At 62.4% G+C, this 53,902-nt stretch carries 55 protein-coding genes; 32 read left to right on the plus strand and 23 right to left on the minus strand.

All coding sequences use genetic code 11. The annotated features are described in order from the left end of the window. Positions 1 to 35 precede the first annotated feature (35 nt). The 4 genes from ACF8R3_RS03985 to ACF8R3_RS04000 form a co-directional block, all read right to left on the minus strand. Positions 36 to 1,415 carry an OprD family porin gene (locus ACF8R3_RS03985; protein ID WP_078479067.1) on the minus strand — a complete coding sequence of 460 codons (1,380 nt, stop codon included), beginning with the start codon at positions 1,413 to 1,415 and terminating at the stop codon, positions 36 to 38. A gap of 161 nt (positions 1,416 to 1,576) precedes the next feature. Beyond that, positions 1,577 to 3,169, minus strand: coding sequence for an ABC transporter substrate-binding protein (locus ACF8R3_RS03990; RefSeq protein WP_392515014.1), 1,593 nt, complete (start codon positions 3,167 to 3,169; stop codon positions 1,577 to 1,579). Between the two features lie 138 nt (positions 3,170 to 3,307). Then, positions 3,308 to 4,933, minus strand: coding sequence for an ABC transporter substrate-binding protein (locus ACF8R3_RS03995; RefSeq protein WP_196121705.1), 1,626 nt, complete (start codon positions 4,931 to 4,933; stop codon positions 3,308 to 3,310). A 374-nt stretch (positions 4,934 to 5,307) separates the two neighbouring features. Next, complete coding sequence (locus tag ACF8R3_RS04000) at positions 5,308 to 6,024, minus strand: SIMPL domain-containing protein (protein ID WP_058604393.1); 717 nt, start codon at positions 6,022 to 6,024, stop codon at positions 5,308 to 5,310. Positions 6,025 to 6,225: 201 nt separating this feature from the next. On the opposite strand from ACF8R3_RS04000, the gene ACF8R3_RS04005 reads away from it, so the two are divergent. The 4 genes from ACF8R3_RS04005 (at position 6,226) to ACF8R3_RS04020 (ending at position 10,630) form a co-directional block, all read left to right on the plus strand. Continuing rightward, positions 6,226 to 7,482 carry an ATP-binding protein gene (locus ACF8R3_RS04005; RefSeq protein ID WP_078479065.1) on the plus strand — a complete coding sequence of 419 codons (1,257 nt, stop codon included), beginning with the start codon at positions 6,226 to 6,228 and terminating at the stop codon, positions 7,480 to 7,482. Further along, entirely contained in the window at positions 7,482 to 8,042 is a 561-nt protein-coding gene (locus ACF8R3_RS04010; protein WP_058637486.1) for a response regulator transcription factor, read from the plus strand. The genes ACF8R3_RS04005 and ACF8R3_RS04010 overlap by 1 nt, the downstream gene beginning before the upstream one ends. 228 nt (positions 8,043 to 8,270) lie before the next feature. Then, positions 8,271 to 9,212 (plus strand): AEC family transporter, encoded by a 942-nt coding sequence (locus ACF8R3_RS04015; protein WP_078479064.1) that lies wholly within the window; start codon positions 8,271 to 8,273, stop codon positions 9,210 to 9,212. Positions 9,213 to 9,268: 56 nt separating this feature from the next. Continuing rightward, positions 9,269 to 10,630 (plus strand): amino acid permease, encoded by a 1,362-nt coding sequence (locus ACF8R3_RS04020; RefSeq protein ID WP_145255758.1) that lies wholly within the window; start codon positions 9,269 to 9,271, stop codon positions 10,628 to 10,630. Between the two features lie 15 nt (positions 10,631 to 10,645). On the opposite strand, the gene ACF8R3_RS04025 is transcribed toward ACF8R3_RS04020, so the two are convergent. The 5 genes from ACF8R3_RS04025 to gatC all read right to left on the minus strand — a co-directional run bounded on the left by ACF8R3_RS04025 (position 10,646) and on the right by gatC (position 15,456). Further along, a complete protein-coding gene (locus ACF8R3_RS04025) occupies positions 10,646 to 11,689 on the minus strand; it encodes a calcium/sodium antiporter (RefSeq protein WP_058604398.1) in 1,044 nt (347 codons plus the stop codon). Positions 11,690 to 11,748: 59 nt separating this feature from the next. Continuing rightward, a complete protein-coding gene (locus ACF8R3_RS04030; protein ID WP_078479061.1) occupies positions 11,749 to 12,123 on the minus strand; it encodes a septal ring lytic transglycosylase RlpA family protein in 375 nt (124 codons plus the stop codon). Between the two features lie 121 nt (positions 12,124 to 12,244). Continuing rightward, the gene (gene gatB, locus ACF8R3_RS04035) at positions 12,245 to 13,690 is read right to left on the minus strand and encodes an Asp-tRNA(Asn)/Glu-tRNA(Gln) amidotransferase subunit GatB (RefSeq protein ID WP_058604399.1); all 1,446 of its coding nucleotides are present in this window, start codon (positions 13,688 to 13,690) and stop codon (positions 12,245 to 12,247) included. A gap of 11 nt (positions 13,691 to 13,701) precedes the next feature. Next, on the minus strand, positions 13,702 to 15,153 hold the full coding sequence (gene gatA, locus ACF8R3_RS04040; protein ID WP_392515016.1) for an Asp-tRNA(Asn)/Glu-tRNA(Gln) amidotransferase subunit GatA: 1,452 nt from the start codon (positions 15,151 to 15,153) through the stop codon (positions 13,702 to 13,704). 15 nt (positions 15,154 to 15,168) lie between these two features. After that, positions 15,169 to 15,456 (minus strand): Asp-tRNA(Asn)/Glu-tRNA(Gln) amidotransferase subunit GatC, encoded by a 288-nt coding sequence (gene gatC / locus ACF8R3_RS04045; protein ID WP_023533299.1) that lies wholly within the window; start codon positions 15,454 to 15,456, stop codon positions 15,169 to 15,171. 206 nt (positions 15,457 to 15,662) lie between these two features. Here gatC and mreB point away from each other — a divergent pair, with 206 nt between their 5' ends. From mreB to tldD, 8 genes are all read left to right on the plus strand, one after another. Beyond that, a complete protein-coding gene (gene mreB / locus ACF8R3_RS04050) occupies positions 15,663 to 16,700 on the plus strand; it encodes a rod shape-determining protein MreB (protein WP_003255163.1) in 1,038 nt (345 codons plus the stop codon). A gap of 206 nt (positions 16,701 to 16,906) precedes the next feature. Then, positions 16,907 to 17,938, plus strand: a complete 1,032-nt coding sequence (gene mreC, locus ACF8R3_RS04055; RefSeq protein ID WP_230384360.1) for a rod shape-determining protein MreC — start codon at positions 16,907 to 16,909, stop codon at positions 17,936 to 17,938. Continuing rightward, entirely contained in the window at positions 17,938 to 18,426 is a 489-nt protein-coding gene (gene mreD, locus ACF8R3_RS04060; protein WP_058637491.1) for a rod shape-determining protein MreD, read from the plus strand. The genes mreC and mreD overlap by 1 nt, the downstream gene beginning before the upstream one ends. 33 nt (positions 18,427 to 18,459) lie before the next feature. Next, on the plus strand, positions 18,460 to 19,089 hold the full coding sequence (locus ACF8R3_RS04065; protein ID WP_058604401.1) for a nucleoside triphosphate pyrophosphatase: 630 nt from the start codon (positions 18,460 to 18,462) through the stop codon (positions 19,087 to 19,089). Between the two features lie 55 nt (positions 19,090 to 19,144). Next, a complete protein-coding gene (gene rng, locus ACF8R3_RS04070) occupies positions 19,145 to 20,602 on the plus strand; it encodes a ribonuclease G (RefSeq protein WP_058604402.1) in 1,458 nt (485 codons plus the stop codon). A gap of 82 nt (positions 20,603 to 20,684) precedes the next feature. Then, positions 20,685 to 24,494, plus strand: coding sequence for a YhdP family protein (locus ACF8R3_RS04075; RefSeq protein ID WP_392515018.1), 3,810 nt, complete (start codon positions 20,685 to 20,687; stop codon positions 24,492 to 24,494). Positions 24,495 to 24,508: 14 nt separating this feature from the next. Then, positions 24,509 to 25,360, plus strand: a complete 852-nt coding sequence (locus ACF8R3_RS04080; protein ID WP_058604404.1) for a carbon-nitrogen hydrolase family protein — start codon at positions 24,509 to 24,511, stop codon at positions 25,358 to 25,360. Between the two features lie 2 nt (positions 25,361 to 25,362). After that, positions 25,363 to 26,802, plus strand: coding sequence for a metalloprotease TldD (gene tldD, locus ACF8R3_RS04085; protein ID WP_058604405.1), 1,440 nt, complete (start codon positions 25,363 to 25,365; stop codon positions 26,800 to 26,802). A 35-nt stretch (positions 26,803 to 26,837) separates the two neighbouring features. On the opposite strand, the gene yjgA is transcribed toward tldD, so the two are convergent. Beyond that, on the minus strand, positions 26,838 to 27,359 hold the full coding sequence (yjgA, locus tag ACF8R3_RS04090; protein WP_058637496.1) for a ribosome biogenesis factor YjgA: 522 nt from the start codon (positions 27,357 to 27,359) through the stop codon (positions 26,838 to 26,840). Positions 27,360 to 27,468: 109 nt separating this feature from the next. Here yjgA and pmbA point away from each other — a divergent pair, with 109 nt between their 5' ends. The 6 genes from pmbA to ACF8R3_RS04120 all read left to right on the plus strand — a co-directional run bounded on the left by pmbA (position 27,469) and on the right by ACF8R3_RS04120 (position 32,713). Further along, positions 27,469 to 28,815 (plus strand): metalloprotease PmbA, encoded by a 1,347-nt coding sequence (gene pmbA / locus ACF8R3_RS04095; protein WP_144964403.1) that lies wholly within the window; start codon positions 27,469 to 27,471, stop codon positions 28,813 to 28,815. Between the two features lie 159 nt (positions 28,816 to 28,974). Further along, the gene (locus ACF8R3_RS04100; protein ID WP_058637550.1) at positions 28,975 to 29,394 is read left to right on the plus strand and encodes a hypothetical protein; all 420 of its coding nucleotides are present in this window, start codon (positions 28,975 to 28,977) and stop codon (positions 29,392 to 29,394) included. Further along, a complete protein-coding gene (locus ACF8R3_RS04105; RefSeq protein WP_196127358.1) occupies positions 29,369 to 30,745 on the plus strand; it encodes a lyase family protein in 1,377 nt (458 codons plus the stop codon). Before ACF8R3_RS04100 ends, ACF8R3_RS04105 begins: the two co-directional genes overlap by 26 nt. A gap of 27 nt (positions 30,746 to 30,772) precedes the next feature. Continuing rightward, positions 30,773 to 31,201: a hypothetical protein gene (locus tag ACF8R3_RS04110; RefSeq protein ID WP_392515020.1), complete on the plus strand. Its 429-nt coding sequence runs from the start codon at positions 30,773 to 30,775 to the stop codon at positions 31,199 to 31,201. A 1-nt stretch (position 31,202) separates the two neighbouring features. Further along, positions 31,203 to 31,814, plus strand: coding sequence for a superoxide dismutase (locus ACF8R3_RS04115; protein ID WP_392515022.1), 612 nt, complete (start codon positions 31,203 to 31,205; stop codon positions 31,812 to 31,814). Positions 31,815 to 31,825: 11 nt separating this feature from the next. Beyond that, positions 31,826 to 32,713, plus strand: coding sequence for a ZIP family metal transporter (locus tag ACF8R3_RS04120; RefSeq protein WP_392515024.1), 888 nt, complete (start codon positions 31,826 to 31,828; stop codon positions 32,711 to 32,713). Positions 32,714 to 32,798: 85 nt separating this feature from the next. On the opposite strand, the gene ACF8R3_RS04125 is transcribed toward ACF8R3_RS04120, so the two are convergent. The 10 genes from ACF8R3_RS04125 to ACF8R3_RS04170 form a co-directional block, all read right to left on the minus strand. After that, positions 32,799 to 33,071, minus strand: a complete 273-nt coding sequence (locus ACF8R3_RS04125; RefSeq protein WP_058637501.1) for an HPr family phosphocarrier protein — start codon at positions 33,069 to 33,071, stop codon at positions 32,799 to 32,801. 19 nt (positions 33,072 to 33,090) lie between these two features. Beyond that, positions 33,091 to 33,945, minus strand: coding sequence for an RNase adapter RapZ (rapZ, locus tag ACF8R3_RS04130; RefSeq protein WP_058637502.1), 855 nt, complete (start codon positions 33,943 to 33,945; stop codon positions 33,091 to 33,093). Between the two features lie 2 nt (positions 33,946 to 33,947). Then, positions 33,948 to 34,412, minus strand: coding sequence for a PTS IIA-like nitrogen regulatory protein PtsN (gene ptsN, locus ACF8R3_RS04135; protein WP_027913742.1), 465 nt, complete (start codon positions 34,410 to 34,412; stop codon positions 33,948 to 33,950). Positions 34,413 to 34,424: 12 nt separating this feature from the next. Further along, positions 34,425 to 34,733, minus strand: coding sequence for a ribosome hibernation-promoting factor, HPF/YfiA family (gene hpf / locus ACF8R3_RS04140; protein WP_058604411.1), 309 nt, complete (start codon positions 34,731 to 34,733; stop codon positions 34,425 to 34,427). 81 nt (positions 34,734 to 34,814) lie between these two features. After that, on the minus strand, positions 34,815 to 36,308 hold the full coding sequence (locus ACF8R3_RS04145; protein WP_058637503.1) for an RNA polymerase factor sigma-54: 1,494 nt from the start codon (positions 36,306 to 36,308) through the stop codon (positions 34,815 to 34,817). 175 nt (positions 36,309 to 36,483) lie between these two features. Beyond that, positions 36,484 to 37,209 carry an LPS export ABC transporter ATP-binding protein gene (lptB, locus tag ACF8R3_RS04150; RefSeq protein WP_058604413.1) on the minus strand — a complete coding sequence of 242 codons (726 nt, stop codon included), beginning with the start codon at positions 37,207 to 37,209 and terminating at the stop codon, positions 36,484 to 36,486. Further along, the gene (lptA, locus tag ACF8R3_RS04155; protein WP_058637504.1) at positions 37,210 to 37,734 is read right to left on the minus strand and encodes a lipopolysaccharide transport periplasmic protein LptA; all 525 of its coding nucleotides are present in this window, start codon (positions 37,732 to 37,734) and stop codon (positions 37,210 to 37,212) included. Further along, a complete protein-coding gene (gene lptC / locus ACF8R3_RS04160) occupies positions 37,721 to 38,293 on the minus strand; it encodes an LPS export ABC transporter periplasmic protein LptC (protein ID WP_196127360.1) in 573 nt (190 codons plus the stop codon). Before lptC ends, lptA begins: the two co-directional genes overlap by 14 nt. A gap of 7 nt (positions 38,294 to 38,300) precedes the next feature. Further along, the gene (gene kdsC, locus ACF8R3_RS04165; RefSeq protein WP_392515026.1) at positions 38,301 to 38,825 is read right to left on the minus strand and encodes a 3-deoxy-manno-octulosonate-8-phosphatase KdsC; all 525 of its coding nucleotides are present in this window, start codon (positions 38,823 to 38,825) and stop codon (positions 38,301 to 38,303) included. Positions 38,826 to 38,836: 11 nt separating this feature from the next. Further along, a complete protein-coding gene (locus ACF8R3_RS04170; protein ID WP_058637505.1) occupies positions 38,837 to 39,811 on the minus strand; it encodes a KpsF/GutQ family sugar-phosphate isomerase in 975 nt (324 codons plus the stop codon). A 247-nt stretch (positions 39,812 to 40,058) separates the two neighbouring features. On the opposite strand from ACF8R3_RS04170, the gene ACF8R3_RS04175 reads away from it, so the two are divergent. The 12 genes from ACF8R3_RS04175 (at position 40,059) to ACF8R3_RS04230 (ending at position 49,976) form a co-directional block, all read left to right on the plus strand. Continuing rightward, positions 40,059 to 40,868, plus strand: coding sequence for an ATP-binding cassette domain-containing protein (locus ACF8R3_RS04175; protein WP_023533446.1), 810 nt, complete (start codon positions 40,059 to 40,061; stop codon positions 40,866 to 40,868). Then, entirely contained in the window at positions 40,868 to 41,665 is a 798-nt protein-coding gene (gene mlaE, locus ACF8R3_RS04180) for a lipid asymmetry maintenance ABC transporter permease subunit MlaE (protein ID WP_058604415.1), read from the plus strand. The genes ACF8R3_RS04175 and mlaE overlap by 1 nt, the downstream gene beginning before the upstream one ends. Continuing rightward, positions 41,665 to 42,150 (plus strand): outer membrane lipid asymmetry maintenance protein MlaD, encoded by a 486-nt coding sequence (gene mlaD, locus ACF8R3_RS04185; RefSeq protein ID WP_023533426.1) that lies wholly within the window; start codon positions 41,665 to 41,667, stop codon positions 42,148 to 42,150. Before mlaE ends, mlaD begins: the two co-directional genes overlap by 1 nt. A gap of 9 nt (positions 42,151 to 42,159) precedes the next feature. Further along, the gene (locus tag ACF8R3_RS04190; protein WP_058637506.1) at positions 42,160 to 42,807 is read left to right on the plus strand and encodes a phospholipid-binding protein MlaC; all 648 of its coding nucleotides are present in this window, start codon (positions 42,160 to 42,162) and stop codon (positions 42,805 to 42,807) included. After that, positions 42,804 to 43,109 (plus strand): lipid asymmetry maintenance protein MlaB, encoded by a 306-nt coding sequence (locus ACF8R3_RS04195; RefSeq protein ID WP_058637507.1) that lies wholly within the window; start codon positions 42,804 to 42,806, stop codon positions 43,107 to 43,109. The genes ACF8R3_RS04190 and ACF8R3_RS04195 overlap by 4 nt, the downstream gene beginning before the upstream one ends. A gap of 117 nt (positions 43,110 to 43,226) precedes the next feature. Further along, positions 43,227 to 43,466, plus strand: a complete 240-nt coding sequence (locus ACF8R3_RS04200; RefSeq protein WP_058637508.1) for a BolA family protein — start codon at positions 43,227 to 43,229, stop codon at positions 43,464 to 43,466. Positions 43,467 to 43,489: 23 nt separating this feature from the next. Then, complete coding sequence (murA, locus tag ACF8R3_RS04205; RefSeq protein WP_058604417.1) at positions 43,490 to 44,755, plus strand: UDP-N-acetylglucosamine 1-carboxyvinyltransferase; 1,266 nt, start codon at positions 43,490 to 43,492, stop codon at positions 44,753 to 44,755. A 121-nt stretch (positions 44,756 to 44,876) separates the two neighbouring features. Then, entirely contained in the window at positions 44,877 to 45,512 is a 636-nt protein-coding gene (hisG, locus tag ACF8R3_RS04210; RefSeq protein WP_058604418.1) for an ATP phosphoribosyltransferase, read from the plus strand. A gap of 126 nt (positions 45,513 to 45,638) precedes the next feature. Further along, entirely contained in the window at positions 45,639 to 46,964 is a 1,326-nt protein-coding gene (hisD, locus tag ACF8R3_RS04215) for a histidinol dehydrogenase (RefSeq protein WP_058637509.1), read from the plus strand. A gap of 2 nt (positions 46,965 to 46,966) precedes the next feature. Further along, positions 46,967 to 48,013: a histidinol-phosphate transaminase gene (hisC, locus tag ACF8R3_RS04220; RefSeq protein WP_100852169.1), complete on the plus strand. Its 1,047-nt coding sequence runs from the start codon at positions 46,967 to 46,969 to the stop codon at positions 48,011 to 48,013. A 121-nt stretch (positions 48,014 to 48,134) separates the two neighbouring features. Next, positions 48,135 to 49,415 carry a CynX/NimT family MFS transporter gene (locus tag ACF8R3_RS04225; protein ID WP_392515028.1) on the plus strand — a complete coding sequence of 427 codons (1,281 nt, stop codon included), beginning with the start codon at positions 48,135 to 48,137 and terminating at the stop codon, positions 49,413 to 49,415. 75 nt (positions 49,416 to 49,490) lie between these two features. Beyond that, the gene (locus tag ACF8R3_RS04230; RefSeq protein WP_392515029.1) at positions 49,491 to 49,976 is read left to right on the plus strand and encodes a nuclear transport factor 2 family protein; all 486 of its coding nucleotides are present in this window, start codon (positions 49,491 to 49,493) and stop codon (positions 49,974 to 49,976) included. Here ACF8R3_RS04230 and ACF8R3_RS04235 read toward each other — a convergent pair. Beyond that, on the minus strand, positions 49,955 to 50,827 hold the full coding sequence (locus tag ACF8R3_RS04235) for a hypothetical protein (RefSeq protein ID WP_196124873.1): 873 nt from the start codon (positions 50,825 to 50,827) through the stop codon (positions 49,955 to 49,957). The genes ACF8R3_RS04230 and ACF8R3_RS04235 overlap by 22 nt on opposite strands. A 36-nt stretch (positions 50,828 to 50,863) precedes the next feature. On the opposite strand from ACF8R3_RS04235, the gene ACF8R3_RS04240 reads away from it, so the two are divergent. Next, on the plus strand, positions 50,864 to 51,199 hold the full coding sequence (locus tag ACF8R3_RS04240; RefSeq protein WP_230375190.1) for a GIY-YIG nuclease family protein: 336 nt from the start codon (positions 50,864 to 50,866) through the stop codon (positions 51,197 to 51,199). Here ACF8R3_RS04240 and yejK read toward each other — a convergent pair. After that, positions 51,180 to 52,187 (minus strand): nucleoid-associated protein YejK, encoded by a 1,008-nt coding sequence (yejK, locus tag ACF8R3_RS04245; protein WP_392515030.1) that lies wholly within the window; start codon positions 52,185 to 52,187, stop codon positions 51,180 to 51,182. The genes ACF8R3_RS04240 and yejK overlap by 20 nt on opposite strands. A gap of 371 nt (positions 52,188 to 52,558) precedes the next feature. Between yejK and ACF8R3_RS04250 the strand changes: the two genes are divergently transcribed. After that, positions 52,559 to 52,840, plus strand: coding sequence for an HU family DNA-binding protein (locus ACF8R3_RS04250; RefSeq protein ID WP_003255106.1), 282 nt, complete (start codon positions 52,559 to 52,561; stop codon positions 52,838 to 52,840). 50 nt (positions 52,841 to 52,890) lie between these two features. Here the strand turns inward: ACF8R3_RS04250 and rlmF are convergent, their stop codons facing one another. Continuing rightward, entirely contained in the window at positions 52,891 to 53,844 is a 954-nt protein-coding gene (gene rlmF / locus ACF8R3_RS04255; protein ID WP_058637514.1) for a 23S rRNA (adenine(1618)-N(6))-methyltransferase RlmF, read from the minus strand. Positions 53,845 to 53,902: the final 58 nt, after the last annotated feature.

Raw genomic sequence — 53,902 nt, forward strand, 5'->3', positions numbered from 1 at the left:
CGCCCGACCCGCTGGCAAGCGGGCCGGGCGGCCGGTCAGAGGATGTTGAACGGAATGGTGGTCACGAGCCTGAATTCGTTCAGGCTGCCATCGCCCTGTGCCTTGCTTGCGCGGTGCGTGGTGTAGGTAGCGCGGATGCTGGTGTCCTTGAGCGGTCCGCTCTGTACCGCGTAGCTGGTGCCGATGCCCCACTCGTAATGGGTCTCGCCATCGAGGCCTTGGACGTCGTAGGCGCTGCCTCGGTAATGGGTGCCGTCGATGCCCCAGCCACGCGCGTTGTACAGGTTGAATTTCAGCCCTGGCACGCCGTAGTAGGCCATGTTGAGCACATAGGATAGCTGCAGCGATTTCTCGTTCGGGCCGTTGAAGTCCGACAGCAGCGAGTTGGCCAGGTAGATGCCGTTGGTTTCGTGGAGGTAGTCGAAATACTCGTTGCCATTGACCTGCTGCCAGGCGGCGGTAAGGGTGTGGGCCTGATGGGTCAGGCCCAGCGACAGGCTGTAGGTGTCGTTGTCGATGTCGCCCATCTTGCGGCTGCCGGCGTCCACCGTCTTGTAGTAGTTAAGACCCGTGGACAGGCTGAGCACGGCGCTGTCGCCGAACAGGTGATTGGCGCCGAAATAGTACTGGTTCCAGAAATCTTCGACCTTGGTGGCGTACAGGCTGGTGGTCAGGCTCTTGAGGGGCTGGTAGTTGATACCGACCGTGCTGGCGCGGTCGGTTTCCACCCCGGCCGCCCCGTATTCGCTGCGGAACTTGCTCAGGCTCTGCTCGGTACGTGGCGATACCCGGTCGAAGGTACCCAGGTCGAACGTCAGGTTGTCGAATTCAGCGCTGTGCAGGAACGCGCCCTGGAAACTGGAGGGCAGGGCGCGGTTGCCGATGAAAGCGATCATCGGGGTATCGACGGCCTGACGACCGAGGGTCAGGGTGGTATTGGATATACGCGCCTTGACGTTACCCAACCCCAGTTTGCTCCACTGGCCGATGGCATCGCCGTCGCTGTGGGTCAGGGTACGGTTGTTGGGCCCTGCAATCGCTTCGCGATCCTGCTGCAGGGCGATGGCATTGTAGCCGGCTGCCTCCACGGCAAAGCCCACCGTGCCCTGGGTAAAGCCCGAGGTGTAATTGAGGATGGTGCCCTGCACCCAGTTTTCACGCGTGTGGGTGGGGTGACGGGTACCGTCGCTCTTGTAGTAGCGCCATAGCGGTGCGCGCGTGGCGCGTTCGCGGGCGTACCAGTTGCGCGTCGTCCCGCTCAAGCTCTGGCCATCGACGAAACCCTTGGCCTGCGCCTGGGCGCTTTGGGCTGCGACGGTGAGCGGCAGGTAGGCTTGGCTCTGTGGGTCGGCGTGGGCGGTGGAGGTTGCCACGCCTATGGCTAACGCCAGCGCGCTCGAATTGAACAGTCTCACGATAGAAGCTCCTTTTCATTTCTAGTTATTGCCGGCCTTGTGGGCCGGGTGGGTGTTGCCGTGTTGCCTGGAGCGCCCCGGGATCACCGAGGTTGAAGCGGACGATGGTCATGCTTGGCGCGCGGGTCTCCCCACCTGCGCGCCACGCCTGTCCGGCGGTGCTAATCGACGCTGACGCCGGAAAAATCGTTGCGTCCGAACGGGCTGACCTTGAACCCGGACACTTGGGTGCTCAGGGGCTGATTGACAGTTGAGTGGGCCACTGGCGTGATCGGCACCTGCTGCTTGAGCCGCTGCTGGGCTTGCTGATAGAGCGCGGTGCGCTGGGCCTGGTCGGTGACCTGCTTGGCTTGCTTGACCAGGCTGTCGTACTGCGGGTCGCACCATTGCGAGTAGTTGTTGCTGCCAATGGCATCGCAGCTGTACAGCGTGCCCAGCCAGTTGTCGGGGTCGCCGTTGTCACCTGTCCAACCGATCAGCGCCACATCGTGCTCACCGCTCTTGAGGCGCTTGATGTATTCGCCCCATTCGTAGCTGACGATGCGCACTTTGAAGCCCAGCTTGCTCCAATCGGCTTGGAGCATTTCGGCCATCAGCTTGGCGTTAGGGTTGTAGGGGCGTTGCACCGGCATGGCCCACAGGGTGATTTCGGTGCCAGGCTTGACCCCGACCTGCTCGAGCAGCTGGCGGGCTTTGTCCGGGTCATGGGGTGCATCGGTGATGCTGTTGTCGTAGGACCACTGTGTGGGCGGCATCGCATTAACCGCCCGTTGCCCGGCTTGCTGGTACACCGCCTGCAGGATGGCTTGCTTGTTGACCGCCATGTCCATGGCCTGGCGTACCTCAAGCCGGTCGAATGGCGGGTGCTGGGTGTTGTAGGCGATATAGCCCAGGTTGAACCCTGCTTGCTGCAAGACCTGCACTTTGGGGTCCTGCTTGAGCCCTGGCAGGTCGGCCGGCCGCGGATGCAGGGTGACCTGGCACTCGTTGCGGCGCAGTTTCTGGATGCGCACCGACGGGTCGACATTGATCGAGAACACCAGGTTGTCGAGCTTCACCTGCTCGGGCGCCCAGTAGGCACGGTTGGCCTTGTAGCGGATCTGCGAGTCCTTCTGGTAACGCTGGAACACGAACGGGCCGGTGCCTATCGGTTGCTGGTTGATGTCGCTGGGCCGCCCGGTCTTGAGCAGTTGCTCGGCGTATTCGGCGGACAGGATCGATGCAACGCTCATGGCCAGGTTCTGGATGAACGCGGCATCTACCGTGTGCAGCGTGAACACCACGGTGTATGGGTCGGTTTTTTCGACGCCTGCGATGTTCTTGTCCAGGCCCATGCTGACGAAGTAGGGGAACTCGGTGGGGTAGGCCTTGCGAAACGGGTGCTGCCTGTCGAGCATGCGGTTGAAGGTGAACAGCACGTCATCTGCGTTGAAGGGCCGGCTGGGGGTGAAGGCCTTGTTGCTGTGAAAGCTCACGCCTTCGCGCAGGTGAAAGGTGTAGCGCAGGCCGTTCTCGCTGACTTCCCAGCGGGTGGCCAGGGCAGGGTGTACCGCCGTGCCGCCGCGTTCGAACTCCACCAGGCGGTTGTAGATCGGCTGGGCGGCGTCATTGTCGGTGGCGGTGGTGTATTGGGCCGTATCGAAACCGGCCGGGCTGCCTTCGGAGCAGAACACCAGGTTGTTGGCCATCACCGCTGGCGTCTGGCCGAGGAGGGTCAGGGCGAGCAGTGTAGAAAGTCGGGTCACGTGGCGCATGCTAAGTCCTTTTGGGTGCGGGGCCGGCTCCGGGCACGAATCGCGGCAACAGTTCGCCTGTCCCGCACGCTTGGCAGCGGGACGACGGGGTATGGATTGGGTGGGTCAGGCGCCCGTCAGGCGGGCGCAGCCCTCAGGCTATTTGTCCACGCTGACGCCGTAGAACGCGTTCAGGGCAAATGGACTGATCTTGAAGTCCTTCACCTTGGCACTCATGGGCTGGTAGACGGTGGAGTGGGCGATCGGGGTGATCGGCACCTGTTCCTTGAGGATGTGCTGGGCTTTCTGATAAAGCTCGGTGCGCTTGGCCTGGTCGGAGGTGGCCTTGGCCTGCTTGATCAAGTCATCGTAGGGCTTGTAGCACCACTTGGAGAAGTTGTTGCCGTCGATGGCGTCGCAGCCATACAAGGTGCCCAGCCAGTTGTCAGGGTCGCCATTGTCCCCGCTCCAGCCAATGAGCATGGCGCCCTGTTCGCCCGCCTTGGAGCGCTTGATGTACTCGCCCCATTCATAGCTGACGATCTTGGCCTTGATACCGACCTTGGCCCAGTCTGCCTGGAGCATCTCGGCCATCAGCTTGGCGTTGGGGTTGTACGGGCGCTGGACCGGCATGGCCCAAAGAGTAATTTCGGTGCCGTCCTTGATGCCGACTTCCTTGAGCAATTGGCGGGCCTTGTCGGGGTCGTAGGGAGCGTCCTTGATGCTGCTGTCATACGACCACTGGGTCGGTGGCATGGCATTGACCGCCAGCTGGCCTGCCCCCTGGTAGACCGACTCGATGATTTTCTGCTTGTCCACGGCCATGTCCAGCGCCTGGCGCACCTTGAGTTGAGCCATGGGGTTGGGCTGGTTGCTGCCCTTGACCTGGTCCATCACGTTGTAGGCGATGTAGCCCAGGTTGAAGCCCGCCTGCTGGGGCATCTGCAGTTTGGGGTCCTGCTTGAGCGGGGCGATATCGGCCGGGCGCGGGAACAGCGTGACCTGGCACTCGTTCTTCTTGAGTTTCTGCATGCGCACCGAAGCATCGGTGGTGATGGCGAAGATCAGGTTGTCGATCTTCACGTCCTCGGGTTTCCAGTAGTCCTTGTTACCCTTGAAGCGAATCTGCGCGTCTTTCTGGTACTTGCTGAACACGAACGGGCCGGTGCCGATCGGCTTCTGGTTGATGTCGGCGGCCTTGCCATTCTTGAGCAACTGGTCGGCGTACTCGGCGGACTGGATGGACGCAAAGCTCATGGCCAGGTTCTGGATGAAAGCGGCGTCGACGTCGTTGAGAGTGAACTTGACCGTATGGTCGTCCAGTTTCTCGACGCCGGCGATGTTCTTGTCCATGCCCATGTCGGTGAAGTATGGGAACTCGGTGGGGTAGGCCTTGCGGAACGGATGGTCCTTGTCGAGCATGCGGTTGAACGTGAACAGCACGTCGTCCGCATTAAACGGGCGGGTGGGCTTGAAGTAATCGGTGGTGTGGAACTTCACGCCTTCGCGCAGGTGGAAGGTGTAGGTCTTGCCATCCTCCGCCACCTCCCAGCGCGTTGCCAGCCCAGGAATGACCGCGGTGCCGCCTCGCTCGAACTGAGTCAACCGGTTGAAAACCGTTTCGGCAGAGGCGTCGAAATCGGTACCGGTGGTGTATTGCCCCGGGTCGAAACCGGCCGGGCTGCCTTCTGAACAGAACACCAGGTTGGAAGCGGCGAAGGCCGACGGCGCGCCGGTGAGCAAACCTGCGCCTAGCAGGAACGGAATGACTGCATGTTTGAGCATGTTGGCCTCATTGTTGTCATTGTTCAGAAGAGGCGGCCTCGTGAGCCGACCTGCGGATACTTATGCAGGGGTGGGCCCAATGCAATATGCACAAGGTTAGTCGGGACTTGAAATGTGGCACGGCAGTACATGAATGTCGCATCGGTGTAACTTTTGACGGAGTTAAACGTTTGCGAGGGCAGAATGGTGGCTTTTTGCAGAATATTGCTGATTAAAGGAAGATGTCGGGAAAGGCTTAAGAGGGTGTAGGAAATCTCTTAAAATGCGGGCTACCCGTTAGGGGAAGAAGAAAAGCCCTGGCGGGCCAGTGAAGGCGCCAGGGCATCTGCTGCTGGTCAGGGGCTGGCCTTGGACCTACCCCTGCCACCTTGCGGTCAGGGCATCTGAACTTCGATCAAGCCATCGGCGTTCATGCTCACTTCGCTGGTGCCCGCCTCGATGTCCGGCGCTGGCGCAGCCTCGTCTGCTGCCATGGCCTTCATCGCCATCGGTGCACTGCGCAGGTAAGGCCGTGGGTAGCCGCTGCTGTTCAAGTTGAGGCTGACCACCTTGTAACCGCTGCCGCCCAGGGCTTCGGTGGCCAACTGGGCGCGCGCCTTGAACGCGTCGACGGCCTCCTTGAGCAGTGCGTCTTCGCTGGACTTGCGGGTAGCCGGTGCGATGGAGAAGTCCATGCCGCCCATTTTCAGGTCTTGCAGCAGCTCGGCGGTGAGCTGTGAAAGCGCCGGGAAGTCCGCGCTTTCGAGCCGCAGCTCGGCACGCTCGCGCCAGCCGGTGATTTTCTGGCCCTTGGTGTCGTACACCGGGTAGCTGTTGCGGCTGCCCTGGCTGATCTTGACGTCCTTGACCTGGCGCGACTGCTGCACGGCCTTGTTCATGGTCTCGGTGATCTGCTTGGCAAGCTTGCTCGGGTCGGTGTTCTGCGCTTCGCTGTAGAGGGTCACGACCATCAGGTCGCGTGCCACTTCCTTGCTCACTTCGGCGCGCAGCGACACCTGGTTGAAGCGCGGTTCATCGGCGGCCAGCGCTGGCAGGCTGGCCAGCAGACCGCAGGACAAGAGAAGGGCAGCGCCGCGACGTTGGATTAGCATAAGGTGCTCCTTGGCAGATGAAAGCGTGGGGTGTGGCCATCCATTCCACGCATGGCCCATCAGACCGGGAACAGTGTAGTGGGTTCAGCGCTGGCCCCATGAAGCTGTGACAAAGTGTGGCGGTTTGCCGCATCACTGCAGCAGCATGTCCCGCTTCGGTATACTCCAGCCGATTTTCTGGAGCACTCATCAGGAGAGCTCATGCTCGCCGCCGTACAACCGCTGTCCGCTACACGCCAGAACCTCTGGCGACTGACCGTCATTCGCGTTCTTGTGTTGGCCGCCCAGGCCGGCTCGGTGGGCGTGGCCTACTGGACCGAGCTGTTGCCACTGCCCTGGCTGTCGCTGGCCGGCACCCTGGCCTTGTCCTCGCTGCTGTGCGCGTTCACGGCCCTGCGCCTGCGCCTGTCGCTGCCGGTCACCGAACTCGAATATGCCCTGCAACTGGCGTGCGACCTGTTGATACACAGCGCCCTGCTGTACTACTCCGGCGGCTCGACCAACCCCTTCGTGTCCTACTACCTGGTGCCGCTGGCGATCGCGGCGGTTACGCTGCCCTGGCTGTATTCGCTGATTCTGTCGGGCATCGCGCTGACGGCCTACAGCCTGCTGCTGGTGCAGTTCTACCCGCTCGAAGGCCTGCCACTGGCACGGGACAAGATGCAGGTCTACGGCATGTGGCTGAGCATTGCGCTGGCCGCCGCGGTGATCACCTTCTTTGCCGCGCGCATGGCCGAGGAACTTCGGCGCCAGGAGCACCTGCGCTCGGAGCGCCGCGAAGAAAGCCTGCGCGATGAGCAGTTGCTGGCCGTGGCCACCCAGGCTGCGGGCGCAGCCCACGAGCTGGGTACGCCGCTGGCGACGATGAGCGTGTTGCTTAACGAGATGCGCCAGGATCACACTGATCCGCTGCTGCAGGAAGACCTGCAGATCCTTCAGGACCAGGTCAAGCTGTGCAAGGAAACCCTGCAACAGCTGGTTCGCGCAGCCGAGGCCAATCGCCGGCTGGCCATCGTCGAGCAGGACGTCACCGTCTGGCTCGACGAGGCCCTCAACCGCTGGCACCTGATGCGCCCGGAAGCCAGTTACCGCTTCCAGCGCCTGCGTGATGGTCTTGTCCCCCGGCTGACGCCGCCGCCTGATCTGACCCAGGCGCTGCTCAACCTGTTGAACAACGCCGCCGATGCCTGTCCCGATGACCTGGAGGTGCGCCTGGATTGGGATCACCAGGACATCGTCATCAGCATCCGCGACCATGGCCCTGGCGTACCGCCAGCCATCGCCGAAGCCATTGGCAAACCTTTCATTACCACCAAGGGCAAGGGCTTCGGCCTGGGCCTGTTCCTGAGCAAGGCCAGCGTCACCCGTGCGGGTGGCTCAGTGAAACTCTATAGTCATGAACAAGGTGGCACCCTGACCGAATTGCGCCTGCCACACGGCACGCGAGGAGAAGCATGATGAGTGAAGAAAACCAGGTCGAAACCGAAGAGCTGCCGCACCTGCTGCTGGTGGACGACGATGCTACCTTTACCCGGGTGATGGCCCGGGCCATGAGCCGCAGGGGCTTTCGGGTGAGCACCGCCAGCTCGGCCGAAGAAGGTTTGATCCTGGCCCAGCAAGACCTGCCGGACTACGCCACGCTCGACCTGAAAATGGACGGGGATTCGGGCCTGGTGCTGCTGCCCAAGCTGCTGGAGCTGGACCCGGAAATGCGGGTCGTCATCCTGACCGGGTACTCGAGCATCGCCACGGCAGTGGAAGCGGTCAAGCGCGGCGCCTGCAACTACCTGTGCAAACCGGCTGACGCTGACGACGTGCTGGCGGCCTTGCTGTCCGAGCACACCGACCTGGACACGCTGGTGCCGGAAAACCCCATGTCCGTGGACCGTCTGCAGTGGGAACACATCCAGCGCGTGCTGAACGAGCACGAGGGCAACATCTCGGCGACCGCGCGCGCGCTGGGCATGCACCGCCGGACATTGCAGCGCAAATTGCAGAAGCGGCCAGTGCGGCGCTGAATGCTGCTGCAGGCGCGATCTTGGCGGACGCCGGACCGGCCGCGATGAGCCCAGATGTAATGGGGCTGCGAGTTTGAAATCCTGCGGCCGCTGTGCGGCCCATCGCGTCCGGTTCAGTACTCCAGCAGGGCCGCTTGCAAGGCCATCACGGCACAATGCCCGCAAATCCTGGCCGTTGGCGTATCATTAGCCCCCTAACGGCAACCCCCCTTTCAGGATTGTGCGCCCATGCTTGCCCTTCTCATCCAGACGCTGAACATCACGGCGCCCGTTTTCGCCATGTTGTTTTTGGGCGTGTTGCTTCGCCGTATCCACCTGATCGACGACAACTTCAACAAGGTCGCCTCGCAACTGGTGTTCAACGTCTGCATGCCGGCCTTGCTGTTTCTGGGCATCTATCATGCCGACCTGGCGGCTGCGGTCCGGCCTGGGATCATGCTCTATTTCACGGTGGCCACCCTGGCCGGATTTGCCATCGCCTGGGGCATGGCCGTCTGGCGCAGCCCGTGGGCCGACCGAGGCATCTACACCCAGGGGGCCTTTCGCGGCAACAACGGCGTGATTGGCCTGGCACTGGCCGCAAGCTTGTACGGCGACTATGGCATCTCATTGGGTGCAGTGTTGGCCGGGTTGGTGATCCTGTTGTACAACTCGTTGTCTGCCATCGTGCTGGCGGTCTACAGCCCCGATCTGAAGTCCGACCCGTGGAGCATTCTCAAAAGCATCCTGAAAAACCCGCTGATCCTCAGCGTGCTGGTCGCCATTCCCATGGCCTACGGCCAAGTCCCGTTGCCAAATTGGCTGCTTACCTCCGGTGATTACCTGGCGCAGATGACGCTGCCCCTGGCCCTGATCTGCATTGGCGGCACCCTGTCGCTGACGGCTCTGCGCGACAGCGGCCGGCTGGCCGTGGACGCCAGCCTGGTAAAAATGGCCTGGCTGCCGCTGATCGGTACCCTTGGCGCCTGGCTTTGTGGTTTTCGCGGCGCTGAACTGGGCATCCTGTTCCTCTACATCGGCAGCCCTACCGCAGCGGCCAGCTACGTGATGGCGCGGGCGGCCAACGGCAACCATGAACTGGCCGCTTCGATCATCGTGATCACCACGCTAATGGCCGCGATCACCACCAACATTGGTATTTTCATCTTGCAGTGGGGCGGATGGATCTAGATCCTTGACTGCAAACAACAGCAACAGCATTGCCTCACTGAGCGAAAGGACACTTCATGCAAGACCAGAGCACGCCCGAGCGGTTACAGCGCGGGCTGAAGAATCGTCACATCCAGCTGATCGCGCTCGGCGGCGCCATCGGCACAGGGTTGTTCCTGGGCATCGCCCAGACCATTCAGCTGGCCGGCCCCTCGGTCTTGCTGGGCTATGCCATTGCTGGCCTGATGGCTTTCCTGATCATGCGCCAGCTTGGGGAAATGGTCGTGGAAGAGCCGGTCGCCGGTAGCTTCAGCCATTTTGCCCACCAGTACTGGAGCGAGTTCGCAGGCTTCGTGTCTGGCTGGAACTACTGGGTAGTCTACGTGTTGGTCGGCATGGCCGAGCTGACGGCGGTGGGTATCTACGTCCAGTACTGGTGGCCTGAGTTTCCAACCTGGGCCACGGCCGCGATCTTTTTCGTGGTGATCAACCTGATCAACCTCACCCAGGTGAAGGTTTATGGTGAGATGGAGTTCTGGTTCGCCTTGGTAAAAATCGTGGCCATCGTCAGCATGATAGGTTTCGGCGCCTGGTTGCTCAGCACCGGCAGCGGCGGCCCGGATGCCAGTGTGGCCAACCTGTGGCAATACGGCGGGTTCTTCCCCAATGGTGTGACCGGCCTGGTCATGGCCCTGGCCGTGATCATGTTTTCGTTCGGTGGCCTGGAACTGGTAGGCATCACGGCCGCCGAAGCCGACAATCCGCGCCAGAGCATACCCAAGGCCACCAACCAGGTGGTCTACCGGATCCTGATCTTCTACATCGGCGCGCTTGCGGTGCTGCTTTCGCTGTACCCCTGGCAGAAAGTGGTACAAGGCGGTAGCCCGTTCGTGATGATTTTCCATGAACTGGACAGCGACCTGGTCGCGACCGTCCTCAACATCGTGGTCCTGACAGCGGCGCTGTCGGTTTACAACAGCTGCGTGTACGCCAACAGCCGCATGCTGTTCGGCCTGGCCAGCCAAGGCGATGCCCCACGTCAGTTGCTCAAGGTCAGCCGCAGCGGTGTACCCCTGGCAGCTTTAGGCATTTCTGCCCTGGCCACGGGCCTGTGCGTGGTGATCAATTACCTGATGCCCGGCCAAGCCTTTGGCCTGCTGATGGCACTGGCGGTGTCGGCATTGGTGATCAACTGGGCCAGCATCAGCATCACCCACCTCAAGTTCCGCAAGGCCAAGCGCGCGGCAGGGGTACAGCCCTTCTACCAGAGCTTGGGTCATCCGTTCACCAACTACCTGTGCCTGGCCTTCATCGTGCTGATTTTGGTGGTGATGTACCTGACGCCACCTATTCGCATCTCCGTGATGTTGATCCCGGGCTGGATCCTGCTGCTGTGGGTAGCCTTCAAGTTGAAGAAGGCTCGTCAGGCCAGCCGCTGACCTGACGCTCGGTACTCAATGCTGGCGGCGCCAGGCGCGCACCGTGGTGTACACCAACACCACCGCCAGCACGGGCAATACATAGAGCAGCATCAGGCGCTCCAGGCGCTCGGCCAGGGGCATGCCCATGGTGAACGCGGCGATGTGCAGGCCGTAGGCCAGGTACAGGCACAGGAACACCAGTCCTTCGGCCCGGGTGATGCGATAACCCGAATAAAACACCGGCAAGCTCAACGCGGCCACGCCCAGCATGACGGGCAGGTCGAAATCCAGTGCATTGGGCGAAATCGACAAGGGCTCGGGGGTCACCACGGCGGTCAGGCCCAACACGCCCAGCAGGTTAAACAGGTTGCTGCCGATCACCGTGCCCACGGCGATCTCGCGTTCACCGCGCAAGGCAGCGATCAGGGCTGCCGCCAATTCCGGCAACGATGTGCAGATGGCCACCACCGTAAGGCCGATGACGCGCTCGGACAGGCCCAGGTCGGTGGCCACCTCCACGGCCGCGTCGAGCAGCAGATGACCGGCCAGGCTCAGCAGCCCCAGGCCTGCCATCACCAACAGCAGCGCTGCGCACCAGAAGCGCGCCGGGCTTTGTGGCACCGATGGCGGGGCAGGGTAGGTGCGTGCGTAGTGACGGGACTGGTGCCAGAGCATGGCCAGATAACCCACCAGCCCCAGCAGCAGCAACACGCCTTCAACGCGGCCCAGATAGCCATTGGCAGCCAACCCGTAGACCAAGGCACTGGCCAGGATCATCAACGGGATATCCAGGCGTACCAGCTGGCGAGAGACGCGAAGTGGAATGACCAGGGCTGCCAGGCCAAGAATGGCCAGCACATTGAAGATGTTGCTGCCGATGACGCTGCCCACGGCAACGTCCGGTGCGCCTTGATAGGCGGCCTGCAGGCTGAGGGTCAACTGGGGTGCGGTGCTGCCGAATGCCACCAGGCTCAGCCCGATGATCAGCGGCCGGACATGAAGGCGTTGCGCCAGCCGCAGTGCAGCCCGTACCAGCAGTTCGGCGCCTGCGACCAACAGCAGCAAGGCGATGCCCAGCTGCAGCAGGCTGAACGTGGGGAGGGTGGCCAGATCGAAAATGGTAGGGCTCCTGGGCGTCAGTCACTAAGACCTTGTACTCGCACGCGCGCTGTTCCGCTACGCACCATGCCGATTTTTTCAGCGGCAGCCCGAGACAGGTCGATCAGTCGACTGCGGGCGTGCGGGCCGCGGTCATTGATACGGACCACGACGCTACGTCGATTGGCCAGGTTGGTCACCAGCACCCGGCTGCCGAACGGCAGGTTGCGATGAGCCGCCGTCAGGCCATGCTGATTGAACGCCTCGCCGCTGGCGGTGCGTTTGCCGTGATGGCGGGCACCGTAGTAGGAGGCAGTACCCGTGCGGTCATATCCTCGCGGGTCGATGTCATGGCTGGCGCAGCCTGCCAGACAGGAAAAGAGGGCCAAACTGGCCAGAGAACGTTTCAACATGCAGGTACTCCAGTGCGCCGCAGCTTGTGACCGGGCGCGGGACAAACCAAGGTTGACCAGGGTGCGCTGGTCAGCCTCGGCTGGTCTGTCAGCGAGGGCGAGCCCCCGCTGGAGGGTACGGTCAACCTTCGAGCTTGGCCTTGAGCAGCTGATTCACCTGCCCAGGGTTGGCCTTGCCCTTGGATGCCTTCATGGCTTGGCCGACGAAGAAGCCGAACATCTTGCCGCGCTTGGCCTCGTCGGCGGCGCGGTACTGTTCGACCTGTTCGGCGTTGGCCGCCAGCACCTCGTCGAGCATCGATTCGATAGCGCCACTGTCGGTGACCTGCTTGAGGCCGCGGCTTTCGATGATGGTGTCGGCATCGCCTTCACCGGCGGCCATGGCCTCGAACACGGTCTTGGCGATCTTGCCGCTGATGGTGTTGTCGCGGATGCGCACCAGCATGCCGCCCAACTGTGCGGCGGTGACCGGGGCCTGGTCGATCTCGATGCCGAGCTTGTTGAGCAGGCTGCCCAGCTCGACCATGACCCAGTTGGCGGCCATTTTGGCGTCGCCCCCGAGCTTGACCACCTCCTCGAAGTAGTCCGCCTGTTCACGGCTCGAGGCCAGTACGTTGGCATCGTACGCCGACAGCCCGTACTGGCTCTGGAAGCGCTCGACTTTCTGGGTGGGCAGTTCCGGCAAGCCGGCGCGCACGGTTTCCAGGAAGCTGTCCTCGATGACCACCGGCAGCAGGTCCGGGTCGGGGAAGTAACGGTAGTCGTTGGCTTCCTCCTTGCTGCGCATGGAGCGGGTTTCGTCCTTGTTAGGATCGTACAGGCGCGTTTCCTGAACCACCTTGCCGCCGTCCTCGATCAAGTCGATCTGGCGTTGGATTTCGCTGTTGATCGCGCGCTCGATGAAGCGGAACGAGTTGACGTTCTTGATCTCGCAGCGAGTGCCAAACTCGGTCTGGCCCTTGGGCCGGATCGACACGTTGCAGTCGCAGCGCAGCGACCCTTCGGCCATGTTGCCGTCGCAGATGCCCAGGTAGCGCACCAGCGCATGAATGGCCTTGACGTAGGCCACCGCTTCCTTGGCGCTGCGCATGTCGGGCTCGGACACGATTTCCAGCAGCGGGGTGCCGGCACGGTTCAGGTCGATGCCGGTGGAACCGCTGAAATCTTCGTGCAGGCTCTTGCCCGCATCTTCTTCCAGGTGGGCGCGGGTCACGCCAATGCGCTTGATGGTGCCGTCTTCCAGGGCGATGTCCAGATGGCCCTTGCCCACAATGGGCAGGTCCATCTGGCTAATCTGGTAGCCCTTGGGCAGGTCAGGGTAGAAGTAGTTCTTGCGCGCGAACACGTTGCGCTTGCCGATTTCGGCATCGATGGCCAGGCCGAACATGCACGCCATGCGTACCGCTTCCTGGTTCAGGACCGGCAGTACACCTGGCATGCCCAGGTCGACCAGGCTCGCCTGCGTATTGGGTTGCGAGCCAAACGTGGTGGCACTACCGGAAAAGATTTTCGACTGGGTGGCGAGCTGAGTGTGGATTTCCAGCCCGATCACAACTTCCCATTGCATGTGTCTGTTCCTCAGAAGCCGTTAGGGGCGCGGGTGTGCCAATCGGTCACCTGCTGGTAGCGATGGGCTACGTTGAGCAGGCGGCCTTCCTGGAAGTAGGGCGCCAGCAACTGCACGCCCACCGGCAGGCCATCGACGAAGCCGGCTGGCATCGAGAGGCCTGGCAGGCCCGCGAGGTTGGCCGTGATGGTGTAGACGTCCTCGAGGTAGGCGGCAACCGGATCGCTGCTCTTGGCGCCCAGTTTCCAGGCCGGGTTGGGGGTGGTCGGGCCGAGAATCAGGTCGACGTCCTTGAAGGCAGCCATGAAGTCGTTCTTGATCAGGCGGCGAATTTGCTGGGCCTTCACGTAGTAGGCGTCATAGTAGCCCGCCGACAGGGCGTAGGTGCCGACCATGACCCGGCGCTGCACTTCGGCGCCGAAGCCTTCGCCACGGGAACGCTTGTACAGGTCGGTCAGGTCCTTGGGCGCTTCGCAGCGATGACCGAAGCGAACACCGTCGAAACGCGACAGGTTCGAGGACGCTTCTGCCGGGGCGATCACATAGTACGCCGGGATGGCGTGCTGCATGTTCGGCAGGCTGATTTCCTTGACCACCGCGCCGAGCTTTTCCAGTTCCTTGACGCTGGCCTGTACGAGGTCGGCAATGCGCGGGTCCAAACCAGCACCGAAGTACTCCTTCGGCAGACCGATGCGCAGCCCTTGCAGCGAATCACCCAGGGTGGCGCTGTAGTCGGGAACCGGCTCCTCGATGCTGGTCGAGTCCTTGGCGTCGAAGCCGGCCATGCCTTGCAGCAAAAGCGCGCAGTCCTCGGCCGTGCGGGCCAGCGGGCCGCCCTGATCCAGGCTTGAGGCATAGGCGATCATGCCCCAGCGCGAGACGCGCCCGTAAGTGGGCTTGAGGCCGGTGAGGTTGGTCAGCGCGGCCGGCTGACGGATCGACCCGCCGGTGTCGGTGCCGGTGGTCACCGGCAACAGGCGCGCGGCTACGGCAGCGGCCGAGCCGCCGGACGAGCCACCAGGTACGTGCTCGAGGTTCCAGGGGTTCTTCACCGCGCCGTAGTGGCTCGATTCGTTGGCCGAACCCATGGCGAACTCGTCCATGTTGGTCTTGCCCAGCGTCACCATGCCGGCTTCGGCAAGCTTGGCCACCACGGTGGCGTCATAGGGCGCCTTGAAGGTATCGAGCATCTTCGAGGCGCAGCTGGTGCGCACGCCCTGTGTGCAGAACAGGTCCTTGTGGGCAATGGGCGCGCCCAGCAATGCCCCGCCTTCGCCAGCGGCACGGCGGGCATCGGCGGCACGTGCCTGGCCCAGGGCCAGCTCGTCGGTCACGGTGATGAAGCTGTTGAGCTGTGGGTCGAGCTGCTTGATACGGTCCAGCAGGGCGCTGGTCAGCTCTTCGGAGGAAAACGACTTGTCGGCGAGTCCGCGGGCGATCTCGGCCAGGGTCAATTGATGCATGGCAGGCTCTATCCCTTACTCGATGACTTTCGGAACCAGGTACAGACCGTTCTCGGTCTGCGGGGCGACGGCCTGATAAGCGTCGCGCTGGTTGTGCTCGGTGACCTGGTCGGGGCGCAGGCGCTGGCTGGCCTCCAGGGGGTGAGCCAGGGGTTCGATGCCGGCGGTGTCCACCGCTTGCATCTGGTCGACCAACCCGAGGATGCTGTTCAAGGCGTCGGTAATGCGTGGCAGTTCGCCATCATTTAGGCCCAGTCGGGCCAGATGGGCGATCTTTTCCACGTCGCAGCGTTCAAGCGCCATGGGGATCTCCAGAAGGATAGAAAGAACGGATTCAGTGTCCGCAATGAGGAACATGTCAGCTTTTTGGCGGTCCAATGGCCGCGATCATCGGCTGGCATGCTCGGAAAAACAGCCAATTTAACATATTGGCTCCTTGCCCAAAATCCCTGCCATTGTTAGAGTTTGCCGCACTTTTTTACCCACGCTTTCCCCAGGGTCACTTTCCCATGTTCAAGAAACTGCGTGGCATGTTTTCCAGCGATCTGTCCATCGACCTGGGTACTGCCAACACCCTAATTTACGTGCGTGAGCGCGGTATCGTCCTGAATGAGCCCTCGGTTGTTGCCATCCGTACCCATGGCAATCAGAAAAGCGTCGTCGCCGTCGGTACCGAAGCCAAACGCATGCTGGGCCGTACGCCTGGCAACATCGCAGCCATTCGTCCGATGAAGGACGGCGTGATCGCCGACTTCAGCGTCTGCGAGAAAATGTTGCAATACTTTATCAACAAGGTTCATGAGAACAGCTTCCTGCAGCCCAGCCCTCGCGTGCTGATCTGCGTGCCGTGCAAGTCCACCCAGGTTGAGCGCCGCGCCATTCGCGAGTCGGCCCTGGGTGCAGGTGCCCGCGAAGTGTTCCTGATCGAAGAACCCATGGCCGCTGCCATCGGTGCCGGCCTGCCGGTCGAAGAGGCCCGTGGCTCCATGGTCGTCGACATCGGCGGCGGTACCACCGAAATCGCGCTGATCTCGCTCAACGGCGTGGTGTATGCCGAATCGGTGCGTGTGGGTGGCGACCGCTTCGACGAAGCCATCGTGACCTACGTGCGCCGTAACTACGGCAGCCTGATCGGCGAATCCACCGCCGAGCGCATCAAGCAGGAAATCGGTACTGCCTACCCGGGCGGTGAAGTGCGTGAAGTCGATGTCCGCGGCCGTAACCTGGCCGAAGGCGTACCGCGTGCGTTCACTCTGAACTCCAACGAAGTGCTCGAAGCGCTGCAGGAGTCGCTGGCGACCATCGTCCAGGCGGTCAAGAGTGCCCTGGAGCAATCGCCACCTGAACTGGCTTCCGACATCGCCGAACGTGGCCTGGTGTTGACCGGCGGCGGCGCACTGCTGCGTGACCTGGACAAGCTACTGGCCCAGGAAACCGGGCTGCCGGTCATCGTCGCCGAAGACCCGCTGACCTGTGTCGCACGCGGGGGCGGTCGAGCCCTGGAAATGATGGATAAGCACGCAATGGACCTGCTCTCGAGCGAGTGACGCTTACTCGCTGCTCGTGAGCCCCGGTTTACAGGTAGCACGCACAGTGCTACCTGTATGTGCTGGCCGGTGCCCGTTTGGGTGCCTCATCCATCAATTCGCAACCAGGCTGGTGCCTTGTCCCATGTCCAATGACTTCCTGAGTCGTCCACGAGGAACGGCCCATTAAACCGCTTTTCTCCAAGGGCCCCTCGCTGGGCGTTCGCCTGCTCGTCCTGGTGGTGGTGTCGGTCGCGTTGATGGTCGTCGACGCGCGCTTCGACCTGCTCAAGCCTGTCCGCAGCCAGATGGGCCTGGTGCTCATGGAATCGTACTGGATCACCGACTTGCCGCAACGCGCCTGGCAAGGGGTGGCGGGCCAGTTCGGCAGCCGCAACGAGCTGATTGCCGAAAACGAGAAACTCAAGACCGAGGCCCTGCTGCTGCAAGGCCGCCTGCAGAAGCTGGCGGCGTTGACCGAGCAGAACGTGCGCCTGCGGGAGCTGCTCAATTCCTCGGCGCTGGTCGACGAAAAGGTCGAAGTTGCCGAGTTGATCGGTGTCGACCCCAACCCCTTCACCCACCGCATCCTGATCAACAAGGGTGAGCGCGATGGCGTGTTTCTCGGTCAACCGGTGCTCGACGCCCGCGGCTTGATGGGGCAGGTGGTCGAACTGATGCCCTATACCTCGCGGGTCTTGCTGCTCACCGACACCACCCATAGCATTCCCGTGCAGGTCAACCGCAACGGTTTGCGCGCCATCGCCAGCGGTACCGGTAACCCTGAGCGCCTCGAGCTGCGCCATGTGGCCGATACGGCGGACATCAAGGAAGGCGACCTGCTGGTCAGCTCCGGCATGGGCCAACGTTTCCCCGCCGGTTATCCCGTGGCCACCGTCAACGAGGTGATCCACGATTCCGGCCAGCCATTCGCCATCGTGCGCGCCATCCCCACCGCGGCGCTCAACCGTAGCCGTTACATGCTGCTGGTGTTCAGCGACCGGCGCACGCCCGAGCAGCGCGCCACCGATGCCGCGATTGCCCAGGAAGAAGCGGACCGCAAGGGGGGGGCGGTTCCTGCTCAGGGTACTGGTACGACCGGTCAAGGCACGCCTGTGAACGGCACGCCCGCAAACACCGCCCCTGCCGCGACCCCTGCGCCTGCCACCCAGCCCGGTATGCCTGCAACGGCGCCTGCTGCACAGCCTGCAAGCCCGGCCGCAGCACCCGCTGTGCCCACTCAACCCCGGAGGCAGTGATGGCCGCATCGCGCCGCAACAATGGTTGGGTCATCTGGCTGACGTTTGTCGTCGGCCTGCTGCTCAGCGTCTCGCCCATGCCGCAGTTCATGGAAGTCTTTCGCCCCATGTGGCTGGCGTTGCTGGTGTCGTTCTGGACCTTGAACGTGCCGCACAAGGTCGGCATGGCCACAGCGTTCATGCTTGGCCTGGCCGAGGACGTGCTGTACGGCACCCTGTTGGGGCAGAACGCGTTGATCCTCACCCTGATCACATTCCTCGTGCTGTCCCTGCAACAGCGCCTGCGCATGTTCCCCATGTGGCAGCAAAGCCTGATCATTCTGGTGGTCTTCGGCATTGCGCAGTTGCTTCAGCTGTGGCTCAGCGCCCTGACCGGCAACCGCCTGCCAACCCTGGCGCTGGTCTGGTCGGCCGTGATCAGCGCGCTGCTCTGGCCATGGATCAGCTTTGCCTTGCGCGATCTTCGCCGACGCTTGCACATCAATTGACGGCTTGGTGGCCGCTGACAGGGAGATGTCCGAATGACCCCGCTATACCTGGCTTCCGGCTCTCCACGGCGGCGTGAGCTGCTGACGCAGATCGGTGTGCCCTTCAGGGTGGCCAGCGCGCCCATCGATGAAACCCCGCTGCCTGGCGAAAGCGCAGAGGCGTATGTGCAGCGCCTGGCCAAAGCCAAGGCTGCAGCCGGTCGCGCCAGTCTCGAACCTGCCAAGATGGCGAACGCAGGCGCTGTGGTGCTGGGCGCTGACACGGCCGTGGTGCTTGACGGCCGTATTCTCGGCAAGCCCGAGCACCGTGACGACGCGCTTGGCATGCTGGCCCGGTTGTCTGGCCGCGAACACCAGGTGTTGACGGCAGTGGCGCTCGATGACGGCAAGCGTGTGGAGAGCCTGTGTGTCAGCAGCACTGTCCGCTTTCGCCTCATCGACCAGCAGGAAGCCCAGCGCTACTGGGCCAGCGGCGAGCCGGCGGACAAAGCGGGCGGCTATGCCATTCAAGGGCTGGGCGCGGTATTCGTCACCGGGCTGGTGGGCAGCTATTCGGCCGTGGTCGGTCTGCCATTGAGTGAAACGGCACAGTTGCTCGAGCGCTTCGGCATCGCTTGCTGGCAACCGGCGGCCTCGACACCTGAGGTGACACGCCCGCAGTAGCCAGCACCGTTTGCGCCATCCATCATTAGAACAAGACCCTGGACGAGAACCTGCCATGAGCGAAGAGATCCTGATCAACATCACCCCGATGGAGTCACGCGTGGCGGTGGTGGAAAACGGGGTACTGCAGGAAGTGCACGTCGAGCGCACCCAGCGTCGCGGCATCGTCGGCAATATCTACAAGGGCAAGGTGGTCAGGGTGCTGCCCGGCATGCAGGCGGCGTTCGTGGACATCGGGCTGGAACGGGCCGCATTCATCCATGCCTCGGAAATTTCGCAGCGCGAAGGCTCGGCGGTGGAAAACATCACCGCCCTGGTCCATGAAGGCCAGGCGCTGGTGGTGCAGGTCACCAAGGACCCCATCGGCAGCAAGGGCGCGCGGCTGACCACCCAGTTGTCGATCCCGTCGCGCTACCTGGTCTACATGCCCCGCAGCAGCCACGTGGGCATTTCGCTCAAGATCGAGGACGAGGCCGAGCGTGAACGCCTTAAACGCGTGGTCAGCGACTGCGTAGACAGCGAGAACATACAAGGGGCCGGCGGCTTCATCCTGCGCACCGCCGCCGAGGGCGCGCGGGCTGAGGAAATCCTGCAGGACATCCGCTACCTGCGACGGTTATGGGAGCAGATCGGGGCGCAGATCAAGACCTGTGGCGCACCCCTGGTCATCTACGAGGACCTGGGCCTGGCGCTGCGTACCCTGCGCGACCTGGTCAACCCGAAGATCGAAAAAATCCGCATCGACTCCCGGGAAACCTTCCAGCGCACCACGCAGTTCGTGCAAGAGCTGATGCCTGAAATCGCCGACCGTCTCGAACACTACCCAGGCGAAAGGCCTATCTTCGACCTGTACGGTGTCGAAGACGAAATCCAGCGCGCCCTGGATCGCAAGGTGCCATTGAAGTCGGGTGGGTACCTGGTGGTCGATCCGGCCGAGGCGATGACCACCATCGACGTCAACACCGGCGCTTTCGTGGGCCACCGCAACCTGGAAGAAACCATCTTCAAGACCAACCTGGAGGCCGCCACCGCCATTGCCCGGCAACTGCGGCTGCGCAACATCGGCGGCATCATCATCATCGACTTCATCGACATGGAGGACGAGGATCACCAGCGCCAGGTGCTGCGAACGCTGGAAAAACAGCTGGAGCGCGACCACGCCAAAACCAACATCATCGGCATCACCGAGTTGGGCCTGGTACAGATGACCCGCAAGCGCACCCGGGAGAGCCTTGAGCAGGTGCTGTGCGAACCGTGCCAGGCCTGCCAGGGACGAGGCAAGCTCAAAACCCCCGAAACCATCTGTTACGAGATTTTTCGCGAAATCCTGCGTGAAGCCCGCGCCTACCAGGCTGAAGGCTATCGCGTGCTGGCCAATCAGAAGGTGGTTGATCGCCTGTTGGACGAAGAGTCTGGCAACGTGGCTGAACTCGAGGCCTTCATCGGGCGAACCATTCGCTTCCAGGTCGAGTCGATGTATTCGCAAGAGCAGTATGACGTGGTGCTGCTCTGAGGCCTGCTGAAACCCGACGCGCTTCGGTCGGCGTGGCGAAAACGGTACCACGGGCCATTATGCATATACGACCTGGAGGGCCATGGCCATGGGACGTCTAAGCCGCGTTCTGAGTGTCCTGACCCGTTGGGGGCTGGGGGCTTGCGCCTTGCTGCTTATCGCAGTGGCGCTGTACGCAAGCCTCGGCCGGGCCTTGGTGCCGCTGGTGGCCGAGTACCGCAGCACGGTGCAGGCCAAGGTCGCCGAGGCACTGGGTGTGCCCGTGCACATCGGCGCGCTCCAGGGCCGCTGGAGCAGGCTGTCACCGGTGCTGACCGTACACGACCTGCAAATCGGTGAAGGCGCCACGGCCTTGCGGCTCGATGACGTCATCATGGTGCCGGATGTCTGGGGCAGCCTGGTCGCACGTCAAGTGCGCCTGGCGCGCATCCAGCTGGCCGGCCTGCAACTGATCGCCCGCGAGGATGAAACCGGCAAGTGGAAGCTCGAGGGCCTGCCCAAGCAGGACGACGCACCGCTGCAACCCGAACAATTGCTCAAGGACCTGCGCCGGCTCGGGCGGGTCGATGTGTTCGACAGTCAGGTCACCCTGCACGCCTGGCAGCGTGATCCGCTGACGCTGACCTATGTCAGCGCAGGCTTGCTGGCAGGGCCTTCGCGGCAATCGCTGGACCTACGGGCAACCTTGCCAGATGGCCAACCCCTGACGCTGAGCGCGCGCAGCCGCGCTTCGGCCGAGGCCTGGCGTGACGCGCAGGTAGACGGCTACCTCAACCTGCCGCACAGTGACTGGGCGCGCTGGTTGCCGCCTCGGCTGTTGGGGCAGTGGCATGCCCAGGTGCTTCAGGCTGGCGGCGAGGCCTGGTTCGACTGGCGCGACCGCCAGTTGCACCAGGGCGCCGTACGCCTGAATGCGCCGCACCTTGAAGGGGCCTATGACACGCGCAAACCGGCCAAGGTAGACAATCTGGCCCTCAATGCCTGGTTCGAGCGGCAGGATGAGGGCTTCGACGTCGTTGTCGACTCGCTGGCGATGGACCTTGGCGACACGCATTGGGCGTCGCGGCTGCGGTTGAGGCAGCGCAACGGTGCTGCGCCGGCTGATGAAAGCTGGCAGGTGCAGGCCGATCGTCTGGAGCTGACCCCCCTCACGCCGTTGATCCACGCCTTGACGCCCATGGGCCAGCAGGCGCTGGCGGTGGTCGATGGCCTCAATGTCACAGGTGCCTTGCGCAACGTGCAACTGACGGCCCGGCCCCATGCCGACGGTGATCGCCGGTTGGCGTTCGAAGGCAACCTGGAGCGCGTGGGTTTCGATGCGTATCACGGTGCCCCGGCTGCCGGTAACGTGAATGGCAGCATCAGCGGCGACCTTGGGCACGGCGAGCTGCGTCTGGATACCGACGCGTTCATGCTGCACCTGGATCCGATCTTCGCCAAACCCTGGCACTACCAGAAAGCCAATGCGCGCCTGACCTGGACGCTGGACAAGGCAGGTTTCACCCTGATTGCCCCTTATCTGAAGGTCGTGGGCGAGGAGGGCAACATAGCAGGCGACTTCCTCATCCGCCTGTTGTTCGAGCAAGGCCGTGAAGACTACATGGACCTGCGTGTCGGTCTGACCGATGGCGATGGCCGCTACACCGCCAAGTACCTGCCTGAGGTATTGAGCCCGGCCCTGGACCAATGGCTGCGCAGCGCAATCGTCAAAGGCAGCGTCGACCAGGGTTATTTCCAGTACCAAGGCTCGCTCAATCACGGTGCCAGGCCCGAAGCCCGCAGCATCAGCCTGTTCTTCAAGGTTCATGATGCCACCTTGGACTTCCAGCCCGGCTGGCCACAGGTACAGCATGTGGACGGGGACGTGTTCATCGAGGACAGCGGTGTGCGCATCAAGGCACAACGCGGCGTGCTGCTCGATACCAAGGTCAGCGACGTGAACGTCGACATTCCACATGTGGAAGGCAACGGTGACAGCCACTTGCACTTGGACGGCAATTTCGACGGTGGCCTGGTGGACGGGCTCAAGATACTCAAGCAAGCGCCCATCGGCACCCATGAGATCTTCGCCGGATGGGAAGGCGAGGGCCCCCTCAAAGGCAAGGTCAAGCTGGACATACCGCTGGCCCATGGGCAGCAGCCCAAGGTAAAGGTGGATTTCGCCACGCGCGATGCGCGGCTCAAGATCGCTTCGCCTGAGCTTGAGCTCACGCGCTTGAAGGGCGACTTCAGCTTCGACTACGACAAGGGCCTCAGTGGCAAGGGCATTTCCCTGCAGGCATTCGGCAAGCCGGTCACTGCGCAGATCGCGGCTGAAGGCGAACCGGGGCAGATGCAGACACGAATCAGTGCCAACGGTCGGGTTTCGCTGCAGGCGCTGACCCAATGGCTGCATTTCGACCAGTCACTGCCAGCCTCGGGGCAGCTGCCGTACCAGCTGCAGTTGAGCATTGGCGCACGTGAAAACCTGTTGAGCGTCGATTCGGACCTCAAAGGCCTGTCGATCGACCTGCCGGCACCCTTTGGCAAAGCGCCCGCCGACAGCCGGGCCAGCCGTTTCAGCATGAACCTGCAAGGCGCGCAACGGCGCATCGACGCCGCCTACACCGATCTCGCCCGGCTGGCCTATGTAGCACCCGCCGAGCACCTGGACCAGGGTGCTGGCGAGTTGCTGCTTGGCGCTGGGCAAGCGCAGCCTCCTGGCGGGCGCGGCCTGCGCGTTCGTGGGCACCTCGATACCCTGGACCTTGAGCCTTGGCAGGCTCAGGCGCAGAAGCTCGGGGGCGACGATCCCGGCGGCAGTGCGCGGCAGACTTTGCAGAGCGTGGACCTGAGCATAGGAACCCTGAAGGCTTACGGTACGGAACTGAACCAGTCGAGGGTGCGCCTGGCACGTGGGTCGGCGGCCTGGGACGTGCGCCTGGACAGTCGGCAGGTGGTGGGTGACGCGCGCGTGCCAGACGCCGAAGGCGCCCCTATCGTCGTGCGGCTGCAAACCTTGCGCCTGCCTGCAGGCAATGCCGACCAGGCGCAGGACGAAGACGGCGCCGATCCGCTGGCGTCCTTCGACCCGCGCAAGGTGCCGCCGCTGGACGTGCGCATCGATAGGTTCTACCGCGGTGACGATCTGTACGGCAGCGCTGCGATCAAGCTGCGCCCGACCCGTACCGGGGTGAATGCCAGCGACATCGATCTGAACCTCAAGGGGCTGCGTATCGACGGCAGCGGTGGTTGGGATGGCGCTGGCGGCACGAGCTGGTACAAAGGCCGCGTGCAGGGCAAGCAACTGGGCGATGTGCTCACGGCCTGGGGCTTTGCCCCGACGGTAACCAGCCGGGACTTTCGCATGGACGTGGACGGGCGGTGGCCGGGATCCCCGGCGGCGATCAGCCTGAAACGCTTCTCCGGCAGCCTCGATGCGGTGCTGCACAGCGGGCAGTTCGTCGAGGTAGACGGTGGGGCGCAAGCGTTGCGGGTATTTGGCTTGTTGAACTTCAACGCCATCGGCCGGCGCTTGCGCCTGGACTTCTCCGACCTGTTCGAAAAGGGCCTGGCCTACGACCGGCTCAAGGGGCTGCTGGTGGCCAGTGAAGGGGTCTACGTAACCCGCACGCCGATCAAGGTCACCGGCCCGTCGAGCGATTTCGAACTCGATGGTACGCTGGACATGGTGCGTGAGCGGGTCGCTGCCAACCTGCAGGTCAGCCTGCCGGTCACCAACAACCTTCCCCTGGCAGCGTTGATCGTCGGCGCTCCGGCCGTGGGCGGCGCACTGTTCCTGGTCGACCGCCTGATCGGCGACCGGGTGTCGCGCTTTGCCAGCGTGCATTACCGGGTAGTTGGGCCGTGGAAAGAGCCTAAGATTACCTTTGTGAAACCATTCCAGAAATAGCGTCAGGAGGGTCGATGAAGGCTGCGGTAATCCAGATGGTCAGCCAGGATGATGTGCAGGGTAACCTGCGTCAGGCGAGCAGGCTTCTGGAGCAGGCGGCTTCAGGTGGCGCCAGGCTGGCTGTGCTGCCAGAGAACTTCGCTGCCATGGGGCGTGCAGACGCTGCGGCCATCGGCCGCGCCGAGGCCCTTGGCGAAGGCCCGATCCTGCCCTGGTTGAAACGCGTGGCCTGCGACCTCAGGTTATGGATTGTCGCAGGCACCATTGCCCTGCCACCGGATGGTCAGCCCCGGGGCAAGCCACATGCCTGCTCGTTGCTGATCGACGAGCATGGGCAGCAGGTGGCGCGGTACGACAAGTTGCACCTGTTCGATGTGGATGTTGCCGACAATCGTGGCCGTTATCGTGAATCCGATGACTATGCCCCAGGTGCGCAAGTGGTGGTTGCCGATACGCCGGTCGGGCGGTTGGGCCTGAGCGTGTGCTACGACCTGCGCTTTCCCGAGTTGTACAGCCAGCTGAGGGCAGCCGGGGCGGAGCTGATCAGTGCACCGTCGGCCTTCACGGCGGTGACTGGGGCGGCGCATTGGGACGTGCTGATCCGCGCACGCGCCATCGAGACACAATGCTACATGCTGGCCGCAGCCCAAGGCGGGCTACACCCCGGCCAGCGCCAGACCCACGGCCACGCGGCGATCGTCGACCCATGGGGGCGCATCGTGGCGCAACAGGCGCAAGGCGAGGCGGTACTGCTTGCCGAGCGCGACAGTGACGAACAGGCGTCCATTCGGGCGCGCATGCCGGTGATCGATCACCGGCGCTTCTTCTCGCAGGGCGCATTGCGGCCTGCGCACACCTCGGAGTGACTATGAGCCAGATGTTATCCACCGTCAGCGAGCAGCTCCTGACCCCAGGCGGCTTGACCCTGGACAGCCTGCAAAGTGTGCTGGGTGAATTGGCCGGCCCTGGCATCGACGCCGCCGACCTGTATTTCCAGGGCCAGATTTCGGAAACCTGGGCGCTGGAGGATGGGATTGTCAAAGAGGGCAGCTTCAACCTCGACCAGGGGGTCGGTGTTCGTGCCCAGGCCGGCGAAAAAACCGGTTTCGCCTACAGCAATGCCATCAACCTCGAAGCCTTGACCTCTGCCGCGCGCGCCGCGCGGTCGATTTCCCGTGCCGGGCAGAACGGCACGGTCCAGGCGTTTCGTGCCCAGGACGTGACCACGCTCTACCCGGCGGATAACCCATTGGACGTGCTCAGCCGTGCCGAGAAGGTCGAGCTGCTCAAGCGTGTCGATGCCGCCACCCGCGCGCTGGACCCGCGTATCCAGCAGGTCAGCGTCAGCATGGCGGGCGTCTGGGAGCGAATTCTGGTCGCGGCCGCCGACGGCAGCCTGGCGGCCGACGTGCGGCCCCTGGTGCGCTTCAACGTCAGTGTCATCGTCGAGCAGAACGGCCGTCGCGAACGCGGCGGGCAGGGCGGCGGCGGGCGCACCGACTATCGCTTCTTCACTGAGGAGCGAGTAATGGGCTATGCCCGCGAAGCACTGCGCCAGGCGTTGGTGAACCTGGAGGCCGTTGCCGCGCCTGCCGGCACCTTGCCCGTGGTGTTGGGGCCTGGCTGGTCCGGCGTGCTGCTGCACGAGGCGGTCGGCCATGGCCTGGAAGGCGATTTCAACCGCAAGGGCAGTTCGGCATTCAGCGGCCGGATAGGCCAGAAGGTCGCGTCCAGCCTCTGCACCATCGTCGATGATGGCACCCTGGAAGGTCGGCGTGGGTCCTTGAGCGTGGACGACGAGGGGACGCCAACCGAGTGCACCACCCTGATCGAAAACGGCGTGCTCAAGGGGTACATGCAGGACAAGCTCAACGCGCGCCTGATGGGCATGGCGGTGACGGGCAACGGTCGGCGGGAATCCTATGCCCACTTGCCGATGCCGCGCATGACCAACACCTACATGCGAGCCGGTGAGAGTGACCCACAGGAAATCATCGCTTCGGTGAAGAAGGGCATCTACTGCGCGAATTTAGGTGGCGGGCAGGTGGACATCACCAGCGGCAAGTTCGTGTTTTCGACCAGCGAGGCCTACCTGATCGAGGATGGCAAGATCACCGCACCGGTCAAAGGCGCGACCTTGATTGGCAATGGCCCGGAGGCGATGAGCCGTGTGTCGATGGTCGGCAACGACCTGTCGCTCGACAGTGGGGTAGGCACATGTGGCAAGGACGGGCAGTCCGTGCCGGTCGGAGTAGGCCAACCGACCTTGAAACTCGATGCGATCACGGTGGGCGGTACCGGGGCGTGAGGGTCGGCTGGGGCCGCATGGCGGCCCCGCCGCGATCAGCGCAGCCCGCGCTGCAGCTCGTCCAGATCGCGAATGTACTTGAACACCTTGCGCGAAGCGGCAGGGGGTTTGTTCCTGGCCTTCTCGTGCTGGGCATGGCGCACCAGCGAGCGCAACTGCTGGCGGTCGGTCTCCGGGTATTCGTTGACGAACCGTTCGAGGTCCTCGTCGTTGCCGTCGATCAACCGATCACGCCAGCGTTCAAGACTGTGGAAACGCTCGTTGTACTGGCGAGTGGAGCTGTCCATCTGTTCCAGCAGGGCATGAATGGCGTCCAGGTCCTGGACACGCATCAGCTTGCCGACGAACGACATGTGGCGTTTGCGAGCCCCATGTGCGGTGTGCTTGCTGGCTTCGGCCAATGCCTTGCGCAGTTCATCGGTCAAGGGCAGGCGCGCCAGGGTATCGGCCTTGAGGGTGGTGAGCCGCTCGCCGAGTTCGACCAGCGCATGCAGTTCGCGCTTGATCTGGGTTTTGCTTTTTTCGCCGTCGAAGGCGTCGTCGTTTGAATCAACCATGGTGGCAGTCCGCTAAAGATCGCCGCCATGATAACCAGTCGGGGGCCGCTTGTCCGGCCCGGCCGTTGAATGGCCCTTGCCGAACGCAGAATTCTGAGTGGAGAAAACCATGAGTGCAGTCCAGAGTATCGGCCCGAACGATCTGCCAGCCTTGCAAGAGCAGGTCGAAGCGATCATTGCCGAGGCCCGCCGCCAGGGCGCCAGCGCCTGCGAGGTGGCGGTGTCGCTGGAGCAGGGCCTGTCCACCACGGTCCGCCAGCGCGAGGTCGAGACGGTAGAATTCAACCGTGACCAGGGCTTTGGCATCACCCTGTACGTGGGGCAGCGCAAAGGCTCGGCCAGCACCTCGGCCAGTGGTCCGGATGCCATTCGCGAAACCGTTGCAGCCGCGCTGGCCATTGCCAAGCACACCTCCGAGGACGAATGCGCCGGGCTTGCCGACGCCGCCCTGATGGCCCGCGATATCCCGGACCTCGACCTTTATCACGACTGGAACCTGGAGCCGGAGAAGGCCATTGAAATGGCCTTGGCATGCGAAGCTGCGGCCTTCGACGCTGATCCTCGGATTCTCAATGCCGATGGCACCTCGCTCAACACCCACCAGGGGTGCAGGGTGTATGGCAACAGCAACGGCTTTGTCGGTGGCTACGCCTCCACGCGTCACAGCCTGAGCTGCGTGATGATCGCCGAGGGCGATGGGCAGATGCAGCGTGACTACTGGTACGACGTCAATCGCCAAGGCCACCTGCTGGCTGACCCGCGCAGTATCGGCATCCGTGCCGCCCAACGCGCTGCCAGTCGCCTGGGCGCACGGCCGGTGCCGACCTGTGAGGTGCCGGTACTGTTCTCGGCCGAATTGGCAGGCGGGTTGTTCGGCAGCTTCCTGTCGGCGGTTTCCGGTGGGAACCTGTACCGCAAGTCCTCCTTCCTGGAGGGCGCCCTCGGCCAACAGTTGTTTCCAGCCTGGCTGACCTTGGACGAGCGCCCTCACATTCCGCGCGCATTGGGCAGCGCAGCCTTCGATGGTGATGGCCTGGCGACCTATGCCAAACCGTTCGTGGACAAGGGCCAATTAGTGTCCTACCTGCTCGGTACCTACTCAGGACGCAAACTGGGTCTGCCCAGCACCGCCAACTCAGGCGGCGTGCACAACCTGTTCGTCACCCATGGCAGTGACGACCAGGCGGCATTGATCCGGCGCATGGGGCGCGGCCTGCTGGTTACCGAATTGATGGGGCATGGCCTGAACATGGTGACAGGGGACTATTCCCGGGGCGCGGCTGGTTTCTGGATCGAGAATGGGGAGATTCAGCACGCTGTCCAGGAAGTCACCATCGCGGGCAACATGAAGGACATGTTCCAGCAGATCGTGGCCATTGGCAGCGACTTGGAGACCCGTAGCAACATTCACACAGGCTCGGTGCTGATCGAGCGGATGATGGTTGCTGGCAGTTGATCCTTTTCATTTGAGACCGTGGGGCCGCTGTGCGGCCCATCGCGGCGGTCCTATCTATTAACGGCAAAAAATCAATCAGCGGATACTCAATACCATCTACCGGTTGAACTGATTCTATTTATCAATTAATAATGAATATCATTTCAAAGCTACACGATGATGATGTTCATGACTACCGCCCTCCGCGAACTGCCCTATCTCGAAAACTGGCGCTGGCTCAGTCGCCGAATCCGCTGTGCCCTCGAGCCCGATGAGCCGCGCCTGATCGAACATTACCTGGCGGAAGGGCGTTACCTGGTGTGCTGCACCCAAACGTCCCCCTGGACCGTGGCATTGACGTCCTTTCGCCTGCTGCTCGATACCGCCTGCGACCGCATGTTGCCTTGGCATTGGCGCTGCCAGTGCCTGGATCAAGCCTGGCGGCCACTGTTGATCCTGCGCAACCTCGACCGGCAGGAGCAGAACCAACGCTGGCAGCCCTATGCCCTGCAACTGGCCAATTGCCGTTTGCTGCCCTCGATTTCCCCCGATGAATTGATGCAAGGATCCGATGATGACCAATACCCGCATCGAGCGTGACAGCATGGGCGAGTTGCACGTGCCGGCAGACGCGCTGTACGGCGCGCAGACCCAGCGTGCGGTCGACAACTTCCCCATCAGTGGCCAGCGCATGCCTGGCCAGTTCATACGCGCGCTGCTGCTGGCCAAGGCAGCGGCGGCCAACGCCAACGTCGAACTGGAGCAGTTGTCCGCGCAGCAAGGCCAGGCGATCGTCACGGCGGTACAGCAACTGCTGGCAGAAGACTTCAGCGTGCATTTCCCGGTCGATGTGTTCCAGACCGGTTCCGGGACCAGTTCCAACATGAACGCCAACGAAGTGATTGCAACGCTGGCCAGCCGGGGCTCAAGCGAGGCGATCAATCCCAATGATCACGTCAATTGCGGGCAGAGCAGCAACGACATCATTCCGACCACCATTCATGTCAGCGCCGCCCTGGCGCTTCACGAGCAACTGCTGCCAGCGCTAAGCCACCTCGTGCAGGTGATCGAAGCCAAGTCGGTCCAGGTTCGTCCGTATATCAAGACAGGCCGCACGCACTTGATGGACGCCATGCCTGTGCGCATGAGCCAAGTGCTCGATGGTTGGGCGGCGCAGGTCACCGGGGCCAAGGCGCATATCGAGGCCACCTTGCCCAGCCTGCAGGCCCTGGCCCAAGGGGGCACGGCCGTAGGCACCGGCATCAATGCCCACCCTGATTTCGCCGCCGGCTTCGCCCGTCACCTCAGCGCGCTGACTGGCGTAGCGTTTCGCCCTGCCCAGAATCTGTTTGCGGTAATCGGCTCCCAGGACACTGCCGTTGCACTATCCGGCCAGCTCAAGACCACGGCGGTGGCGCTGATGAAGATCGCCAACGACCTGCGCTGGATGAACTCAGGGCCATTGGCGGGCCTGGGTGAAATCGAGCTGCAGGGCTTGCAACCCGGCTCTTCGATCATGCCTGGAAAGGTCAACCCGGTGATTCCTGAAGCCACCGCCATGGTCGCCGCCCAGGTTATCGGCAATGACGCAACGATCGCGGTAGCGGGTCAGTCCGGCAACTTCGAGCTCAACGTCATGTTGCCGGTCATTGCCCGTAATCTGCTCGAAAGCATCGAACTGATGGCCAATGCCAGCCGGTTACTGGCAGACAAGGCCATTGCCACATTCAAGGTCAATGAACACAAACTCAACGAGGCGCTGGCGCGCAACCCGATCCTGGTCACGGCGCTGAACCCGATCATTGGTTACCTCAAGGCAGCCGAAATCGCCAAGGCCGCTTACGCGCAAGGGCGCCCCATCATTGATGTGGCGCTCGAACACACCGACCTTTCCCGTGATCGGTTGCAGGCCTTGCTGAACCCGGAAAAGCTGACCGCCGGTGGTATCTGATGGGTGAAATGGCCCTGGAGGCTCGTCATGCAGCACTGGAAACGCATCACGCAAATCGCCAATCACCTGTTCTCGCAAGGTGAGCTGGTGGACGCTCGCGAACACTACCTCCAGGCCCTGGCATTGGCCCAGGTGCTGTTCACGCGCTGGCAGGATGCCGATGAAGCCGTGGCCTCATTGGTGATTGCGCATCACAACCTGGCCAACTTGCACCTGCGCCTGCAGCAGCCCCATGAAAGCGCCGATTACCTGTGCGCCGTGCACCAACGGCTATTACAGGCCAGTCAGGACGTGTGCCTGCCACCGGCGCTGCGTGATGCAGCACTGCGCCACAGCGCCCGCACCTATACCGAGTTGTTGAGTTTCATCGCCGAACATGGCCAGTACCCGCGCACCGAGCACCTGCTCAATCGGCACAGCGCCTGTTCACTTCAACCTGCCCACGGAGTCCATTGACATGCCCCATGCATTGCCTGTACTGCCCTATGCCTACGATGCGCTGGAACCGCACATCGACACGCAGACCATGGAAATCCATCACACCAAGCATCACCAGACGTACGTCAATGGCCTCAACGCAGCGGTCGAGAACAGCGAATGGGCCGACTGGCCTGTGGAAAAACTGGTGGCGGCGGTCGAGCAGTTACCTGAAAAGATGCGAGGCGCCGTGATCAACCATGGCGGCGGACATGCCAACCACAGTCTGTTCTGGACGGTGATGTCCCCCCGTGGTGGAGGTGAACCCCAGGGCGAGGTAGCCCGTGCCATCGAGACACAATTGGGTGGCTTCGAGGCATTCAAGGAAGCCTTCACCAAGGCCGCTCTGACCCGCTTCGGCAGTGGCTGGGCCTGGCTCAGCGTTACACCGCAGCAGACCCTTGTGGTCGAGAGCAGCGGCAACCAGGATAGCCCGTTGATGCACGGCCATACGCCGATTCTCGGCCTGGACGTCTGGGAGCACGCGTACTACCTGAAGTATCAGAACCGTCGGCCTGAGTACATTGGCGCTTTCTACAACGTCATCGACTGGGCGCAAGTGAACCGCCGCTACCTCGATGCCATGAAATGAGCCAGGCAGGCATGCGCCCCGAAGTGATGTCCGTCAACAGCGTGCGCTTGTTCAGGCTGGCGCTTGGCACCCTGTTGCTGCTGGCCGGCACCGCGTTGCTGGTGGCGCGCGCACTTGCCTGGCTCGACCTGGACCCACGTATGTTGCGGGCGTTGGAGGGCGGCGCGCTATGCGCATTGGGGACGGCCCTGGGTGCGGTCCCCGTACTGGTAGTTCGCACCATGCCCGTGGCGCTGGCGGACACCCTGTTGGGCTTTGGTGCTGGCGTCATGCTGGCGGCCACGGCCTTCTCGCTGCTGGTGCCTGGGCTGGAGGCCGCTCAGGCAATCGGCTTTGGTGCATGGGGAGCCGGCGCCCTCATCAGCGCGGGCCTGCTGACAGGCGCGCTGTGCCTTTATCTGGTGGACTTGAAACTCTCGGCAGGCTCACCCTCAGGGCTGACCTCTGGCGAACCGGTCATCGCCTCGCGCGTGTGGCTGTTCGTGTTCGCCATCATCGCCCACAATATTCCAGAGGGTATGGCCATAGGCGTATCAGCGGGCGGGGGCATGGCAGACGCCGATAGCCTGGCAATGGGCATCGCCTTGCAGGATGTACCGGAGGGGCTGGTCATTGCGCTGGTACTTGCCGGCGCAGGCATGTCACGCTTCAAGGCCTTTCTCATCGGCGCCGCCTCCGGTCTGGTGGAGCCAGTGGCGGCCGTTATCTGCGCCTGGCTTGTGAATGTGGCGCAACTGCTCTTGCCGCTGGGCCTCGCCTGCGCTGCAGGTGCGATGCTGCTGGTCGTGACCCAGGAAATCATCCCCGAATCACGCAGCCACGGTAATCACCGCCTGGCCAGCCTGGGGCTGTGCATCGGTTTCTGCCTGATGATGGTGATGGATACTGCGCTGTCCTGAAGCGCCCGCGAGACTTCGGGCGCAAGGAGGAGGGTGGCGCACTTGGCGACGGTCGATGGAAACGCGTGCTGGCCGTGCTGAGGGTTCACTCCCCCTCGTCGAAATAGTTGTTGATCAACTCGACCAGTGCCTCCATGGCTTCACTGTCCTGCTCGCCTTCGGTATGCAGGTAGACCTGAGTGCCTTTGCCCGCCGCCAGCATCATGACCCCCATGATGCTCTTGCCATCGACCAGCTTGTCCGGTGCACGACCCACCCTGACCTGGCAGGGAAAGCGACCGGCCACCCCGACGAATTTGGCTGCCGCCCGGGCATGCAGACCCAGTTTGTTGATGATGGTGATTTCGCGGGCGGGCATGAGCTGGCGGATCCTTGGGCTAGAGGTCGCGGTGGCGAACCTGGACGTTTTTCAAAGATTGCTGGAGCAACTGGCCCAGCCGTTCGGTGAGGTACACCGAGCGATGATGGCCGCCAGTGCATCCGATGGCGATGGTGACATAGGCACGGTTGCTGGCGGCGAACCGTGGCAGCCACTTGAGCAGGTAGCTGGAAATGTCGGTGAACATCTCTTCGACGTCCGGCTGGGCGGCGAGGTAATCAATCACGGGCTGTTCAAGGCCGGAGTGCCCGCGCAGCTCTGGCTTCCAGTAGGGGTTGGGCAGGCAACGCACGTCGAACACCAGGTCGGCATCGACCGGCATACCCCGCTTGAAGCCGAATGACTCCACTAGAAAAGCCGTACCCGGCTCTGGCTTGTCCAACAGGCGTAGTTTGATCGAGTCGCGCAACTGATAGAGATTCAGGCGGGTGGTATCGATCTTGAGGTCGGCCAGATCGGCGATCGGCCCCAGCAAATCCCGTTCGACGCGGATCGCCTCGGCCAGTGAGCGATCAGCATTGGTCAACGGGTGGCGCCGGCGGGTTTCGGAGAAGCGCTTGAGCAACGTGTCTTCGTCGGCATCGAGGTACAGCACGTCGCACTGGATGTGACGGGCACGCGCTTGTTCAAGCAGTTCGGGAAAACGCGACAAATGGCTCGGCAGGTTACGCGCGTCAATCGATACGGCAACCTTGGGCTGCGGCAACTCGGTGTTGAGCAACGCGCTTTCCGCCAACTGCGGCAGCAACCCGGCGGGCAGGTTGTCGATGCAGTAGAACCCGTTGTCTTCAAGGACATCGAGGGCCGTGCTCTTACCGGAGCCTGACCGGCCACTGACGATGATCAAGCGCATGTTCAATGCTCGTTCTGCACGTCCAGGACGACCTGGAACAAGGCCTCGCTGCTCTGGGCTGCACGCAAGCGATCACGAACGTCCTTGCGATCGAGCATGCTGGCTATCTGGCGCAGCAGTTCAAGATGGGCGTCGGTGGCCGCAACCGGAACCAGCAGAACGAAAAGCAGGTCCACGGGCGCGCCATCGATCGCGTCATAATCAATAGGCGCGTCGAGGTGCAGAAGGGCGCTGACCGGTGAGGAGCACCCTTCAAGGCGGCAATGGGGAATGGCGATGCCATTACCGAAACCGGTAGAGCCCAACTTTTCGCGGGCCACCAGTTTTTCGAAGACGTCTTGCATTTCAAGTTCAGGCACTTGATCGGCAATCAGGGTGGCGACCTTTTCAAGGGCGCGCTTCTTGCTGCCGCCCGGCACGTTCACGAGGGAACGGCCGGGGGTCAGGATGGTTTCAAGTCGGATCATGGATGAGGGGGATCAGCGGGCTGCTGCACCTTGCAGCAGGCTTTGCTGTTTTTCCTTGTGTTTTTTCAGTTGGCGGTCGAGCTTGTCGGCCAAGGCGTCGATCGCTGCATACATGTCTTCGTGTTCGGCGTTGGCTACCACTTCACCGCCAGGAATCTGCAAGGTCGCTTCGACCTTCTGCTGCAGCTTCTCGACTTTCATGATGACCTGCACGTTAGTGATCTTGTCGAAGTGACTCTCCACGCGGGCGAGCTTTTCGAGCACGTAATCGCGCATTGGCTGGGTGACTTCTACATGCTGTCCACTGATATTGACTTGCATACAGCTTCTCCTTTTGTTGCCCGTGCATCAAAGAGGCAGGTGTTGCACCTGCCACACAAACGCGGTGGCACATCTCAGGGGCTACATCAATCGCTTGCGCTCGCTCGAGGGTGCGATACCCAGGGACTCGCGGTACTTGGCGACGGTGCGACGGGCGACCTGGATGCCTTGTGCCTCCAGTAAACCAGCGATCTTGCTGTCACTCAATGGCTTTTTCTGATTTTCCGCCGCAACCAGTTTCTTGATGATCGCGCGGATCGCCGTGGACGAGCATTCACCGCCCTCGGAGGTGCTGACGTGGCTCGAGAAAAAGTATTTCAGCTCGTAGATGCCACGCGGCGTGTGCATGTACTTCTGGGTGGTGACCCGGGAAATGGTCGATTCGTGCATGCCCACGGCTTCAGCGATGTCGTGCAGCACCAGCGGCTTCATCGCCTCGTCGCCGTGGTCCAGGAAGCCGCGCTGGTGCTCGACGATCTGCGTAGCCACCTTCATCAAGGTTTCGTTACGACTTTGCAGGCTCTTGATGAACCAGCGGGCTTCCTGCAGCTGGTTGCGCATGAAGGTGTTGTCGGCACTGGTGTCGGCGCGGCGCACGAACCCGGCGTATTGCGCGTTCACGCGCAGACGTGGCACCGCCTCCTGGTTCAGTTCCACCAGCCATCGCTCGCTGTCCTTGCGCACGATCACATCCGGCACCACGTACTCGGGCTCGCTGGACTCGATTTGCGACCCTGGGCGGGGGTTAAGGCTCTGCACCAGTTCGATGACCTGGCGCAGCTCGTCTTCCTTGAGTTTCATGCGGCGCATGAGCTGGCTGTAGTCGCGGCTTCCCAGCAGATCGATGAAGTCGCTGACCAGGCGCATGGCCTCGGTCATCCACGGGGTGCTGGCCGGCAGCTGGCGCAGTTGTAGCAACAGGCATTCGCCCAGCGTACGGGCGCCCACACCGGCAGGTTCGAATTGCTGGATGCGGTGCAGCACTGCCTCGACTTCGTCCAGCTCGATGTCGAGCTCGGGGTCAAACCCTGCACAAATCTCGTCCAGGCTGTCTTCCAGGTAGCCCTGGTTGTTGATGCTGTCGATCAAGGTGACTGCAATGAGCCGGTCGGTGTCGGACATCGGGGCAAGGTTCAACTGCCACAGCAGGTGGCTTTGCAAGCTCTCCCCAGCCGAAGTGCGGGTAGTGAAATCCCACTCGTCGTCGTCATTGCTCGGCAGGCTGCTGGCGCTTGTCTGGTAGATGTCTTCCCAGGCGGTGTCGACGGGAAGCTCGTTGGGAATGCGTTCGTTCCACTCGCCGTCCTCGAGGTTCTCGGCGCTGGCAGTGGTTTCCTGGAAGCTGTTGTCCTGAACGTCGCTGGTGGGTTTGTTCTCGGCGTTATCCGCCATGGGGTCGGTGTTGTCGAAGTCGTCGCCGTCTTCCTGGCGCTCGAGCATCGGATTGGACTCCAGGGCTTCCTGGATTTCCTGCTGAAGGTCCAGGGTGGAAAGCTGGAGCAGGCGGATGGCCTGTTGCAACTGCGGTGTCATCGTCAGTTGCTGGCCCATTTTTAGGACGAGCGATGGTTTCATGGCAGATGCTTTGTACCTTGTTCGCCGGCGCACATGCGCCTTCCACTACACGAGGGCGCCGGGGCGCCATTTCAAGCAAGATTTATGCCTTAAATTGTAGCGTTTGCCTAGAGCACTGTAACAACTTGGCCCAACTTGTGGGCGTCTTTGTCCGTGCCCAAGGCGCGCGTCTTGATCAAAGCCTGAACTCGTGCCCCAGGTAAACTTCTTTCACCAGGTCATTGGCCAGGATGGTCTGGGCATCGCCCTCGGCGATCAGGCGACCGTCGTTGACGATGTAGGCCGTTTCACAGATATCGAGCGTTTCACGCACGTTGTGGTCCGTGATCAGCACACCGATGCCCTTGGCCTTGAGGTGATGAATGATCTGCTTGATATCGCCGACCGAAATCGGGTCTACGCCTGCGAAGGGCTCGTCGAGCAGAATGAATTTTGGCGCGGTTGCCAATGCCCGCGCAATCTCGACCCGTCGGCGCTCACCACCGGACAGGCTCATGCCCAGGTTGTCGCGAATGTGGGTGATGTGGAATTCCTGGAGCAGACTTTCGAGCGCCTGGCGCTGGCCCTCGCGGTCGAGGTCCTTGCGGGTTTCCAGGATCGCCTTGATGTTGTCGGCCACAGTCAGCTTGCGGAAGATCGACGCTTCCTGCGGAAGATAGCCGATACCGGCCTGGGCGCGACCGTGCATGGGCTGGTGGCTGACATCGAGGCTGTCGATCAGCACGCGCCCCTGATCGGCCTGAACCAGGCCGACGATCATGTAGAAGCACGTGGTCTTGCCGGCGCCGTTGGGGCCGAGCAGGCCGACGATCTGACCGCTGTCGATCGACAGGCTGACGTCTCGCACGACCTGGCGGCCCTTGTAGCTCTTGGCCAGGTGCTGGGCTTTGAGGGTTGCCATTTACTCGGCCTTCTTCTTGGGCTGGATCACCATGTCGATGCGCTGACGCGGCGTGGTTACGTTGCCACCCCGACCGGCAGTGGCCACTTGTGTCTGGGTGTTGTAGACGATTTTCTCGCCTTCGGTGGTGTTGCCTTCGTTCTCCACCTTGGCTCGGTCGGTGAGTACCACCAGGTCTCTCTGGGCCTGGTACTGGATGGTAACGCCCCAGCCTTTCATCTTGTCCGCCTTGGACGCGCTTTGTTGCTGCTCGAAATAGGCCAGGTTGCCCACCGAGGTGACCACGTCGATATCGCCACCGTTCGTGCGAGTGATGGTCACGGTGTTGCCTTTGATCATCATCGAGCCCTGGGTGATGATCACGTCACCGGTGTAGGTGGCCACGCCTTTCTTGTCGTCCAGGTGCGCATTGTCGGCCTGGATGCGAATCGGCTGGTCACGGTCATTCGGCAGGGCGAGGGTGCTCGCGCTTCCCAGTGCTGCGCTCAGGCTGAGCAAAAGGGGGAGGGTTTTAACGAGCCTCATACTGTCCTCTTACGTTAGAGAGCAGGTCCATCCTGCCTTCTTTCAGGTACGCTTTCATTCCTTTGCCCGTGGTCGTCCCACCGGCGCCGTCGATTCTAACGGCTTGCTCGGTCTGCGCATATTGCTTCTGCGGGAACACGGTCATGCGCGAGCTGGTGATTATGGTCTCACGCTTCTGTTCGTCAGTGCGGGCAACCCGCACATTGTCGATCAACTCGACCTCGCTGCCATCGGGGTTGACCTCGGCGCGGGTGCTTTGTACATGCCACGGAAACGCCGTGCCGCGGTACAGGTGCAAGTCCGGCGTGGTCAACATCGTGACCTCGCTGGCCTTGAGATGTTCGACTTTGTCGGCGGTCATTTCGTACTGGAGCTTGCCATCCGGCAGAAACTGGACGCTGTGGGCGTTGATGGCGTAGTAGTCGATGGCGCTTTCGTCGACCTGGGCGACTGGCTTCTCCAGGAAGCTCTCCGGGCTGACGTTCCAGTAGCCGACGGCCACCAGCAGGGCCGCGATGGCCCCGAGCAGCACGATGTTTCTGGCTTTCTTGCTGAACATGGGCAACCTACAGGTAATTGGCGTTGGCAGCATCCAGGGTGCCCTGGGCCTGCATGATGAGTTCGCAGAATTCGCGCGCGGCACCTTCGCCCCCGCGGGCCTGGGTCACGCCGTGGGCGTGTTCGCGCACGAACGGCGCCGCATTGGCCACGGCCATGCCCAGTGCTACCCGACGAATGACTGGCAAGTCCGGCAGGTCGTCGCCAAGGTAGGCCACCTGATCATAGCTCAGGCCCAGTTCGGCGAGCAGGCTGTCGAGCACCACGAGTTTGTCCTCGCGCCCCTGATACAGATGCGCGATACCCAGGTTCTTCGCCCTGCGCTCGACGACCGGTGTCTTGCGTCCGCTGATGATCGCGGTGGTGACGCCTGATGCCATCAGCATCTTGATGCCATGCCCGTCGAGGGTATTGAAGGTCTTGAACTCGCTGCCGTCCTCAAGAAAATAGAGGCGCCCGTCGGTGAGCACGCCATCGACGTCGAAGACCGCCAGTTTGATGGTCTTGGCGCGTTGTATCAGATCCTGATTCATCGTGGAGCTCCTCACAGTACGCCAGCGCGCAGCAGATCGTGCATGTTCAGGGCGCCGGTGGGGCGGTCGTGGGCGTCCACCACCACCAATGCGCCAATCTTGTTGTCTTCCATGATTTTCAGTGCCTCGGCAGCCAGCATTTCAGCCCGCGCAGTCTTGCCGTGTACCGTCATCACCTCCTCGATCAAGGCGGTGCGCACGTCGATGTTGCGGTCCAGGCTGCGGCGCAGGTCGCCGTCGGTGAAGACGCCGGCCAGGGTGCCATCGTTTTCGATGATCACGGTCATGCCCAGGCCTTTGCGGGACATCTCGAGCAGGGCGTCCTTGAGCAGCGTGCCGCGCGTGACCCTGGGCAGGTCGTCGCCGGCATGCATCACGTTCTCGACCTTTAGCAGCAGCCTGCGTCCAAGTGCACCGCCGGGGTGCGAGAAAGCAAAGTCTTCGGCCGTGAACCCGCGTGCTTCGAGCAGGGCGATGGCAAGGGCATCCCCCAGTACCAGCGAGGCGGTAGTAGAAGATGTGGGTGCCAGGTTCAGCGGGCAGGCTTCCTGGGCGACGCTGGCGTCAAGGTTGACGTCGGCGGCCTGGGCCAGGGAAGAGGCCGGGTTGCCGGTCAGGCTCACCAGCTTGATGCCCAGGCGCTTGATCAGTGGTAGCAAGGTGATGATTTCGGCAGTGCTGCCGGAGTTCGACAGCGCGAGAATCACGTCGTCGCGGGTGATCATGCCCATGTCGCCGTGACTGGCTTCGGCCGGGTGCACGAAGAAGGCTGGCGTGCCGGTGCTGGCCAGGGTGGCGGCGATCTTGTTGCCGATATGCCCGGACTTGCCCATGCCGACCACCACGACCCGGCCCTTGCTGGCCAGGATCAGCTCGCAGGCCTTGACGAAGTCGTCGCCGATACGCTCGATCAGGGCCGTGACGGCCTCGAGTTCCAGGCGCAGGGTGCGCTGGGCGGATTGGATCAGCTCGCTGGATTGGCTCATGTCGAAAAAGCAGTGTCTGATAAAAAGGCGGCGATTATAGCGGTAATGATTGAAACCCTCACGCTTTCGATTGTCGTAGGCAATATCCCCAAACGCTGTCGACTAGCTGAACAGCGGGCGGTACGGCCTTGGGGCGGCGTTCAGAGCGGTGTTATAGTTCGCGGCTATTCGGCCTGGCCCGGGGCGTGTGCCTTCCCGATGAAGGCTGACGTCCACTAGGACAGGGCTGCACTAGCAAGGAGTCTAGATGAGTGTGGATAGCGCCTGCGCGGTCGAGTTGAAGGGGGTCACCTTCAAACGCGGTTCACGCAGCATTTTCAACAATGTCGACATCCGTATCCCACGCGGCAAGGTCACCGGCATCATGGGGCCATCGGGTTGCGGCAAGACCACGTTGCTTCGTCTGATGGGTGCGCAACTGCGCCCTGCAAGCGGGGAAGTGTGGGTGGCCGGGCAGAACCTGCCGGCGCTTTCACGCAGTGACCTGTTCGATGCACGCAAGCAGATGGGCGTGCTGTTCCAGAGCGGCGCCCTGTTCACCGACCTCGATGTCTTCGAGAACGTGGCGTTCCCCCTGCGCGTGCACACCCAACTGCCAGACGAGATGATTCGCGACATCGTGCTGATGAAACTGCAGGCAGTAGGCTTGCGCGGCGCCATCGACCTGATGCCGGACGAACTGTCCGGCGGCATGAAGCGGCGCGTGGCCCTGGCCCGGGCCATCGCACTGGACCCGCAGATCCTCATGTACGACGAGCCCTTCGTGGGCCAGGACCCGATCGCCATGGGCGTGCTGGTGCGCCTGATCCGCCTGCTCAACGATGCCCTGGGCATTACCAGCATCGTGGTGTCCCATGACCTGGCAGAAACTGCCAGCATCGCCGACTACATCTATGTGGTGGGCGATGGCCAGGTGCTGGGGCAAGGTACCCCGGACGAATTGATGGGTTCGGATAACCCGCGCATTCGCCAGTTCATGAAAGGCGATCCCGATGGCCCCGTGCCGTTCCACTTCCCTGCGCCCGATTACCGCGCCGACCTGCTGGGGGCGCGCTGATGCGTCAGAAATCCATTCTTGAACGTGTGCGCCTGCTGGGGCGCTCGGCCATTGACGTGCTGGCGGTGCTGGGGCGGTCCTGCCTGTTTCTGTTCCATGCGCTGGTTGGGCGCGGCGGCATCGGCGGCGGCTTTCAGTTGCTCACTCGCCAACTGTATTCGGTGGGTGTGCTGTCCTTGGCCATCGTGGTGGTCTCGGGCATGTTCATCGGCATGGTGCTGGCCCTGCAGGGCTACAGCATCCTTACAAAGTACGGCTCCGAGCAGGCGGTAGGGCAGATGGTCGCCCTGACCCTGCTGCGCGAACTGGGCCCGGTCGTTACCGCCTTGCTGTTCGCAGGCCGGGCCGGTTCTGCTCTGACGGCCGAGATCGGCAACATGAAGTCGACCGAGCAGCTTTCCAGCCTCGAGATGATCGGCGTCGACCCCCTCAAATACATTGTTGCGCCGCGCCTATGGGCAGGGTTCATCTCGCTGCCGTTGCTGGCGCTGATCTTCAGCGTGGTCGGTATCTGGGGTGGCTCGTGGGTGGCGGTCGACTGGCTGGGCGTCTACGAGGGGTCTTTCTGGGCCAACATGCAGAACAGTGTCTCCTTCACCGACGATGTGCTCAACGGGCTGATCAAGAGCCTGGTGTTCGCCTTCGTTACTACCTGGATTGCCGTGTTCCAAGGGTACGACTGCGAGCCCACTTCTGAAGGGATCAGCCGTGCCACTACCAAGACCGTGGTCTATGCCTCGCTGGCTGTACTGGGTCTGGACTTTATTCTGACCGCTTTGATGTTTGGAGATTTCTGATGCAAAACCGCACCCTGGAAATCGGTGTCGGCCTGTTCCTCCTGGCCGGCATTCTGGCGTTGCTGATGCTGGCCCTGCGTGTCAGTGGCCTATCGGCCAGCCCGGCCACCGATACGTACAAAGTCTATGCCTACTTCGACAACATCGCCGGTTTGACTGTCAGAGCCAAGGTGACCATGGCCGGGGTTACCATCGGCAAGGTCACCGCCATCGACCTGGACCGTGATTCGTACACCGGTCGGGTGACGCTGCAACTGGACAAGTCGGTGGATAACCTGCCGACCGACTCCACGGCGTCGATCCTGACGGCCGGGCTGCTTGGCGAGAAATACATCGGTATCAGCGTGGGCGGTGAGGAAGACGTACTCAAGGAGGGTGCGACCATTCACGACACCCAGTCGTCGCTGGTACTCGAAGACCTGATTGGCAAGTTCCTGCTCAACTCCGTTGGCAAGGAACCCAGAGACGCGCAACCGGACAACTGAGGAGTTTCCATGATATCGATTCTGCGACGTGGCCTGCTGGTTCTGCTGGCGGCTTTCCCCTTGCTGGCCGTGGCGGCACAATCGCCCCACGATGTAATCCAGAGCACCACCAACGAGCTGTTGACTGATCTGAAGGCCAACAAGCAGCAGTACAAGGCCAACCCCAATGCGTTCTACGAGTCGCTCAATCGGATTCTCGGTCCGGTGGTCGATGCCGACGGTATCTCCAGGAGCATCATGACCGTCAAGTATTCGCGCAAGGCCACGCCTGAGCAGATGCAGCGTTTCCAGGAAAACTTCAAGCGCAGCCTGCTGCAGTTCTACGGCAATGCCCTGCTCGAATACAACAACGAAGGAATCGTGGTCGACCCGACCAAGGCCGATGATGGCAAGCGTGCCAGTGTTGGCATGAAGGTCACCGGCAACAACGGCGCGGTATACCCGGTGCAGTACACGTTGCAGAACATCGCTGGCGAGTGGAAGGTCCGCAATGTGATTGTCAACGGCATCAACATCGGCAAGCTGTTCCGTGACCAGTTCGCCGATGCCATGCAGCGCAACGGCAACGACTTGGACAAGACCATCGACGGCTGGGCCGGTGAAGTGGCCAAGGCCAAGCAGAGCGCCGACAGCTCGCCGGAAAAGGCTGTCAAATGAGCCAGGCCGCCACCGCAAGCATGACCGAGCCTGGCGTACTGCGCCTGGCCGGCGTGCTGGACTACCGCAGTGGCCCTGCGCTGCGCAAGCAGGGCCAGGCGCTGATCAAGGCCAGCGGTGACGCGCAGTTGATCATCGACTGCACGGCTGTGGAGCGCTCCACGAGCGTGGGTCTGTCGCTGTTACTGGCTTTCCTGCGCGACGCCCAGGCCGCTGGCAAGCGTTGCCAGGTGCGTGGCATGCCTGATGACATGCGCGACATCGCCCAGGTTTATGACCTCGACGAGGTGCTGGCGAGCTGAAGCGCTAGCGGTAGAATCGCCCCTCGGTCAGTGAACCCCTTCGTTGGGCTTCGCAGGCGAGGGGCTTTTTTGTATGATGGCCGACCCGTGCGCATCGGGCGCCGATTGAGGTTGAGCATGCAGGCCCTAGAAGTTAAAAGCTTCCTTGAAGAAAAATTGCCGGGTTCCCGGGTCGAAGTTGAAGGCGAAGGCTGCAACTTCCAGTTGAACGTGATCAGCGACGAGCTGGCTGGCCTTAGCCCGGTCAAGCGTCAGCAGGCGATCTACGCCCACCTCAATCCATGGATCGCCGATGGCAGCATTCATGCGGTAACCATGAAATTTTTCAGCAGCGCAGCTTGGGCTGAGCGCACCTGAGCCACAAGGCGGCGAGATTCCAAATGGACAAACTGATTATCACTGGTGGCGCTCGTCTTGACGGCGAGATCCGCATTTCGGGTGCGAAAAACGCCGCCCTGCCGATCCTGGCCGCCACCTTGCTGGCCGATGGCCCGGTCACCGTAGGCAACCTGCCGCACCTGCACGACATCACTACCATGATCGAGCTGTTCGGGCGCATGGGCATCGAGCCTGTGATCGACGAAAAGCTGGCTGTGGAAATCGACCCGCGCAGCATCAAGACCCTGGTCGCGCCGTATGAACTGGTCAAGACCATGCGTGCCTCGATCCTGGTGCTCGGCCCCATGGTCGCCCGCTTCGGTGAAGCCGAAGTGGCCTTGCCCGGCGGTTGCGCCATTGGCTCACGCCCGGTCGACCTGCACATCCGCGGCCTGGAGGCCATGGGGGCAACGATCGAAGTCGAGGCCGGCTACATCAAGGCCAAGGCGCCTGAAGGCGGGCTGCGTGGTGCGCACTTCTTCTTCGATACCGTCAGCGTGACCGGTACCGAGAACATCATGATGGCCGCAGCTCTGGCCAAAGGCCGCAGCGTGTTGCAGAACGCCGCGCGCGAGCCTGAAGTGGTCGACTTGGCCAACTTCATCAATGCCATGGGCGGTAACGTGCAGGGCGCGGGCACCGACACCATCACCATCGATGGCGTGGAGCGTTTGGGTTCGGCCAACTACCGGGTCATGCCCGACCGTATCGAGACCGGTACCTACCTGGTCGCCGCTGCCGTGACCGGTGGCCGCGTCAAGGTCAAGGACACCGATCCAACCATCCTTGAAGCCGTACTGGAAAAACTCAAGGAAGCCGGTGCCGATATCAACACCGGCGCGGACTGGATCGAGCTGGACATGCACGGCAAGCGGCCCAAGGCTGTCAACCTGCGCACCGCGCCCTATCCTGCGTTCCCGACCGACATGCAGGCGCAGTTCATCTCGCTCAACGCCATCGCCGAAGGCACTGGCGCTGTCATCGAGACAATCTTTGAAAACCGCTTCATGCACGTGTATGAAATGCACCGTATGGGCGCGCAGATCCAGGTCGAGGGCAACACGGCCATCGTCACTGGCGTCAATGCGCTCAAGGGCGCCCCGGTCATGGCCACCGACTTGCGCGCATCGGCCAGTCTGGTACTGTCGGCCCTGGTTGCCGAGGGCGACACCCTGATTGATCGCATCTACCACATCGACCGTGGTTACGAGTGCATCGAGGAAAAACTGCAGATGCTGGGCGCGAAGATCCGTCGCGTTCCGGGCTAGGAGCCCGTTGGCGCAGTGTAGAAGGGCTTGCAGCCTCGCTTGCCCTGCCTGCGCCTCATGAATTGAATGCCGCCAGGTCGTTGACCTGGCCAGCAGTAGCCGCTTAAGGACTGACGTTCCAATGCTGACCATCGCGCTTTCCAAAGGCCGAATTCTCGACGATACCCTGCCGTTGCTGGCCGAAGCCGGTATCGCACCTACCGAGAACCCGGACAAGAGCCGCAAGCTGATCATTCCCACCACGCAGGACGACGTACGCTTGCTGATCGTGCGTGCCACCGACGTGCCGACCTATGTCGAGCATGGCGCCGCCGACCTGGGCGTGGCCGGCAAAGACGTGCTGATGGAGTACGGCGGCCAAGGCCTCTACGAACCGCTGGACCTGCAGATTGCCCGCTGCAAGCTGATGACGGCCGGGGTGGTCGGTGCGCCGGAGCCCAAGGGGCGTCTGCGGGTGGCCACCAAGTTCGTCAACGTGGCCAAGCGTTACTATGCCGAGCAAGGCCGCCAAGTCGACATCATCAAGCTGTACGGTTCCATGGAGCTGGCGCCGCTGATCAACCTGGCCGACAAGATCATCGACGTGGTCGATACCGGTAACACCTTGCGTGCCAACGGCCTGGAACCCCAAGAGATGATCGCCGACATCAGTTCCCGCCTGGTGGTCAACAAGGCCTCCATGAAAATGCAGCACGCCCGCATCCAAAGCCTGATCGACACCCTGCGCAAAGCGGTCGAATCGCGACACCGCGGCTGACTTCTGCGCGCGACCTTTGCTGTCGCGCCCGTCTATCCGCGTCATAGCCACTTTTCTCAGGTGCCCGCGCGGATGGACTGGTAGCCTAGGGCGCCTGAGCATTCGCTATCAACCGAGGCCCTCGCCATGACCGTGTCCACTGCAATTGCCCGTCTCAACGCTGCTGACCCGGACTTCGCCCGACATCTGGATCATCTGCTGAGCTGGGAGAGTGTGTCCGATGAGGCGGTCAACCAGCGCGTGCTCGACATCATCAAGGCTGTGCGCGAGCGCGGCGACGACGCCTTGGTAGAGTTCACCCAGCGCTTCGATGGCCTGCAAGCCGACTCCATCCAGGACTTGATCCTCGATCGTCAGCGGCTTGAGCTTGCACTGACGCGCATCACCGACACCCAGCGTGCGGCCCTTGAAAAAGCCGCCCAGCGCGTGCGCCTTTACCACGAGCGGCAAAAACAGGACTCCTGGCAGTACACCGAAGCCGATGGCACAGTGCTGGGCCAGAAGGTTACCCCGCTGGATCGCGCCGGGTTGTACGTACCTGGCGGCAAGGCGTCCTACCCCTCATCCGTGCTGATGAACGCCATTCCAGCCAAGGTGGCGGGTGTGGGCGAGGTGGTCATGGTGGTGCCCACACCGCGTGGCGAGGTCAACGAACTGGTGCTGGCCGCGGCCTGTATCGCCGGTGTCGATCGGGTGTTCACCGTCGGTGGCGCCCAGGCGGTGGCTGCCCTGGCCTATGGCACTGCCAGCGTACCCAAGGTCGACAAGATCGTCGGCCCGGGCAACATCTATGTCGCCACGGCCAAGCGTCATGTGTTCGGGCAGGTCGGGATCGACATGATCGCCGGCCCCTCCGAGATCCTGGTGGTGTGTGACGGCCAGACCGATCCTGACTGGATCGCCATGGACCTGTTCTCCCAGGCCGAGCACGACGAGGACGCCCAGGCCATCCTGGTAAGCCCGGACGCCGCTTTCCTCGACCGCGTCGCGGCGAGCATCGACAAGCTGCTGCCGACCATGGAGCGGGCCGACATCATCGAGAAGTCGGTCAATGGGCGGGGTGCATTGATCCAGGTGCGCGACATGCAGCAGGCCATTGAGGTGGCTAACCGTATCGCGCCTGAGCACCTCGAGTTGTCAGTGGCAAATCCACAGGCGTGGCTGCCGCACATCCGTCATGCCGGCGCCATCTTCATGGGGCGTCACACCAGCGAGGCGCTGGGTGACTACTGCGCGGGCCCGAACCATGTATTGCCCACCTCCGGCACTGCACGCTTCTCGTCGCCGCTGGGGGTCTATGACTTCCAGAAACGTTCATCGATCATCTTCTGTTCGGAGCAGGGCGCGTCCGAACTGGGGCGCACGGCCTCCGTGCTGGCCCGCGGCGAGTCGCTGACCGCTCACGCGCGCAGCGCCGAATACCGCATTCTGACTACCGAGAAGGGGAACTGAACATGAGTCGATTCTGGAGCCCTTTCGTCAAGGCGCTGGTGCCCTATGTCCCTGGTGAGCAACCCAAGCTTGCCCGCCTGGTCAAGCTGAACACCAACGAGAACCCCTATGGCCCGTCGCCCAAGGCGCTCGAAGCCATGCGCGGTGAAATCAACGACAGCCTGCGCCTTTACCCTGATCCCAATGGCGATCACCTGAAGCAGGCGGTAGCGGACTACTACGGCATCACCGCTGCCCAGGTGTTTGTCGGCAACGGCTCGGACGAGGTGCTGGCGCACATCTTCCATGGCCTGTTCCAGCACGATGCACCTCTGCTGTTCCCAGACATCAGCTACAGCTTCTATCCAGTGTATTGCGGGCTGTACGGTATTGCCTACGAGCAGGTGCCTCTGGACGAGCAGTTCCAGATTCGCGTCGAGGATTACCGCAAGCCCAATGCCGGCATCATTTTCCCCAATCCCAATGCGCCGACTGGCTGCCTGATGCCGTTGCAGGCCATCGAGCAGCTGTTGCAGCAGAACCCGGATTCGGTGGTGGTCGTCGATGAGGCCTATATCGATTTCGGCGGTCAGACGGCGATCAGCCTGGTAGGCCGTTACGACAATTTGCTGGTCACCCAGACCCTGTCGAAATCGCGCTCCCTGGCCGGCCTGCGGGTGGGCCTGGCGGTAGGTCATCCGGACCTGATCGAGGCGCTGGAGCGGATCAAGAACAGTTTCAACTCCTACCCGCTGGACCGCGCCGCCATCGTCGGTGCGGCAGCGGCATTCGCCGATCGCGCTTATTTCCAGCAGACCTGCCAGAAAGTGATCGACAGTCGCGAAGCGCTGGTGGGCGAGTTGCAAGCGCGTGGCTTCGAGGTGCTGCCATCGGCAGCCAACTTCGTCTTCGCCCGCCATCCCCAACACGATGCCGCCGCCCTCGCGGCCCGGCTACGCGAGCAAGGGGTGATCGTGCGTCACTTCAAGCAGGCGCGGATCGATCAGTTCCTGCGCATCACCATTGGCACTTCTGAAATGAATCAGGCGTTGCTCGACGCCCTGGTCTGACGCCGTTGCGTTCGCCATGTCCCGCAAGGGTCATGGCGAATGTCTTTTTCAAGGTTATCGAACCACGAGTGCGGACCAGGCGACGCACCTGATCTTGCTCGCCTTCTGACACGAGTTACCAATGCCTGAACCTAGAACGCCCAAAACCCCCGCAGTGGATCCTGACCGCGACCCGTTGCTCATCGACGCCGAGGCGGACGACGAGCAGGTACAGCGCCAGCCGCCGGTCAGGCACAAGCCCTGGCTGCTGTTGCTCGGCCTGGTACTGGTGGCCTTGAACCTGCGCCCTGCGTTGTCGAGCATGGCGCCGGTGCTGGGGCAGGTTTCCGACGGGCTGGGGCTCAGCGCAGCGCAGGCAGGCCTGCTGACGACATTGCCGGTGCTGTGCCTGGGCTTGTTCGCGCCGCTCGCGCCCATGCTGGCGCGCCGTCTGGGCAGCGAACGGGTGGTGCTGGGCATTCTGGCGACCTTGGCGCTGGGCATCGTACTGCGCAGTGTCCTGGGCACGGCAGGTCTGTTTCTGGGCAGCCTGGTGGCCGGTGCCAGTATCGGCATCATCGGTGTACTGCTGCCGGGTATCGTCAAGCGCGACTTTCCACAGCATGCCGGCACGCTGACCGGCGTCTATACCATGGCGCTGTGCCTGGGGGCGGCGATGGCGGCGGGGGCGACCGTGCCGTTGGCGCACGCGTTGGGCGACAACTGGGCCCCGGCACTGGGGTTCTGGATGCTACCGGCCGTGCTGGCCATGCTGGTATGGCTGCCGCAGGCGCGCAACGGTCATGGCGTGCACAAGGTCGCCTATCGCGTGCGTGGCCTTTGGCGTGACCCGCTGGCATGGCAGGTCACCCTGTACATGGGGCTGCAGTCCTCGCTCGCCTACATTGTCTTCGGCTGGCTGCCCTCGATTCTGATTGGCCGCGGCCTTAGCCCAACCCAGGCGGGCCTGGTGCTGTCGGGGTCGGTGATCATGCAACTGGTCAGCTCGCTTGCAGCACCTTGGCTGGCCACCCGTGGGCGTGATCAGCGCCTGGCGATCGTGGTGGTCATGCTGGTGACCCTGTGCGGGCTGTTCGGCTGCCTTTACGCACCCTTGTCGGGGCTGTGGGGCTGGGCAGTGCTGCTGGGCCTGGGCCAAGGCGGCACGTTTGCCCTGGCACTGACCTTGATCGTGCTGCGCTCAAGGGATGCGCATGTGGCGGCGAACCTCTCCAGCATGGCTCAGGGCGTTGGCTACACGCTGGCGTCGATGGGCCCGTTCGCCGTGGGCCTGGTGCATGACCTGACCGGAGGCTGGAATGCTTTGGGCTGGGTGTTCGCCGTGCTTGGTGCAGGGGCCATCGTGTTCGGCCTGGGGGCCGGGCGCGCGTTGCATGTGCAGGTTACCAGCGAGAAGGTCTGATAGCTTCGCGGTGGTACTGGCGTAACCCGGCGAGGCAGATTATCGTGCGGTTTTCACCCTCAGGAAGCCCATTTGATGAGCGATGCCAACCGCGAGTTGATCACCCGTTTCTACCAGGCTTTCCAACGGCTTGATGCCCAGGCCATGGTCGCCTGTTACAGCGATGACGTGGTGTTCAGTGATCCGGTCTTCGGCACGCTGCGTGGCAAGGACGCCGGCGACATGTGGCGGATGCTGACTCAGCGCGCCAAGGATTTCTCCCTGCGCTACGACAACGTGCGTGCCGATGAGCGCGGTGGTTCGGCGCAATGGATTGCCACTTACGTCTTCGCCCAGAGCGGACGAGGCGTGGTCAACACCATCCAGGCACGTTTTGAAATCCGCGATGGGCTGATACACCGGCATGAAGACAACTTCGATCTGTGGGCCTGGTCCCGCCAGGCCTTGGGTGCGCCAGGGCTGCTGCTGGGCTGGACACCCTGGCTGCAAGCGAGAGTACGCCACCAGGCATTCAAGGGCTTGCGCGCGTACCAGCACGCTCAAGGGGCGGCGACCGCCTGATCAGGCTCGTGATAGGTGAACGTGGCACGCTCGCCGGCCTGCCAGGGTAGCCGTATCTTGATCACGGGTATGAAGCCGCCATGGGTGCGGTGCCAGTCTTTTTGATCAGCTTGAGCTTGCTCCAGGGCACCGTACTCCCCGTCGATGTAGAAGAATGACTGGATGGGCAGCTCGCTCGCGTGGGCTTCATCCCAAGCGCCGATCACTATCTCGTTCCAGACAAAGGGCAGCTCGTCAGCAAACAGGCGTTGCGCGCGCAGGGTCTGGTGGAAGGCTTGTGCACGTTCCGGTACGCGCGCCCGGCGTATGTCGAAGGCGCATTGACGCTTATAGTCGCCGGTCAGCCTGAAGCGTGCGATCCAGTCTTCGGCCGTATGCACGCCTTGCTCATGGCAGGCCGCTTCACGTTCGGGTGTTTGTCGATTGTCACCGCATCCCCGGTTGTCTCGTTCCCATGTGTCGCCGTCGGTGGGCCATGCGCAGAGCATTTCATAGCGCAGGGAGCCGGCGGGTCGCTGCAACAGCGGATACAAGGTGAAGCCACTGCGACCATCGGCGGGCAGGCCAGTGGTCGGCAAGTCACTGCGCAGGTAGGAAAACGAAACACCACCTTTGTCCTTGCTGTTCTGGCTATGATGCCAGGTGTGATAGTGCGGGGATGGAAGCGTGGATCTCAGCAAGACGCCGGAGCAGGCATGGGCCGGCACGGCATTGCCCTCGCACTGGGTGGGGATGGCGTTATAGTTTTCCTGCATGCGGGCGGCGGTCTGGGCGCCAATCGAAGCCTGTGCGCTGGCGATTGCAGCGAGTAGCGCAGTGGCCAGCAGTGAACGAATCTGTGAATGGAGCATGGTGAGCCCTCGTCGAGTGGGCTCATGAAGTTAATGATGGATACAGCCGTTGTGGTGAGTGAAAACGTGCCGGATCAGGTAATAAAACCTTGGTATGTGTACCTGGTTAGGGCGGCCAATGGCGCGCTTTACTGTGGCATCAGCGATGACCCGCGGCGGCGCTTCGAGGCGCACTGCAAAGGCCAGGGTGCACGCTTTTTCAAGACCAGCCCTGCCCAGGCCCTGGTCTACGTGGAGCGGTGGCCGGACAAAGGCGAAGCCTTGCGCCAGGAAAGGCTGGTCAAGCGCTTGCGCAAGTCGGCGAAAGAGGCACTGGTGTCCTCCTACAACGCCGAACCTGCCTGCGGTGCAGTCAGTCCTTGCGACGCTTGAGCTGATCCACGAGCGTTGTGGGCAGACCCTTGATGATCAAGGTGCCAGCCGCTTCGTCGTACTCCACCTTGTCACCCAGCAAATGGGCCTCGAAACTGATCGACAGCCCTTCGGCACGGCCGGTGAAGCGCCGGAATTGGTTGAGGGTGCGCTTATCGGCAGGAATCTCCGGTGACAGCCCGTAGTCCTTGTTGCGGATATGGTCGTAAAAAGCTTTGGGCCGATCTTCATCGATGAGGCTGGACAGTTCTTCGAGCGTCACAGGCTCGCCCAGCTTGGTCTGCGTGGTGGCGTAGTCCACCAGCGTCTGGGTTTTTTCACGGGCAGAGGCCTCGGGCAGGTCCTCGCTTTCCACGAAGTCACTGAATGCCTTGAGCAACGTGCGCGTCTCGCCCGGCCCGTCCACACCTTCCTGACACCCGATGAAGTCACGGAAGTAATCCGAGACTTTCTTGCCATTCTTGCCCTTGATGAACGAGATGTACTGCTTGGAGTTCTGGTTGTTCTTCCATTCCGAAAGGTTGATGCGCGCCGCCAGGTGCAACTGACCCAGGTCCAGGTGCCGCGAAGGCATGACATCGAGTTCGGCGTTCACGGCAACGCCTTCGCTGTGGTGCAGCAGTGCGATGGCCAGGTACTCGGTCATGCCTTGCTGATAGTGCGCAAAGAGCACGTGCCCGCCGGTGGACAGGTTGGATTCTTCCATCAGCTTTTGCAGGTGCTCCACGGCCAGCCGGCTGAAGGCGGTGAAATCCCGCTCCTGGTCCAGGTACTGCTTCAACCAGCCACTGAGCGGGTAGGCACCGGACTCGCTGTGAAAGAACCCCCAGGCCTTGCCCTGCTTGGCGTTGTAGCTGTCATTGAGGTCAGCGAGCAGATTCTCGATGGCGTCGGAGGCTGCCAGCTCGGCGTCACGGGCGTGCAGCACGGCAGGGCTGCCATCGGGCTTTTTGTCGATCAGGTGAACGATGCAATGTCGGATTGGCATGGGATTCTCGGCCAGCTGCAAAAACGCTGAAGTTTACCTCAGACGCTCGGTGATTCAGTGGCCGGATCGTAGCAGAAATGAAGGTTGGCGGTTTTTTGCTCAGATTCGCGGCGTTTTCATCAGTAGGGCCTGAAAACCTGCATTAAATCAGGGGCGGCAGCGGATATTTATCCGCTGCTGTGGTAGTTTTGCGCGGTCTTGCGCCCCTGTTGTGGCGCATTGCTGCAGTACGCGCTCGGCGTGTCGAACCAAACGCTGATTTGCGTATCTACATACCCAATTGGCGCGGCCCTCCAATCTCGTCGGGGCTGGCCCGATAACGTCGTCGTTCGCTGCATAACCATCGAATTTGATAGGGAAGGAACACCACCATGGCATTGACCAAAGACCAACTGATTGCCGACATCGCCGAATCGATCGCAGCGCCTAAAGCCACCGCCAAGAACGCTCTGGAGCAACTGGGCCAGATCGTTGCCGACCAACTGGAAAACGGCGCTGAAATCACCCTGCCAGGCATCGGCAAGCTGAAAGTCTCCGAGCGTCCTGCCCGTACCGGCCGCAATCCTTCGACTGGCGCCGCCATCGAAATCGCTGCCAAGAAAGTCGTCAAGTTCGTACCGGCCAAAGTGCTGACCGACGCCATCAACAAGTAATTGTCGATGCGGTGACCTAACCGCGCTCGGGTTGCCCGAGCGCGGTTTTTTCATGCCTGTGAAATGTGCTTGGCGCGCCATGCCTTGCGTGCAGCATCGTCATGGAAGCTCCAGGCGAGCATGCGGCTTTGTTTCTGCCCTTGGCCCATTTCGACAACGCGCACCGCCGCGGCCCCGGTCTTTTTCAAGACGGCCTCCAGCGCCGGCAGGTTACTGGCCTTCGATACCAGGCTGGTGAACCACAGTGTCTGGCTGGCGTAGGGCGCGCTCTCGTGGATCAATTGGGTGACGAAGCGGATTTCACCGCCTTCGCACCACAGCTCGTTGTTCTGGCCTCCGAAGTTCAGCACGGGCAGCTTGCGCTTGGGGTCCTGCTTGCCCAAGTTCTTCCATTTGCGCTGGCTGCCACGGGTGGCTTCCTCGCGTGAGGCATGGAAGGGCGGATTGCACAGGGTCAGATCGAAGCGCTCATCGTCCTTGAGCAGGCCGCTGAGGATATGCGCAGGGTTGCTCTGCTGGCGCAGGTTGATGACCTTGTCCAGGCCATTGGCCTGAAGGATCGTCCTGGCCGACGCCAATGCTATGGGATCGATGTCCGAGCCCAGGAAGCGCCAGCGGTAATCGCTATGGCCCAGCAGCGGGTAGATGCAGTTGGCACCCACGCCGATGTCGAGCACGCGCACCTGGGCGCCTTTGGGGGGCTGGCCTGCGTTGTCGGCAGCCAGCAGGTCGGCGGCCACATGAATGTAGTCGGCGCGACCGGGGATCGGCGGGCACAGGTAGTTGGCCGGGATGTCCCAGTGCTGGATCCCGTACTGGGCTTTGAGCAGGGCACGGTTGAACACTCGCACGGCTTCGGGGTTGGCGAAATCGATGCTGGGTTTGCCATGGGGATTGGTGAGGGTGAAGCGCGCCAGATCAGGGTGGGCCTTGATCAGGCTCGGGAAGTCGTAGCGGCCCTGGTGGCGGTTGCGCGGGTGCAGGGTGGGTTTATTTTGAGTCATGCTCGGGTCCGGTGCTGCATGTGCTGGCCAGGGGGCCGCTGTGCGGCCCATTCGCGGC

This window comes from Pseudomonas sp. FYR_7 (assembly GCF_043106155.1).
GTDB classification, from domain to species: Bacteria; Pseudomonadota; Gammaproteobacteria; order Pseudomonadales; family Pseudomonadaceae; genus Aquipseudomonas; species Aquipseudomonas parafulva_B.

Coding starts and splice junctions, on each gene's coding strand:
- ACF8R3_RS03995 (WP_196121705.1), bottom strand. CDS start 4,933: ATGCTCAAACATGCAGTCATTCCGTTCCTGCTAGGCGCAGGTTTGCTC.
- lptB (WP_058604413.1), bottom strand. CDS start 37,209: ATGGCAACCCTCAAAGCCCAGCACCTGGCCAAGAGCTACAAGGGCCGC.
- ACF8R3_RS04005 (WP_078479065.1), top strand. CDS start 6,226: ATGCTCGCCGCCGTACAACCGCTGTCCGCTACACGCCAGAACCTCTGG.
- hisD (WP_058637509.1), top strand. CDS start 45,639: ATGACCGTGTCCACTGCAATTGCCCGTCTCAACGCTGCTGACCCGGAC.
- ACF8R3_RS04075 (WP_392515018.1), top strand. CDS start 20,685: ATGGCCATGGGACGTCTAAGCCGCGTTCTGAGTGTCCTGACCCGTTGG.
- mlaE (WP_058604415.1), top strand. CDS start 40,868: ATGCGTCAGAAATCCATTCTTGAACGTGTGCGCCTGCTGGGGCGCTCG.
- ACF8R3_RS04235 (WP_196124873.1), bottom strand. CDS start 50,827: ATGCTCCATTCACAGATTCGTTCACTGCTGGCCACTGCGCTACTCGCT.
- rapZ (WP_058637502.1), bottom strand. CDS start 33,945: ATGCGCTTGATCATCGTCAGTGGCCGGTCAGGCTCCGGTAAGAGCACG.
- hpf (WP_058604411.1), bottom strand. CDS start 34,733: ATGCAAGTCAATATCAGTGGACAGCATGTAGAAGTCACCCAGCCAATG.
- ACF8R3_RS04115 (WP_392515022.1), top strand. CDS start 31,203: ATGCCCCATGCATTGCCTGTACTGCCCTATGCCTACGATGCGCTGGAA.
- ACF8R3_RS04065 (WP_058604401.1), top strand. CDS start 18,460: ATGACCCCGCTATACCTGGCTTCCGGCTCTCCACGGCGGCGTGAGCTG.
- gatA (WP_392515016.1), bottom strand. CDS start 15,153: ATGCATCAATTGACCCTGGCCGAGATCGCCCGCGGACTCGCCGACAAG.
- ACF8R3_RS04000 (WP_058604393.1), bottom strand. CDS start 6,024: ATGCTAATCCAACGTCGCGGCGCTGCCCTTCTCTTGTCCTGCGGTCTG.
- ACF8R3_RS04250 (WP_003255106.1), top strand. CDS start 52,559: ATGGCATTGACCAAAGACCAACTGATTGCCGACATCGCCGAATCGATC.
- yejK (WP_392515030.1), bottom strand. CDS start 52,187: ATGCCAATCCGACATTGCATCGTTCACCTGATCGACAAAAAGCCCGAT.
- ACF8R3_RS04170 (WP_058637505.1), bottom strand. CDS start 39,811: ATGAGCCAATCCAGCGAGCTGATCCAATCCGCCCAGCGCACCCTGCGC.
- kdsC (WP_392515026.1), bottom strand. CDS start 38,825: ATGAATCAGGATCTGATACAACGCGCCAAGACCATCAAACTGGCGGTC.
- ACF8R3_RS04010 (WP_058637486.1), top strand. CDS start 7,482: ATGAGTGAAGAAAACCAGGTCGAAACCGAAGAGCTGCCGCACCTGCTG.
- ACF8R3_RS04110 (WP_392515020.1), top strand. CDS start 30,773: ATGCAGCACTGGAAACGCATCACGCAAATCGCCAATCACCTGTTCTCG.
- ACF8R3_RS04240 (WP_230375190.1), top strand. CDS start 50,864: ATGGATACAGCCGTTGTGGTGAGTGAAAACGTGCCGGATCAGGTAATA.
- ACF8R3_RS04175 (WP_023533446.1), top strand. CDS start 40,059: ATGAGTGTGGATAGCGCCTGCGCGGTCGAGTTGAAGGGGGTCACCTTC.
- ACF8R3_RS04030 (WP_078479061.1), bottom strand. CDS start 12,123: ATGTTGAAACGTTCTCTGGCCAGTTTGGCCCTCTTTTCCTGTCTGGCA.
- ACF8R3_RS04195 (WP_058637507.1), top strand. CDS start 42,804: ATGAGCCAGGCCGCCACCGCAAGCATGACCGAGCCTGGCGTACTGCGC.
- gatC (WP_023533299.1), bottom strand. CDS start 15,456: ATGGCGCTTGAACGCTGCGACGTGGAAAAGATCGCCCATCTGGCCCGA.
- gatB (WP_058604399.1), bottom strand. CDS start 13,690: ATGCAATGGGAAGTTGTGATCGGGCTGGAAATCCACACTCAGCTCGCC.
- ACF8R3_RS04105 (WP_196127358.1), top strand. CDS start 29,369: ATGACCAATACCCGCATCGAGCGTGACAGCATGGGCGAGTTGCACGTG.
- mlaD (WP_023533426.1), top strand. CDS start 41,665: ATGCAAAACCGCACCCTGGAAATCGGTGTCGGCCTGTTCCTCCTGGCC.
- lptC (WP_196127360.1), bottom strand. CDS start 38,293: ATGTTCAGCAAGAAAGCCAGAAACATCGTGCTGCTCGGGGCCATCGCG.
- mreD (WP_058637491.1), top strand. CDS start 17,938: ATGGCCGCATCGCGCCGCAACAATGGTTGGGTCATCTGGCTGACGTTT.
- ACF8R3_RS04120 (WP_392515024.1), top strand. CDS start 31,826: ATGCGCCCCGAAGTGATGTCCGTCAACAGCGTGCGCTTGTTCAGGCTG.
- mreB (WP_003255163.1), top strand. CDS start 15,663: ATGTTCAAGAAACTGCGTGGCATGTTTTCCAGCGATCTGTCCATCGAC.
- hisC (WP_100852169.1), top strand. CDS start 46,967: ATGAGTCGATTCTGGAGCCCTTTCGTCAAGGCGCTGGTGCCCTATGTC.
- tldD (WP_058604405.1), top strand. CDS start 25,363: ATGAGCCAGATGTTATCCACCGTCAGCGAGCAGCTCCTGACCCCAGGC.
- ACF8R3_RS04020 (WP_145255758.1), top strand. CDS start 9,269: ATGCAAGACCAGAGCACGCCCGAGCGGTTACAGCGCGGGCTGAAGAAT.
- ACF8R3_RS04200 (WP_058637508.1), top strand. CDS start 43,227: ATGCAGGCCCTAGAAGTTAAAAGCTTCCTTGAAGAAAAATTGCCGGGT.
- ACF8R3_RS04125 (WP_058637501.1), bottom strand. CDS start 33,071: ATGCCCGCCCGCGAAATCACCATCATCAACAAACTGGGTCTGCATGCC.
- ACF8R3_RS04225 (WP_392515028.1), top strand. CDS start 48,135: ATGCCTGAACCTAGAACGCCCAAAACCCCCGCAGTGGATCCTGACCGC.
- ACF8R3_RS04080 (WP_058604404.1), top strand. CDS start 24,509: ATGAAGGCTGCGGTAATCCAGATGGTCAGCCAGGATGATGTGCAGGGT.
- rng (WP_058604402.1), top strand. CDS start 19,145: ATGAGCGAAGAGATCCTGATCAACATCACCCCGATGGAGTCACGCGTG.
- hisG (WP_058604418.1), top strand. CDS start 44,877: ATGCTGACCATCGCGCTTTCCAAAGGCCGAATTCTCGACGATACCCTG.
- ACF8R3_RS04145 (WP_058637503.1), bottom strand. CDS start 36,308: ATGAAACCATCGCTCGTCCTAAAAATGGGCCAGCAACTGACGATGACA.
- lptA (WP_058637504.1), bottom strand. CDS start 37,734: ATGAGGCTCGTTAAAACCCTCCCCCTTTTGCTCAGCCTGAGCGCAGCA.
- rlmF (WP_058637514.1), bottom strand. CDS start 53,844: ATGACTCAAAATAAACCCACCCTGCACCCGCGCAACCGCCACCAGGGC.
- ACF8R3_RS04190 (WP_058637506.1), top strand. CDS start 42,160: ATGATATCGATTCTGCGACGTGGCCTGCTGGTTCTGCTGGCGGCTTTC.
- pmbA (WP_144964403.1), top strand. CDS start 27,469: ATGAGTGCAGTCCAGAGTATCGGCCCGAACGATCTGCCAGCCTTGCAA.
- ACF8R3_RS04015 (WP_078479064.1), top strand. CDS start 8,271: ATGCTTGCCCTTCTCATCCAGACGCTGAACATCACGGCGCCCGTTTTC.
- ptsN (WP_027913742.1), bottom strand. CDS start 34,412: ATGATCCGACTTGAAACCATCCTGACCCCCGGCCGTTCCCTCGTGAAC.
- ACF8R3_RS04230 (WP_392515029.1), top strand. CDS start 49,491: ATGAGCGATGCCAACCGCGAGTTGATCACCCGTTTCTACCAGGCTTTC.
- yjgA (WP_058637496.1), bottom strand. CDS start 27,359: ATGGTTGATTCAAACGACGACGCCTTCGACGGCGAAAAAAGCAAAACC.
- ACF8R3_RS04100 (WP_058637550.1), top strand. CDS start 28,975: ATGATGTTCATGACTACCGCCCTCCGCGAACTGCCCTATCTCGAAAAC.
- murA (WP_058604417.1), top strand. CDS start 43,490: ATGGACAAACTGATTATCACTGGTGGCGCTCGTCTTGACGGCGAGATC.
- ACF8R3_RS03990 (WP_392515014.1), bottom strand. CDS start 3,169: ATGCGCCACGTGACCCGACTTTCTACACTGCTCGCCCTGACCCTCCTC.